We start from the raw sequence: 57,671 nt of genomic DNA, 5'->3' as shown, positions 1-57,671 counted from the left end.
CCGCCCTCCCCCCCGGTGATCGCGCTCATCGGCGTCGGCGGCGCGGGCAAGACCGCCGTCGCCGAGCGCTTCCTCCAGGGGCTCGGCGACGCCGCGCGCCCCGGCGGCGTGCTCGTCTGGAGCTTCTACGACGACCCCAGGACCGAGGCGTTCCTCGAGCAGGCGGCGGCGTACTTCGCGCCGGGCCCCGGCGCCTCCGGCGCGGCCGCGCCGCGGGCCCCGGCGGCGCCCGGCGAGCGGCTCGCGCGCCTCAAGGAAGCGCTGGGGCAAGGCCCGCCGCACCTGCTCGTGCTCGACGGCCTCGAGACCGTGCAGGCCGAGGGGGGCGCCGGTCGCGCGCACGGCGAGCTCCACGACGCGCTCCTCCGCCGGCTGCTCTGCGCGCTCGCCGCGGGGCTCGGCGGCGCGCGCGCGCTCGTCACGTCGCGCTTCGAGCTCGCGGACCTCGCCGCCTGGGCCGACGGCGGGCTCGCGACGATCCGGCCGGAGCCGCTCGGCGAGGGCGACGCCGCCTCGCTCCTGCGCCGCTGGGGCATCCGCGGCGACGGCGAGGCCCTCCGCGCGCTGTTCGAGCAGACCGGCGGCCATGCGCTCTCGGTCGCCGTGGTCGGCTCCTACGTGGGCGCGTTCCTCGGTGGCGACGCGGCCCGGCTCTCCGCGGCGGGCGCGGCGCACCTCGCCGAGGCCGAGCGCGACGACGTCCTCGCCCGCCGCCTGAGCTCGGTGCTGTCGGCCTACGCGCGCGCGCTGCCCCCGGGCGAGCGGGACCTGCTCGCGCGCCTCTCGGTGTTCCCGGGCGGCGCCGGCGAGGCGGCGCTGCTCCAGCTGATCCGGGCCGGCGGCGAGATCGCTGGCGCCATGGCGGGGTGGGGCGCCGCCGAGCTCGCCCGCGGGCTCGCGCGGCTGGAGCGGCTGGGGCTCGTGTTCGCGGCGCGGCAGGGCGAGCTCTGTTACTCCACGCACCCCTTCGTGCGGCAGCACTTCAAGTCGCTGCTCGGCGTGCCGCCGGATCGCATCCACGCCGCCGGGAGCGCCGCGCCGCCGCCGCGCCTCGACGAGGCGCCGCGCCGCGCGCCGCGGGATCGCCGGGCGCTCGACGCGTACGAGGCGATCCTCACCGAGCTGCTCGGCGCCGGGCGCGCGGGCGAGGCCTACGAGATCTACGCGTTCGCCCTCGGCGGCTTCGCGCACCTCGGGCTCCAGCTCGGCGACATGGCCCGCGGCGCCCGCATCCTGCGCGCGTTCGCCGGCGGCGACGACCCCTGCGGCATGCCGGCCTCGCTGCCCGCGCGCGTGCGCGCGTCGCTCGCGTACGACGCGGGCCTGTACGCGGGCGCGCTCGGCGATCTCGCGTTCGCCTGCGCCTGCTACGCGGCGCACAACGAGATCGCCGGCGCGCTCGCCGATCCCGCGCCGCTCGCGACCGGCCTGCGCACGCTGGCGTACACGGAGCGGCTGCGCGGCCGCCTGACCGAGGCGCGCCGCCTGCTCGAGCGCGCGTCGGAGGTCGATCGGCGCGGCGCGACGGGCGGCGTGCGCGCCTCGGACGGCGGCCAGGCCGCGCGCATCGCGGCGCTGCTCGCCGCGGTGCTGCACGACCTCGGCGAGGTCGACGCTGCGGGCGAGCATTTCGCGATGGTGCGGGCGCTGGGCGACGCGCCGGTGGCGCGCCGCGCGCTCTGGGAGGCGGAGCACGACCTCGCGCTCGGGCGCCGGGCCAGGGCGCGCGAGGCCACGGAGCGGAACATCGCCGAGTGCCGGCGGCGGGGCTGGGAGGGCCACGTGGCGCACGGCCACACGCTGCTCGGCCTCGCGCTGCTGGACGGCGGCGGCGGAGACGGCGGTGACGGCGGCGTGGCGCAGGCGGAGGCGCACCTCGTCGAGGCGCGGCGCTGGGCCTCGGCGACGGGCGAGGTGGAGGTCGCGCTGCGGTGCCACGAGCTCGCGGCGCGGCTCGCGCTCGCGGCCGGGCGGCCCGACGAGGGCGCGCGGCAGGCGCTGGAGGGGCTGCACGTGGCGGAGGCGTGCGGGTTCGGCCCGTTCCGCGCGCGGCTCGCCGTGGTCGCCGCGCGGTGCGCGCTGGCCCGCGGCGCCGGGGAGGCGGCGTCCGCGGCGGCGCTCGCCGACGCGGCGGTCGCGTGGGCGGGCGAGGACGCGTGGGCGAGGGCGGACGCGCTGCACTGGGCGGGCGTGGCGCGCGCTGCGGCGGCGGGCGGCGGGGAGCGCGCGCGCGGGCGGGAGCTGCTGGCCGAGGCGGCGGCGCTGCGGGGGCGGCTGCGCCACCCGGAGGCGGGGGCGTCCCGGGCGGCGCTGGCGGAGCTCGGGTGAGGGGAGGGAGCGCGTCGCGTGTCGTGCGAGAGCGCGGCCGCGCGCTGGCGAACGGGCGCGCGGATTGTGCTTTTCCCCGTTTCGTGGTCGGAGGCCAGGGCGCCCGTGTACCATTTCGCGGCCGCCTCGCGGCCGCCGTCAGATGATGTCGACCAGCCTCCACGCAGCTTCCGCGATCGGTTGCGTCGGCTGCACCGGCTGCACTCCCCTTCTTCGCAAGGAGCGTCCATGTCCCCTCGACCTTCCTCCCTTACCGTCTCCTCCGTCATCGCCCTCTCCCTTGCGCTCGGAGCCTCGGGCTCCGCGAGCGCCGAGCCGGTGATCATCACCGGAGATCCGGTCGCCCCACTCCCCGCCGAGAACGGTACCGGCCTGTGCGGCGCGCACAGGATATCGACCGACCCGGAGGGCGACTTCTACGTCTCGCCGGCCACGGCCGAGGGGTTCATCGAGAAGATGACCACGTTCTTCGATCCGGAGCAGCCCGATATCGAGAGCTTCGTGGTGAGCGCACCGCTCGATTTCTCGAACAACTACGCCGCCGGGAACGAGTGGAGCTTCGGCGATTTCGTCAACGCGGTCCCCGAGTGTTCGGAGGGAGGATGCGATTTCGAGTCGAACGAGCCCAACGTGGCGTTCGGCATGCGCCTGCGCGGCTACCTGGCCGTGTCGCCCGAGCACGTCGATCAGCCGGTCCACTTCGGCATCTTCGCCGACGACGCCGTGGCCCTGGTGCTCTACGACGCGGCGCAGGCCGCCTATCCGGTGCTGGCGCAGCCCCTCAAGCTCGGCCTCACCACCTGGCGCATGACGAACACCGTCACGTTCGCCAAGGAGGGCCTGTACCCGATCGAGGTCCTCTACGCCGGCATCGCCGAGCATTCGGCGCTCGAGGTGTCTCTGCTGGTCGGCGAGTTCGAGGATTTTCAGCTCGGCGCCGGGGAGAGTGGCAGCGTGAGCCTCGAGGAGTCCGGCTTCGCCATCGTCGAGCCGGCGTCGCTCTATCAGGCCTTGTCGGGCGGCGACGCGAACCCGGACGAGGCCTCCTGTGCGCAGTGCAGCCGCGAGCTCATCGACCAGGCCGGAAACACCGGCTGCGCGCCGGGCGCCTACTGCAACAGCGCCGCGCTGTGCGCGCCGTGCGCCGTCGACGACTTCTGCGGGGCCACCTGCAGCCCGTGCGGCGGCGAGACGCCGCGTTGCGCCCTGGTGGAGGGGACGCCGGAGTGCGTGGCGTGCGCGAGCGACACGGATTGCGACGACGGCGAGGTCTGCGACCTCGAGGAGCACGCCTGTGTCGCGGACCCGTCCGAGCCGGGCGCGGGCGGCGCGGGCGGGGACGGCGCGGGCGGGGACGGCGCCGGCGCGGCGCCCGGTCCGGGCCCGGCGGACGATGGCGGCGGCTGCGGGGTAGGCGGCGAGCGGCGGCCGGGCGGCGGGCTCGCCTTGGCGCTCGCGGGGCTCGGGCTCGCGCTCGCTCGCGCGCGCGCTCGCCGGACGCGGGCGGCCTCGCGGTAGAGCGCGTCCACGGGGCGCGCCTCGCGTTGAGCTCCGGCGGCGCGGCCTCCTGCGGCGGCGCGGCCTCCTGCGGCGGCGCGGCCTCCTGCGGCGGCGCGGCCTCCTGCGGCGGCGCGGCCTCCTGCGGCGGCGCGGCCTCCTGCGGCGGCGCGGCCTCCTGCGGCGGCGCGGCCTCCTGCGGCGGCGCGGCCTCCTGCGGCGGCGCGGCCTTCTGCGGCGGCGCGGCTTCCTGCGGCGGCGCGGCCTGCTCCGGCGGCGCCGCCTCGCCGCGGCGTCAGGCGGCCGCCGGGCCGCGCCGCGGCAGGCGCTGCAGGATGTCCGTCGTCTCGGCGCTCCGCTTGAGCCCGGCGAGGCGCTGCTCGATGTCGCGCCTCAGCACGGCCGCCAGGACCGGCTCCAGCACCGGCGCGAGGACCCGCGGGCGCGCCGTGAAGTTGTAGCGGAAGGTGACGCGGGTCCGCCGCGGCGACAGCGCCTTGAAGAGCCACGCGCCCGAGAACTGGCGGAAGATCCGCGGCCCCTCGACCATGGTGATGGCCACCTGCTCCGGCGGGTTCAGGGTGATGTAGCGGGCCTCCATCGACAGCCCGTTCTTCGCCCGCACCCACACCCGCACGCCGACGGCGGGCTCGGTCGCGCCGTCGCGGTAGCGCATCTCGCGGAGGAACGGATCCCACTCGAGCCGGAGATCGTAGTCCTGGGACAGCGCGAAGAGCTCGTCGGGAGCGGCGTCGATCTCGGCGGCGCTCTGGATCGTGGGCATGGCGCTCAGGATAGGGCCGCGGGGATCGCGGTGGCGAGGGCGCGCTGCGCGCTCTGGCGGTGCGCGCTCGATGGCGCTGAGTTGTCTGGGCTCCTCCGGGGAGGAGCAGCGCATTCACGCGCTTATCGAGCTGTAATTGGCTGCCGGTGTGGTGCGCGCCGGCTCGTTGACGTCTCGCCTAGACCCGGGTAGTCCGCCGCTCATGGGTCACCGATCGGCGCTCGTGCTCGTTGTCATGGCTGCTGCGGCGTTTGCGCTGGGCGGCTGCAACCGGGGGTATCAGACGGCCGCCGAGCTCGAGTCCGCGGAGCGCGGGCCGACCCACTGCGCCAGCTCCTGTTACTCGCTCGGGATGCGGATGTCCGCCTTCGTGCTCGTGGACCGCGCCGTGGCGGGCTGCGTGTGCGAGCCGGTCCAGGCGCCCGCCGGCCCTTACGCCGCGCCGCCGGCCGCCGTGCCGCCGCCGCCGGCCGCGGCGCCGCCGGCCGCGGCGCCCCCGGCCGCGGTGTCCCCGGCCGTGCCGCCGCCGGCCGCCGCGGCGCCGGCCGCGCAACCCCAGAGCCGCGCGTCGGTCGCGGCGGCGGCGGGCTACGCCGTCATCGAGGCGCATCGGAAGCACGAGGAGGATCAGCAGGCCCTGCGGGCCACGCAGCCGAAGTGAGCTGGCGGGGGGCGGCGCGACCACCTGCCCCTTGAAGGAGGCTCACAGCTCCGTTCTCCGTTGGCTCTTGGAGTAGCCCGCATGGCATCCTCGGCAGGACCATGGACGAGCCGGACGGCAAGAGGCTCTATTCCTACGCCGCCGAGTACCTCGCGCAGGAGCGGGCGAGCCCGACGAAGCATGGGTTCCTGAACGGCGAGATCTTCGCGATGGCCGGCGGGACGCCGGAGCACGCGCGCCTGTGCGCGAGCGTCGGCGCCGAGCTCCGGGCGCACCTCCGCGGGCGGCCCTGCGCGGTCTACTCCTCCGACCTGCGCGTCCGGGTCCAGGCGACCGGGCTCTCCACCTACCCGGACGTCAGCGTCGTTTGCGGCGAACTCGAGCGCGATCCCGAGGACAAGGACGCCGCGCTCGACCCGATCGTCCTGGCCGAGGTCCTCTCCGACAGCTCGGAAGCGTACGACCGGGGGCAAAAGTTCGCGCACTACCGGCGGATCCCCTCGCTCCGGGAGTACGTGCTCGTCTCGCAGCACGAGCCGCGCATCGAGGTGTTCCACCGCAACGAGGATGGCTCGTGGACGATCCGGGAGGCGCGCGCTGGGGAGGGCGCGCACCTCCAGGCGATCGGGCGCACCCTGTCGGTCGACGAGGTGTACCGAGATCCGCTCGCCCAGGCCGCGCCGGAGGCGGAGGGGTGACTCGGTCAGGCGCGATGGACTCGTGAGCGTGAGCGTGCCTCCGCTTTACTGGCGCGCGATCTGCGAGACCTACACGGTCATCCCTTGGCGGTGCACTTCGTGCCAGACGAAGGGGCAATGCGCCTTGAGGTACTTCTCGCTGATGTCCTTCCGTCGATAGTCATCGAAGTATGCCAGTCGCCTCAGCCTGCAGTCGGGGTCGTCGAGGCCGAGGCGGGCGATCGTGGTCTGAGCCTGGTCTTTGACCGGCTGTGGAAGCGTTGGATTCGGCGAGATCGCGCCCGTCAGGAGATTGAGGTGGAACGTCTCCGGCTGGATCTGGAACGGATCGAGAAGGTCATCGAAGATCCCCTTCCTGCCGTTGAGCTTGCTGCACGCGAGCCGGAGGTTGTACCATCGATAAGCGTGCTCAACGGCGCTCGACTTCGCGATGAAGTGGTCCGCGGTTCGCGAGCCAGTGACAGGATCGATGTAGATGGAGACGTAGGCGCAAACGCCGCCGTAGCGCTTGTGCAAATTGTCGAGACATTCACGCCAGAAGGGCCGTAGCTCGATCGGCCTGCCATCCCTCGTCATCGCGGGCCCCTGCAGGGGGTGCCCGTTCTCCCTGAGCCACCGCCGCCCGGGCCGATAGACCTTTTCGTTGAAGCCCTTCGGTGCGCGCCGCTGCTGGACCGGGATCACGAAACCCACCCGCGCTTCTCGGCGATGAACCTCCATCGCACCCAGAACGGGTCGAGCTCCCCGAGCACCTTGCGGAGCTCTTCGTGAATGGCTCGCCCCTCCTTTTTGCTCAACTTTGGCGCTTCCATCGCCTTCGCGGCCTGCTCGATCGCCTTCTCGGCCTCTCTGGACCGAGGCTGCTTCAGCCCGAAGCGCTGCATGAGCCACGTATTGGCATCGCCCAGCCGCTCGAGCGGCTCCTCGACGACGCGCACCACGTTGCCCTTGACGCCGGCCTCCTGCTCGAACTCGAGCAGCGTATCTTGGTCCCTGTCGAAGAGCGTCTCCACCGAGGCGAGCACCAGGGGCGCGTGGGTCGTCACGATGAGCTGAACGTCGGCCTTGATGCCCAGCTCATCGATCACCGAGAGCAGCGCGGGCAGGATGGCCCGCTGCCATCGCGGGTGGAGGTGCGCCTCCACCTCGTCGATGAGCATCGTTACGCGATTGAGCGGCGCCGCGCCGGCGACAGGGGCGGCCTGCTGGATCTCCGAGACGGCCCACACCAGCGCGTAAGCCAGCCCCAGGATGCGCTTGACCGCGGCCGAGGCATGGACGGCGAAGACGTTGGCCTCGTAACCCAGATCGAGCGTGGGGTACGTTCGCGCGTCGCGGAGCGAGAAGCGCTTCGGCAAGCCGAACCTGATGGGGGCCTCCGGTGGTGAGAACTTGTCCAGCACCTGCTGCAGCCGCTCGAACGCGCCTCGTCGCTCCGACCGCCAGCTCACGGCGTCTTCGAGCAGCCCGCGGCACAGGGGCGTGATCTTATCGCGCGCCTGAAGACCATACCAGAGTTCCTGGGGCGAGAAGTGGTAGCCCTTGGCGAGCCCCTGCTCGGTCTTGTCCGCGGGCTTCGCGTTACGGATCGGATCCCATACGGAGAAGCTCCCATCGGCTCTCGCATAGACGGTGAGCCCCGGCGCGAGCGCACGGGTGCCCTTCTTCTTCCACCGCTCCTTCGCCGGATCGTATGAGCCCTGGAGGGTCCTGCCACCGGCCTGGGCCAGGATCGATGCGCTCTGCGCGCCACGACCGTTCCTCGGGCGAGCCGGCGGCCTCGCTTGCTGCTTCGGATCCGTCCACGCGCCGGTGAGGGCCCACCAGAGCACCTCGAGCACGAACGTCTTGCCGAGGCTGTTGTCCCCGATGAGCAGGTTCAAGCGGGGCTTGAGCGGGACGTCGAAGCGCCGCGCGGGCCCGACGCCCGCGGTGATGATCCGGGAGACGAACGCCCTCGGCTGAGCTGCCCCCGCGTCCGGTGGCGTCGGAGGTGTCTCATCCTGTTCAGATTCCGGCTGCTCGCCGTGCTCGATCTGGAACCGCCGCGCTCGCGCGTCGTGCCGATCAGCTTCGCTGTCATAGCGCCTCGCGAGGTTGTCCAGCATGGCGGCTGTCCGCGGATAACTCGCCTCGATTCGCAGTGCCGCCTCGCGGTGTTGTTCGGCGGTGTCTCGCTCCTGAACGCCGCCCTCTCCGAGCGCGCGACCCGTAACGCCGCGCCGATTTCGCTCGGCCGTGCCAAGATGGTCGCCGAGCTCCGGATAAAGGCCAGTCTCGATCAGATTCCTCGCCGCCACGCAGGGCCAGAGGCCGTCGCTGCCTCGAGGTGCGCGCGCCAGCACCTTGGCGACCTCGAACGAGCCGACGGGCCCGCGGCCATCCTCCTGCGTCTTGCGCAGCACCTCCGCGGCCCAGGCTTCCAGCCTGGCATCGCGCTGGGCGTCCGGCAGCCCTTCGCCGGGGTAGCCCTGCCATGCCTCGAGGAGAGTATACGCGGTCTGCGCGATCTGAACTCGCGCCTCGTCCTCCTCGGCTGGCGGCTCTTCGCCCTCACGACGGTAGAGCATGGCAATGAGACCCACGAAAGAATCAGGGCGTTCAGCCAAGCTTAAGGACACGTAGCGCGCTGGCCTCGATCGCTGGGACAGGATCGGAAGATAAAATAGCTCGAGCGGCGCGAGATCGTTGAGTGGATCCTTGCCCTCCGGCGGATCATGATCGATCCTCTCGAAGAGCTGCTCGATGTGATGGGCTATCCGCGGGTTCGATCGCGCGTTCGCCCGAGCTCTGTACTTTTCGAGCACATAGAGGGCCAGCTCGCCCGTGGTGTTGCGCCGGCGTGTCCCGGCGTTCTCGACCGCAGCATCCTCTCTACCAGCGGCGACGAGGTGCTCTACCGCGTACTGGAGGTCTGTCAGCGATAGATCTCCGAAGATGCGTGGTCCCGCTCGCCAGTAGGCTGTGAGGAGCGGCTCGCCTAGCGTCTCTAGCATTTTCCAGAAGCCGCCATAACCAACGCTCCGGCCATCTTCGGCGTAAGCTGCAATGAGGGCGGCGTCTTCTGTCCTGCCGGATTCGACAAGCCGCTTCAAGAAGGTCTCGGTCCACTTCAGGCCACGATCCTTGGCGCGGATCGCACCGTAGCCGGTGACGAGCGGAGCGAGCGCCTCGTCCGCTGTATCTCCCAGCGGAGCGAGCGCATCATCCTCGATATCGCCCAGGAGCCGAGCGTCGATGTCCTTGACAAAGGAGGTCCGGGCGAGCGCGCTGCCCAAGATTTGCGCTCCACCTTCGAAGGTCGCTACCGCTCGCGTGAGTCTTGCCAGAGCCGCCCACCGGTCGCCGCTTTGCTCCCAGAGCTCCGTGATGACCTTGTCACGCTCCGCCCTGATGCGCCGCTCCGACTCGTCCAGGTCCTCCATCATGATCCCAGGCAGGCTCGGAAAAGGGCTGAAGAGCCAGGCGTGGCGGTGCACCAGATCCGGGGGGTCGAACGAATCGTAGAGGTCCTTGAGCCGCCGGTATCGCACGTGCGTGGTGCCTTCGGGCTCGAGATATGCCAATGGTCGTCGTAGCGCATCCCGCAGCCGGCCTTCCGCGTCCGAGATATGCGGCTGCTGCCTTGCGAGCGCGCCGACGACGTGCTCCTCGACGTCCTCCGGTCCGCCGAGGGCGGCTTCGAGAAACCCTACCCAGCGCTGCGGGTCGGTCCCAGCGTCCTCCTCGAGATCCTGAAGCACCGCGCGGATCTGGGCATCCATGTCGGCTCGGTCGATTTCGGCTGGCTCGTCCTTCGGTAACCATTGCTGATGGCACCGCGGCCGAGCGCCCGGATGTAGCAGGGTGCCGGTACGAAGGTTGCGCAGCATCCCCAGGGCCAGCTTGCGGCCGGTCGGGGGGTTCTTCTGTAAGACCTCCCGGACCAGCGCGATCCGCTCCTCGACGGTGGTGCTGGACGCGGGCAGCGCTGCGCGCAGCAGGGTATCGAGGCTCTGCAGCGGGCGATTCGCCAGGCGGCCACCCGGATCCATCGCGTCCAGGCGGCTGATGACCAGGACGACCCGGCGGCGGACCCCCGGCTCGGGGTGCCATCCCAGCATCTCCAGCGCCCACAGCAAGCCGGCGTGCGGCGCCCCGCCGAACAGGCTATTTTCCTCCCGGAGCAGGTGCGCGACGCCCTTCTCCCCCACATCGAGGCTGGCCTCCACGGCGTCGAGGAACCCCTTCGGCGCCGCCTCGGCCAACGTCGGCAGGAGCTTGGAGACCGAAGCCCAGGCGATCCATCCCTTGTCCGCCCGCAAGAGCGCTCGAACGAGGCGTTCGGCCCGGTCGCTCCCCCGGTAGCCAACGCGCTTCTCGGCGAAGAGACGATCCTGCAAGGAGAGCATCAGGACCGATCCGGCCAGCCCGTCGCGCAGGGCATCCGAGTACGGGAGCGCCTTCCCCTTCACCTCCGCCATGAAGCGCTCTTCCTTGGGCAGCTCGTACGCCGGGTCCGGCGCGCCGAGGACGCCCATCACCATCTCGTCGAAGTTGTTCAGATGGCCGTCCGTCAGCCCTCGAGCCAGGAGGTCCCACGCACCGTTGGGCGACGTCCAGCGATACGAACCGCGGGCGATGTGCTCCACGTCGCGCGTCATCACGCCCTGCGCCTGCAGGTCCGTGCAGAGCTGCTCCGCGACCGCCGGGTCTCCGCCGAGACGGCGGAGCACCTCGCGATCCCCTTCCACCGTAGGTACCCAGGCGCCTGCGAGGAGCAGCGCCATGATCTCCGCGCGCGGGCTGGACTTCGCCCAGGAGGGAAGCTCGACGTCGATGTACCCGCAGCGCCGCTGGAGCATCGCCAGATCGCCGCCGGCCTCTCTGACGAGACGCGCCGCGTCCGGTTCGCTCCAGCCCGCCGCGCGGAGCGCGCCGATCAGCGCTGGCCACGGCTGCTCCTCCAGCGTCAGCGTCGAGCCGGGACGCTCGTGCGCGTCAGGGCCTCCTGCGAGAAGGACGCGTACCCTGGCGGCGGCAGCCTCGCCCGGGTCCAGCTTGTCGAAGGCCGGCAAGACGATGAGCGGCTCGGCCGCCTGCACTCGGATCGCCCATCGCCACGCCTCTTCGGTCTCCACCACGAGCGCGCGTGACAGGAGCGCCTCCGCGCCCGGCGCGCGTTCCAGCGTCGCGGCTGTGAAGAGCAGCGCCTCCTCGCGCGTACGGCCGCGGATCAGCAGCGGCCGACCCGCAGGTTCGCTCAGCGCGGCGAGCAGCTGATCGCTCAGCATCAGCCTGCGATCTCCCGCCAGCACCAGCGCGTGGGGGAGGGGAGGGCTCGTGCGCTGTCGCCAGGCTTCCAGGAAAGCTTCCAGGTCCTTGCCCTCGTACGCCGGGAGCCCCTCCCGGCTCGCGAACCAGCGCGCGACGGCGGGAGCCTGCTCGATCCAGGTCGCGAGGTCATCCGCGTCGAGGACGCGGACATCCTTCCAGGTCCCCTCCGCCCGCTTCTCGTTCGCCCAGTCTGCCTTTCCCTTCTTGAAGGTGCGCGCCGTCACGGCGACATACGTCGTGAGCGCGGGCCGCACGCCCTCCGGCGGCTTTCGGGAGCGCTTCTCGTAGTCCTTGTCCAGCTTGGTGCGGACCTTCCCCTCGACCGACAGCTCCCAGACCGAGAGCCCCGCAGGGCAGAACGCCGTGCCCCCGCGGGACATCACGATGCCGTCCCAGCCCTCGTAGCGCGTCCCGCTGTCGGCGCGCATGGCGATCCCGTCGAGGGGGCTCGTCGCGAGCAGCAGCCGGCGCACGAGCCTCGGCAGAACCGCCGGAGCGTCGTAGCGCCCGGCCCACTCCTGGAGCTCCTTGCTGGAGATCTCCCACGGCTTGACCATGCCCAGCGCATACCACGCCGGGAGGCGGGCCACGCTCTCCCGTGACGTCGGCGCCGCGCGGCCTAGAGCGTTCGCTCGGCGTGCTCGGAGCGCCAAGCGCGGCCGCCGCCACCGCTGTCGGCTCGCCCCTCGGGACTGCCCGGGGTTGCCGGCCACCGGCGAGACGCTCCGTGCCCGGGGGCGCCTCGATCCTGATCCTCCGGGCGACACGCTGCAGAGGGGCACCATGGCTTGGCTCTCGCCTCGTGCGGGGCGCCTGCCCGGCGCTCCGTCCGGCCACGTGGGCGATTCTTCTCTCAGCTTCGTGCCGGGTGACACCACGCGTGCCCGATCCTGTGCAGCAGGCCCTGCCAAGTGACACTACGTGTGCCCCGCCGTTCACGGACCGGTCTGCGAAATGACACTACGTGTGTCCCGCCGTTTACAGATCCGCCTGCGAAATGACACTACGTGACCCCATCCACACCCGCCCCAGGCTCCGCGGCCGGCCCACGCGCCTCCCATCGCAGCCCCACCCCCGTCGCGTCGAACTCCTGCGCTCCTCCCAGTCCGAGCACACATCCGGCGCCGCTCTGCCCCCACGGCCCCGCTCGCCCGGATCTACGTTCCCAACATGGCCAAAGCCAAGACCCAACAACCCCACACCGGGAAGTCGCCCACCGCGACTCCCACGGCACACGCAACCTACCACGCCTGCTACCAGCGCTTTGCCCCGCTGGCCGCCGATCTCCCCGAGCGCGACGTCGAGGTCTGTCGCGCGGACGTGCGGATCGCCTTCGCCAACGTGAAGCGCGGCGTCCAGGCCGCCTGCGCCGATCTGGCGCGCATCCGCAGGGCGCTACCCGAGCTGCCGCTCGATGACGTGCTCGCGCTGCCGGACCTCGGCCGGGCCCTGATCTTCGCCGCCACGCGCATCACGGCGAAGCCCGCGAGCTCTCGTGAGATCGACGCCAAGCTGAAGATCGTCATCGAGCTGCGCGAGCCGATGCTCACGCTCGCCGAGACCCTGGCCAAGCGCGGCCTCCTGCCGAAGGACCTGGTGGCCGAGATCCGCGCCGGCAGCGGCAAGTACGACCTGGCCAGCGACGGCATGGCGCTCGCCCACCTGTACGCGGAGCACGCGGGCGCGCTCCGCGGAAAGCACCCCTTCACCCAGGAGGAGCTCGATCAGCTGCGGGAAGCGAGCGAGTGGCTGCTCGACACCCTCACCCCCGAGGGCGCCCGCCGGCCCGCGGCCAAGCAGCGCGGCGAGGCCGAGAAGATGCGCGACCGGCTCTGGACCCTCCTGGTCCGCCGGTACGCGGACGTCCGGAAGATCGCCTATTACTTCCATGGCGACGCGTTCGAGGACGTGACACCGAAGCTCCTGTCCCGCCTGTCGAGCTCCGCCGCCGAGGACGAGAGCGAAGAGGTCGAGGCCGAAGGCGACGGCAGCGAGGACGCCGACGGAGGAGGAGACCGCGGCGGGGCTGTCGAGCAGCCCGCCAGCCCGCCATCGCCGTAAGCCGCGCGCGACCCACCGCGCCGCGCGCCGGCGGCGGCGGACGCACGCGGGCGGTCGCGCGGCGCGAAACACAAACGGGTCCGGAGCGCCCCCCGCAATGAAAGGGGTATGAGCGCACCTCTCTCGCCCCCCGCCGGCACCTCCCGCGATCGCACCTGGAACGCCCTTCATACAGCCGCAGTGGAAACGCTCCGCGGCGTGTTCCGGCTCCTGGGCGTGGCCGAGCCCGACATCGACGACCTCCTCCAGGAGGTCCTCCTCACGGCGTACAAGACCCTGGATCGCTTCGACCCCAGCTGGCAGCCACCCCAGCCCAGCTGGCATCCGCCCCAGACCGAGGTGGGCGTCGCCGGCGATCCCGCGCGCCGGGCAGACCGAGTTCAGCACCGCAGCGCCGAGGCGCGGTGGGTGTTCGGGATCGCCTGGCGGAAGGTCGGTCGCTACCTGGGCCGCGCCCGTCGCCGCCGCGAGCTGGCGCATGGCCTGGTGCCCGCGTGGTGCTCCGAGGCGGTCGATCCCGCGCCGCTCAGCGAGCAGCGCGCCGTGGCGCGAGAGCGGCTGGAGCTCGTGATCGACCTGCTCTGGGCGCTGGCCCCGGAGCGGCGGCTCATCCTGGTCCTGCACGAGGCGTACGAGGTGCCGCTCGCCGAGATCGCGCGCGATCTCGGCATCAACTACAACACCGCCACCAGCCGGCTGCGCCTCGCCCGCGCGGACTACCGCGCTGCCGTCCAGCGGCTGCGCCCGGAGCAGCGAGACGCGCTGCGCGGCTGCTGGCTCGGGTTTCCGCTGGCGTCGGCGTTTCTGGCGCGCGAGCACGCCGGAACGACCGCGCCCGCGCTTCCTGAGGTCGCGCCGCCTGCGCCCGCGCTGCCTGAAGCCGCGCTGCCGCCGCCGGCACCCCCTGCGCTGGCGCCGCCGGCATCCGCGCCAGCGAGGCTCGCGGGCTGGCTCGCCCGGCTGGGCCAGGTGAGATCCGCGCTCCGATGGACCGCGGCGAGCGCTGGATACGCCCTGGCCTTGCTGCTGGCGCTCGCGTCGCCGCGACCGCTCTGGGCTGACCGCTTCGGCGCGCCTCTGGCCGAGCTGCTCCGCGCGCGCAGCGCCCGCGCCGTCGAGATGGCGCCGCGGGAGACGCCGGCGCCGCAGCCCACCGCGCCGGCGCCCGACGTGACGTCCCGGCGCGCCATGGCGCCGCCTCCAGCGCGCGACGTCACGCTGCGTCCAGCGCCGTCGACGAGCGCCCGGGAAGACTCGTTCGTCGAGGAGTACCGGGTGCTCGACGTGGCGCAGGCGATGCTCTCCGCCGGCGACCCCGCCGGGGCGCTCCAGCAGCTCGCCCTGCACGAGCAGCGGTTCCCGAGCGGCCGTCTGAGGTCGGTGCGCGAGCGGTTCCGGGAGCTCGCGCAGGCGCGCCTGGCCGGCTCTGCCGAGGGTGCGGCGAGCGCGGAGCCGTCGCGATGAGCCGGCCCCACGACGGACGGGCGCGGCGTGCGCGGCCGGCGCGCGGCGCCTCGAGGCCTCGACGCCATGTCCGGCGCGCGGCGCTTGCCGGTGCTGCCGCCTTCGGGGCCGCGTACCTGCTCTCCGTCGAGGCAGCTCACGCAGAGCAGGAGCCGCGCCCGATGGCGGCGCGCCTCGAGTACGTGCGCGGTCGGGGCGCAGAACGCTGCCCTGACGCGTCGTTCCTGCGCGCGGAGGTGGCGCGGGTGGTCGGCGCCGATCCGTTCCGGGACGATGCTCCGCTCCTGATCTCGGCCAGGATCGAGCGCCAGGGGGCCGAGCTCGTCGCCTCCCTGGCGCTGCGCGACAGCGAGGAGAAGACCCGGTGGGCCGACGGGTTCAGCACCAGCGGAGCCTGCGAGGTGCTCGTCGCCGGCGTGGGGCTCGCCGTCGCAGCGCAGCTCCTGAGCATGCCGGAGCGAGGGTCGCGTGCGCCTTCGCCGCCTGGAGCTGCGCAGCAGACGCAGGCTCCGCAGGGGGCGGCCGGGTCGATGCCGCCAGCGCAGGCCCCGCACGGGCCGCCGAGGGCCTCACCGCCCCCGCAGACGGCGCGCGCGGCGCCTGCGCCGTCCGGCCGGGCCGCGCCGGCGCTGCCGACCTCCTCGGGGCAGGGGGCGACCGCAGATCCTTCCGAGCCGTTGCGGATCGAGGCGGGGCTCGGGGCGACCGTCGGACTGGGGATCACGCCGGGGGTCGCGGCCGGGACGACCCTGGCCATCGGCGCGCGCTGGTCCGACTGGTCGGTCGCCGTGGAGGGGCGAGGGCTCGTCTCGCTGGCGAAGGAGGTCGAGGGCGTGCCCCTCGCGACAACGGCCTTCACGGCGGCCACCGTCGCCTGCCTTCGCGGTCGCCACCTGTTCGGCTGCGGGCTCGCGACGCTCGGCGCCGTCCGATTCGTCCCGGAAGAGCCATGGGACCTGCATGTGCGCAACAAGGCCCTGTTCGGGATAGGGGCGCGGCTCGGCAGCGCGTGGCGGCTCTCGGACGGGTGGTCCGTGCACGCCCACGCCGAGGCGATCGGGATCGTGGAAGAAGCGCGGCTCAGGCGTCAGGTGGACCATGCCGTGACGCCAGCGCCGCTCTACTGGACGTCTCCGCCGCTCGGCGCCGCTTTCGGGCTGGGTGTCACGGCCAGCTACTGAGCGGACCTGCGAGACGGGACCCAGCGTCGTGAGGATTGGTGAGAAAAATATGTTCGAATTTGTAATGACCCGCTCGCGGGTGACTACGACCGTCACGAGAGATGGTCGTTGTCTGCGTGGAGCGGTATGGGGTACCTTGCCACGTATGCGGATCTACCCGTTGTTGATCGCAGGGTTCCTCGTGTTGCCGGGCTGCGCCGGCGATCCGACCATCTACGGGCCCTGTCAGCCCAGTGAATACGGCTCTCCGGCATGCCCGTACCCCGAGGCGGGCACCGGGGATGCGGGCGACGGCGGGGATGGGGGCGGAGGTGCCGGCGGCGGAGGCGCCGGCGCCGGCGGGACCGGCGGCGGCGAGGAGAGCGCCTGCGCCGGCGACTGCATCCCGCCGGCGCCGCTCGGCTGGTTCGGCCCGGCGCTCCTCTGGTACGGCCCGCCGGACCAGGCGCCCGGCTGCCCCGCCGAGGCGCCGAACGTCGGCTACCAGGGCTTCGCCGACCTTGCGCCGGCCCCGTTCGCCTGCGCGGCCTGCCTCTGCGACCCGCCGGCGTCGGCCTCGTGCGAGCTCCCGCTGGGCTGGTCGGCGCACACGGCCGCGGCGTGTCCCGCCGACGCCGGCAGCGTCGAGACCGCCTTCGCGGCGCCCGACGGCTGGGACGGCGCCTGCACCGCCGCGAACGCGATCCCCGCGGGCCAGGACTGCGGCGGACAGCCGTGCGTGCAGTCGCTCTCGGTCGAAGCTCCGACCGTGCTGGTGACCGCCGCGTGCACGCCGAGGGTGGACGAGCCGCCGCCGCCGGCGCGCGAGGACCCGTGGAAGACCCGGGCGCTCGCCTGCTTGCCCGGCGCCTACACCGAGTGCCCCGGCGACCGGAGCACCTGCATGCCGTCGCCCGGCGAGCCCGGGGTGCCGCCGCCCGGCGGCTTCCTGACGTGCATCTTCCACGAGGGCGACGTGACGTGCGAGAGCCCCTATCTGGACAGGCACGTCTTCTACGGCGGTGCCGAGGACACGCGCGGCTGCTCCGAGTGCGGCTGCGGGGCGCCGGAGGGCGCGTCGTGCACGATCATGGCCTCGGTCTACAGCGACGGCGCGTGCGCGAACCTGCTCGCGTCGAACGTCGTGAGCTCGACGACGCCGTTCTGCGGGGTCACGCCGCCCGGCGTCGCGCTCGGCAGCAAGTCGGCGGAGGTCGTCGCCGTGGATCCCGGCACCTGCGCGCCGAGCGGCGGCGAGCCGACGGGCGAGCTGCTGCCGGCCGAACCGTCGACCTTCTGCTGCCAGGCATAGGCTCGACCCATCGGGTGACTGGACTAGGCTCCGGGCATGCCTCACCCGGATCAGCCCCTCACCAACGACGACGAAGAGGACGAGGATCTGCTCAGCGAAGAGGACGAGGATCTGCTCGACTGGGCGTCTTGGGCCACGCTCTACGCCGTCGGCTACATCCGCATCCTCGCCGACGCGATCGAGCGAGGCGACGCCGATCTCCAGGTGGATCCCGTGGCGTGGGAGAACACCCTGACCGCCGCCGAGGGGGCGATGATGGAGCACATTCGCGGTCGCCTGCACGGGCCGACATCCATCACCGTGGAAGACGTCGAGCGGATGCGGCGACTCCGCGGACTAGGCTCCGCTGCCCTCTCGAGCGGTGAGCGGTCGCCCGAGCTCGGCCCGCTCGCTCTTCAGTGCATGGAGTCTCTGTTCGGACCGGACTGGAAGCGCGCGTCGCGGGAAGCCGCCTCCTACGCGCGCGCTCTCAATCAGGAGTTCCACCCTGGTAGCGGCACTTGACGGGAGCTCCGGCGATGAACACACAAATATCTCCGTTTTTGTAATAGTACCAGCAGCTGCTGGCCAGGCCGAGAGCTCTGCATTGCATCAGTAGTCCGGTTTTGACGTTGGATTTGTACGGGTGTTTTCGTCCGGCCGGGCAAGATATTCCGGCATCGGCGCACTTTGTCATGCACTCGGCGCCGTGCTCACGTCTCTTGCAGCGGATGATCTTGAATGAGCCGATCGCCTCCGGTTCGGTCGTGGGACCATTCTCTGTCTCGTCGTCAAGTGTCAGATTGTCAGCTCCTGGATCGCTGTTTTGTGTGTCGACCCTCATCTCATCGACATTTTCTGATGGGTGCATGACACAAGATGCAACGCATAGAGCGACTCCATGGAGCGAGACGATGACGGCGACCGTCGGGACGATTCGCATGGTACGGGCGACGCAACCGGCGAGCCACCTCGGTCGAGTGTGACGGTGCCATGCGGTGCGCATTCCGGAGCCGTAGGACGAGGAAAATCTGCCGTAGTAGGCATCGTCCGGGTGTTCTGCGCTCTTCGCGAAGCCAGCCTGTCGCCGGGTGCAGTTTCAATGCGGCAACCTCGAACAAGCCCCGGTCACTTGCGACGAACTGCCGGTGGGCGCTGGCCCATGCGGCGCGGCCACGCTGCCGCATGCGCTGCTTGCTGAGCTCGGCATGGCGGCGTCCACCTGGGCGGCGTCGAGCTCGGGATCGCGCCGGCGTCGAAGCTCACAGGGGGCGAGCTCGGCGCGGCCGGCGTCAAGCACGCCTAACGTCCGCTCTCAAGCCAACAAGTCAGCGTGATGGAGTCAGGCGATGCCCTAGAGCGTAGCACTACCGGCGCGTCGAAGCTGGCTGGGTCAGAAAAGTGTGGAATCAGAATTCGCTTGCTTGCGCGCGCGTCGGCGCGTGGCAGCACGCATGCGTGGCGCCGCCCTTGAGAGCACTTCGTTCATCGACGACCAGCGGCGCGGCTGGTTCGTAGCGCGCTCCTGCTCCGCAACGCACCCGAAGTCTCCCGGCGTACCACGGGTCCTCGTCCGGCCGGCTCCCATGGTTGACAGGTGGTCGGATCGGGCTCACACGGGAAGCGGCGGTGGAGTCCGCCAACAACCGCTGGCCCTCGACGTGTTGAGGTCGGCCGATGACTCCTACGGCACAAGGCTGCGCCGTTGGGGGTCCTCCGGCGCCCACAGGGAGAGGTGAATGTTGGTTCGGTTGCTCTTGCTCGGGTTGGGGGGCGCGCTCGGTACGCTCGCCCGCTACGCGGTCGGACTCTGGTGCCAGCGCCGCATGGGCGGCGCGTTCCCGTACGGAACGCTCGCCGTCAACGTCGCCGGTTCGTTCCTGCTCGGCGTCGTCATGCAGCTCAGCGCTGCGACCGACCTCCTCGGCCCCACGGCGCGGCTGACGCTCGGCACGGGGGTCATGGGTGGCTTCACCACGTACTCGACGTTCAACTACGAGACGCTGAAGCTCTTGCAGGACAGGGCTTGGCTCACCGCCGGGATCAACCTGGTCGCGACGGTGGCGGGCTGCCTCGTGGGCGGTCTGGTCGGCATCGCGCTGGCCTCGCACGTGGCTGCCGAACTCGGCCTCGGCACCTCGAAGCGTCTGGTCGGAGGCTGACCCTGAGGGAGATGGAACGATGCGCCTTCCGAACGGTGAACAGGTTCGTGCCCGGATCTTCGTTGGCGAGAGCGACAGGTGGCACCACCAGCCGCTCTACCGCGCGCTCGTCGAGCGGCTCCGTAAAGAGGGGTTTGCCGGCGCGACCGCCTTGCGAGGCATCGAGGGGTTCGGAGCGCGAAGCCTCATCCACACCATCAACATCCTCGACCTGTCCGACGACCTGCCGATCGTGATCGAAGTGGTCGACTCTCAGGAGCACATCGATCGGCTCGTGCCCATCCTCGACGAGATGATGAGCGGCGGGCTCGTCACGCTCGAGAAGGTACAGGTGCTGCGCTACGGCGCGCAGCGACAGACGACGAGCGGCGGCGGGTGACGTCCGGCCGGGCGCGCGCTGGCGGAATGGCTTCCAGTGACAGCGGCTGCTGGCCAGGCCGAGAGATCCGTGGTGCAACACCGACACCCAGCGACGGCTGCCCGCCTGCTCGACCTCGCGCTCGCCCTCCCGCTCGCCGTCGAGGCACGCGGCTTGCGTTTCATGCAGCGCAGGGGGCGCGGCCGGTCTCATGACGGGATCGCTCGACCCTGGAGCAAGGCGATGGACGGCGCGGCCAGGGACATCTTCGTCATCAGCGACCTGCACCTCGGCGACGGCGGCGTGCGCGACAACTTCGACATAGGCAAGAAGACGCCGCAGCTGCGCGCATTTCTCGACCACGTGGGCAGCGAGGGGGGCGAGCTCTTCATCCTCGGCGACCTCTTCGAGCTCTGGCAGATGAACCTCAGCCTGCTGCTCGTGAAGCGGCGCTCGCTCCTCGATCAGCTCGCCACGCTGCGGCTCACCTACGTGCCCGGCAACCACGACATCGATCTCGCGCACTTCATCGACACCGACTTCCTCCATCACCCCTTCTTCGACCACATGCGCGCGCCGTTCGTCCGGGAGCTCGGGGGCAAGCGGTTCAGCTTCTCGCACGGGCACGAGACCGATCCCTTCAACGCCGGCGACGATCCCGGCTTCGGCCGCATGCTCGCCATCTTCGCCGGCGTCTGGGAGGACGAGAACGGCTCTCCTCTCCTCGAGAGCGGCGAGAGCGTGGAGGACGTCCTCGAGCAGTTCGGCGAGTCGATGCTGACGATCTGGCGGCGCGCCCTCTCGACGATGCACCCCCGCGGACCGGAGCGGGACGTGCGACCCACCTCGGCCCTGACGCCGGCGCAGAACCCGGATCGGCTCGGCGAGCACGTGGCCGGGGTCCGCGCGGCGCTCGAGAGGGGCGACCACGACGTGACGGTGCTCGGGCACACCCACAAGGCAGGCCGCATCGGCGGCTGGTACTTCAACAGCGGCTCCTGGACGGGCCCCCACAACCCGTTTCTCCGCATCTCCCCGGACGGTCACGTGCGCTATCTCGAGTGGAAGGACGGCCGCGAGATCGAGCGCGAGATGCCCGTGGTGCGCCCGGAGGCGGGGCCCGGCCGCGCGCCGCCGGCGAAGAAGAACCCGATCGCCGCGGCCCGCGCCGCCGCGCGGACGCTCTTCCCGAAGCCGACCCGGCCGGAGCGCTCCCGGTGGGTCCTCATCGCGCAAGGCGCCCTCGCGCTCGCCGTGGGCGCCGGCGCCCTGACGATCTCCGTCGGTCATGGCTCGTCCGCGGGGTGGCGGCTGCTCGTCTCGGCGTTCGCGGTCTACGCGATCGCCGATGGCGCCCTGTCGCTGCTCGGGGCGTCGCGCGAGCCGCCCGTCCGGCGCCTGCTCTCGCGCGTGCGCGGCGTGGCGAGCGTCCTGCTCGGCCTCCTCGTGCTCCGGCGCGGCTACGTGGTCGAGATCTTCGTGATCCTCGTCGGGATCTGGGCGTTCGTCTCCGGCGCGCTGCGCGTCGCGGCGTCGGTCGTGCTCAAGGGCATGGTGGAGTCGAGGTGGCTCTTGGCCGTGGGCGCCGGCTCGATGCTCGCCAGCCTCGTCCTGCTCTCGCTCCCCGCGTCCGCGGTGCTGCTCAAGTACGCGCTCGCCGGCTATCTCTGCTACTACGGCGCCGGAGAGCTCCTGGCCGGCATCTTCGGACAGCGGCTGCCCAAGGCGGCGCGCCTCCACCCCTCCGCCTGAGGCGGCGCGCGCGTCATGGAAAGGGCAACGGGACAGGAACGCTGAAGCGGTCGAAGGCTCGATGGAACCCCCGAGCCTCATTGTAGGTCGGGCTTGCTGGTCAAGACGGCCTGGTCCTCCTCCCAAGGTCCTTCGAACGCGTCCCAACCCTCCTGCGGTTCCATGCCGAACTCGTCAAGGAACGCGCGCGCTCCCTGCACGATATCAGCCGGAATGTCAACATCGGGCATCCACACGCTGAAAAGATCGCGCAACTTCTGGGCGTGAGCCGTCGTTATCCGCCTGGTGCTGCCGTCGTAGTTTCTCTCCCACTCCGCAGCCACGGGGATGAAAGCGTCCAGGTGCTGCAGGATGTGCTCGCGACTCGGCAAGGCGGCACCCCTCGCCGCAAGCCGCGGCGAGGCGAAGAGAGCCATGATATCCAGCAGGCACATGAAGGACGTCATGAAATCCTTGAATCGTGCCTGTTGCTCGAGCTCCGTGTTGTGAGCGCTCATTTTAGCATCTTCCATTCGCCGTCGATGTAACTGAAGGAAACGGGGACGCCCCGGAGACTGCTGATTAACGAGTGCCAGGCCGGTTCAGTCGATTCAAGGAATGCAACCGCTCCGCGCGATGCCCATCTACGGCAGAGCTCGTTCCGCTGAGCGTGGTCAGAGTCGTCGAAGCAGCAGCGAGGCCGCACCGCGATCGTAGGGCGATTCTATCATGTAAGGCTACCTGGGGACCTGGCCGTCGAGCCCACCACGCAGGCGTTCTCGGTATTCCCTGGACGCATGCGTCGACGACATGCCGTCCGGCGTGGCCGACACGGTGATACCGCGCAACCCGGACGGCCGCCCTGCGATCCTCGCTTCAGACCGCCTGTGCGCCGTGGGACCGGTCTGCCCGGGACTGCGGCCTGCGCGCACAAACACGCCCAGGCCGCGCGGCGTTGATCTACGCTCCCGCCTGCCCCGGCAGCTCGGCGGCCGAGCGTGCAGGAGGCTGTTCCCCATCCTCCAGGCGCGAGCGGCGCCGGCCGCTCCCGCGGCGCGCTCGTTCGCTGGCCACCCGGCCTCGCGCGCGCTTCGCAGGTCGAGGGCGCTTCGGAGCCCCAGCCATGAAGACCGCCCACCCGAACCCCGCCTCCCGCGCCCCGCTCGCCGCGCTCGCCGCGCTCGCCGCCATCGCCGCGGAGGCCGCCTGCGCGCGGCCGCACGCCCCCCCGCCGGTCGAGCCGCCCAAAGCCGCCGAGCCAGCGCCCACCGCCGCCCAGGCCGCGCCCTCGGCGCCGCCCTTCGGCCAGATCCCCCGGCTCGACTTCAACCGCATCGCCGTGGAGCTCGATCTGCCGCTCTTCTGGATCGCGGACCGGAACGGCTCGGGCGCCGTCGAGCCCGACGAGGTCGCCGCCCTCTGGCACCACACGAAGGCGCCCGCCTGGGCCGCCTCCGGGGCGTTCACCCCGGAGTTCACCGCGGCCTACGCCGCCATGCTCAAGATCAAGGCCGAAGGCCACCCGCGCGCCGGCCTCGACGAGGCCGAGCAGCGCCGCCGCGACGCCGTGCTCGCGGAGCTCGCGGCCGGCCGACCGTCGCTCCTCCGGTCCGACTTCCGCGGCGCGTCCGCCGAGGACCGGGCCATCGTCGGCCACCTGCTCAAGGTGGCCGCGCTGATCGACCAGATCCACGCGAAGCAGCTCGGCTCCGCCGGCATGGCCGACGCGATCCCGGCCGACGACCCGGCGAGCCGGGCGCTCTTCTGGCGCAACCAGGGGCCCTGGTGCGAGCAGCCGAAGACCCGCAACGACCCGAACTGCAGCGCGCTGCCCAGCAAGCCGCCCCGCGTGACCGGCGCCTACCCGGCGCGGATCCAGCAGGACAAGAAGTTCTGCGCCGCGCTCGAGGCGCGGCGCGACCAGCAGGCGCTCCTCTCGCCGTTCACCCTGGTCGTCGAGGAGGGCGGCGCCCTCAAGGCCGTGCCGTACAGCGAGGCCTACAAGCCCGAGATGGAGGCGGTGAGCCGGGAGCTCAAGGCCGCGGCCGAGGCGATCCAGAGCCCCACCGAGGCCGCCTTCAAGGCGTACCTGCTCGCGGCGTCGCAGGCGTTCCTCGACAACCGGTGGGAGCTCGCGGACGAGCCGTGGTCGAAGATGAACGCCGAGAGCTCGGCGTGGTACCTGCGCGTGGGGCCGGACGAGACGTACTGGGAGCCGTGCAGCCGCAAGGCGGGTTTCCACGTGAGCTTCGCGCGCATCAACCAGGAGTCGCTCGCCTGGCAGAAGAAGCTCGATCCGGCGAAGGCCGACATGGAGGCGGCCTTCGCGAAGCTCGCGGGCGCGCCGTACAAGGAGCGCAAGGTCGCGTTCCACCTGCCCGACTTCATCGACATCGTGGTGAACGCCGGCGACTCGCGCGCCGCGACCGGCGGGACCGCGGGGCAGAGCCTGCCGAACTGGGGGCGGGTCGCGACCGAGGGCCGCGGCCGCACCGTGGCCATGGTGAACCTCTTCGACGACGACGACAGCCGCGCCGCCCTCCGGGAGGCCGCCGCGTCGCTCCTCTGCAAGACCACGATGGAAAGCGTCTCGCTCGAGCGGCCCGTCGCGACGCTGGGCACGGTGCTGCACGAGGCGGCCCACAACCTGGGGCCGACCCAGAACTACAAGGTGAAGGGCAAGACCGACAACGAGATCTTCGGCGGGCCGCTCGCCACGATGCTCGAGGAGTTCAAGGCCCAGACCGGCGCGCTCTTCTTCACCGGCTGGCTCGCCGAGCGGGGCGTGATCGATCCGGCGCTCGCCCGCATGGCGGAGACGCGGGAGGTGATCTGGGCGCTCGGGCAGGTGGGGCAGGGGATGTACACCGCGGGCGGCGAGCCGCGGCCGTACGGCCAGCTCGCCGCGATCCAGCTCGGCAGCCTGCTCGACGCGGGCGCGCTCGGCTTCTACCGCGGCGAGGTGGCGGCGAACGGCGCGGACAAGGGGTGCTTCTCGATCCAGGCCGACAAGCTGCCCGCCGCGGCGGAGGCGCTCGCGAGGACGGTGCTCGGCATCAAGGCGCGCGGCGACAAGGCCGCCGCGCAGCGCCTCCGCGACGACTACGTCGAGAAGGAAGGGGCGTGGAAGGCGCTCCGCGGGGTGATCGAGGAGCGCATGCAGCGCATGCCGCTCGGCAGCGCCGTGTACGCGATCGAGCTGTAGCGGATCGTCCCCGGGTCCTGCGTGCGCGCAGAGTTGCCGGGCGGAGCGCCAGCGGCGAAGCCCTGTCCTTGACGGTCGAGCGGAAGCCTACGAATACTCGCGTGACGTGAGGAGCCCGTGACGCCCTACTACCGCCGCGACCAGGCCGACGGCATCACGCCGCCGAACCTCGCCGACGAGTCGACCTACGCGGAGCACATCGTCCATACGCGCGGCAAGCGCACGCGGTTCACGTCGCTGAGCCTCGACCCGGCCACCATCGTCGACCTCGGGCCTCAGCTCTGGCGGCTGCTGGAGCCCAAGATCTACGACGACGGGCACGGCGTCGTCTCCCACGACGCCCTGGTCGGCACCCTGCGGGAGGAGCTCAGGTCCGCGCCCGATCCGGCTGCCCGCGAGCTCGCGGCCAGGGCGCTCCCGCGCGCGATCAAGCGCCGGGAGGCGCTCGTCCACTGGAGCTTCGATGTCTCCCGGATCGCCCGCAAAGAGCTCTCGGAGTGGGCGCGGCCTCACGTGCGGCACTACTTTGTGAAGGTATGAGCATCGAGCTGTTCTCGTGCCGCAACTGCATCCACAACCCGGCCCAGGGGCTCACGCTGGGGCCGGGCGCAGGCTTCTGCTTGACGTGGGGCTCGGTCATCGACCGGCCGGAACAGACGACCTGCAAATACCTGCATCGCAAGGATTTGCCGATGTTCCTGGCTCGCCCGGGCGTCCAGGAGCACCAGGACGAGTTTTCTCAGGTGCCGTACATGGCCGACCTCGAGACCCACGAGCCCCTCGTGCCACGCGCCTACGACAGCGACGACGTGCCCGACGCGGAGCGGCTGGACAACGTGACCCGGGCTGTCGCCGCTTACCATGCGCTGGACAGCGCGCCGGACACCACCGCGCAGCGCCGCTCCTTGACGCTCGCCACGTTCGCGGGGGCCGCGGACGGCCGCAGGGCGATGATGTACGCGAGCCTGGTGCGCCGCGTGCTCGCCAGCGGAGCCCCGGCGCGCATGTGGACGCGCCGCGTGCTGGACCTGCTGGACGAGGTCGACACGGACGTCCTGTTTCGCGCCGCCGACCTCCTCGAGGCCGGCGGGGCGGCGGCCGCGAGGTGGGAGGTAGCGCATGCGCGCCTCTCGTGCATCCAGGAGTACGGCTGGCACGTGGCGCGGGAGCAGCTGATGTATCCGATGATGGAGCTCGGCGCCCACGTCGCCGAGGAAGACTGGAACGGATTCCTCCTCGCGCTCGGGCGGCTCAAGGGGGGCTTCCGCGACATCGTCATCGCCCAGGACGTCGAGCAGCGAATCCTGAGAGGCCCCGGCCTGTAGCCCGGTGGCGACGGCCGATAGGAACCCACGGCTCGCCTGGAGAGCCCCATGACCTCGGCGCAACCGCAACCGACGACCCCGCCCTCGGGCAGACCGGCGCGCGCGCGCGGGCGGCGCCGCGCCCTCGGCCTGCTCGCGCTCGTCGGCCTCCCCGCGCTCGGCCTCGGCGAGCTCGCGGCGCACGTCTACGTCAGCCGGCGCGCGCCGGGCTTCGACGACTGGCGCGAGGTGAAGGCGCCCCTCGAGGCGATGAGGCAGCCCGGCGACCTCGTGGTCGTGGCGCCCGCGTGGGCCGATCCGGCGGCGCGCCGCGCGCTCGGCGATGCGCTGATGCCCCTGCGCGACGCCGCGCGGCCCGACGAGAGCCGGTACGCGGCCGCCGTGGAGATCAGCGTCCTCGGGCAGCGCGCCGAGGAGCTCGCGGGCTTCCGCGAGGAGGCGCGGCAGGAGCACGGCGGCTTCGTGCTCCGGCGCCTCGTGAACCCGTCGCCCGCGCGCGTCGTCTACGACTTCGTCGATCACGTCGCGCCCGCGTCGGCGGACGCGCGCGTCACCGATCCGCCGGCCGCGTGCCGCTGGAACCCGCGCGCGCGGATCGCCGCCGGCGGCCTCGGCGGCCACCCGACGTTCCCCGCCGAGCGCTTCGAGTGCCCGGGCGGCCCGTTCTTCAACGTGGGGGTGACGGTGATCGCCGACGAGGAGTTCCGCCCGCGCCGGTGCATCTGGTCGCACCCGCCCAGCGACGGCGAGATCGTCACGCGCTTCCGCGACGTCCCGCTCGGCTCGGTGATCCGGGGGCACGCGGGCATGTACTGGATCATCGAGCGGGAGCGGCGGGGCGCGCCGGTCACCCTGTCCGTGCGCGTGAACGGCGAGACCGTGGGCGAGGCGACGCACCACGACGGCGACGGGTGGGCGGCGTTCGAGTTCCCGCTCGCCGCCCACGCGGGCGCGGCGAAGGCCGAGGTGGAGTTCGCCGTGAGGTCCCCGGATTACACGCACCGCCACTACTGCTTCGAGGCGGACACCCGATGAAGCGAACGGCGCCCCTCGCGCCCGCCGACGGGCTGATCGCGATCGCGCTCGCGGCGGCGTACGTCGCCCTGCTGCTCGCGACCGCGGGCGATCTCGGCTACGCGCGCGACGAGGGGTTCTACTTCTTCGCCGCGAACCGCTACGGCGCGTGGTTCCAGGCGCTCCTCGAGGCGCCGCGCGCCGCGCTCCGCCCGGAGGTCGTCGACGCCGCCTGGTCGGTGAACCACGAGCACCCCGGCCTCATCAAGTCGCTCTTCGCGCTGTCGAACCTGCTCCTGCAGAAGCGGCTCGGGCTCTTCGCCATGGAAGGCACGAGCTACCGCTTCCCGGCGATGGCGCTCGCGGGCGCCGGGGTCGCGCTCGTGTACCTCTGGGGAACGCAGGCGCGCGACCGGCTCGCCGGCGCGTCCGCGGCCGTGCTCTTCGCGATGCTGCCGCGGTACTTCTACCACGCGCACCTCGCGTGCTTCGACGCGCCGATCGTGACCGTATGGGCCGCGTGCGCCTACGCGTACTGGCGCTCGCTGCGGGACGGCGGCGCGCTCTGGCCCGTGCTCACCGGCATCACCTTCGGCCTCGCGCTCGACACGAAGCACAACTCGTGGTTTTTGCCGATCGTCTGCGTCGCGCACGCCGTCGCGCTGGAGCTCCGGGAGCGGATCGTCGCGCGCCCGGAGGCGGCGGGGGCCGCGCCGGAGGACGCCCCCGCGGCCGAGCCGGCGCCGCCGCGAGGATCCCGGCGCTCGGTCGCCGCGCTCGCCGCGATGGCGACGATCGGCCCGCTCGTCTTCTACGTGCTCTGGCCGTGGATCTGGCGCGACACGCTCGCGCGCCTGCGCGAGTACGCGTCGTTCCACCTGAACCACGAGTACTACAACATGGAGTTCCTCGGCCGGAATCACTGGACGCCGCCGATGCCGAGGGCCTACGCGCCCCTGATGACGGCGGCGACGGTGCCCGCCGTGACGCTCTGCCTCTTCGTCGCGGGGCTCTGCGCGGCCGCGCGCGAGCGCCTCGTGTACCCGCTCGCGCGGGCGGCGGCGCGGCTCGCGCCGGAGGGCGGGAGGCTCGCCGCCGCCCGCGCGCTCGCCGCGCGCCTCCGCCCGCCGCCGCCCGACGCCGGCGGCACGGCGCTGCTCTGGTTCCTCGCCATCGCCGCCGTCTACGGCGCATGGCTCTCGCCGAGCACGCCGATCTTCGGCGGCACGAAGCACTGGATGACGGCCTACCCGTTCATCGCCCTGTTCGCCGGCGCCGCGTTCTCCGCCGCGGTGAGGCGCGCGCGCGTCGGCCTCCGCGCGCTGCTCGTCGCCCGGCGCGTCCCCGGCGCGCCGCGCGCGGTCGCCGGCGCCGCCGCGCGCGGGCCGCTGGTCCCGGCGCTGCTCGGGGCGGCGGTGGTCGCGGCGCCCGTCGCCGAGACGCTGCACGCGCACCCGTGGGCGCTCTCGGCCTACACGCCGCTGGTCGGCGGCGCGCCCGGCGCGGCGAGCCTCGGGCTGAACCGCACCTTCTGGGGCTACACCACGGGCGCGGTCGTGGACTACCTCAACGAGCACGTCCCGCCCCGGGGGACGGTGTACATCCACGACACCGCCGGCCAGGCGTGGGACATGCTGCTGCGCGACGGGCGCCTTCGAAAGGACATCCGCGGCGTGGGGGCGGTCGCGGGCGCGGACTTCGCCCTCTACCACCACGAGAAGCACATGCTCGGGCAGGCGTACCAGGCGTGGGTCGCGTTCGGGACCACGAGCCCGGATCACATCGCCGGGCTCGACGGCGTGCCGGTGATCCTGGTCTACCGGAACCGGGCCCGCTGAGGGCGATCAGCGCTTCTTCGCCGCCGCCTTCTTCGCCGGCGCCTTCGCCGCCTTCTTCGCGGGGGCGGGCGAGGCCTTCTTGGCGACAGGGGCCTTCGCCGCCTTCTTGACGGCGGTCGCCGCGGTCTTCCCCGTCGCCGACCGCTCCGCCGAAGCGGGCGCCTTCTTCGTCGCGGCGGCCGCCTTCTTCGCCGGCGCCTTCTTCGCGCCCCGCGCCGCCGCGGCCTTGGGCTTGCTCGCCGGGGGCCGCTCGGACGCCGGTTCGGCCGGCTTGTGGGGCTTCCCGCGCGCGACGAGCTTCTTGGACGGCGCCTCGTCCTCGATCTCCTCGCCCTCGTCCTCGAGGTCCTCGCCCTCGTCGTCGAGCTCCTCGTCGCCGAGGTCCTCGTCGTCGAGATCGTCGTCGTCCCCCTCGTCCTCGAGGTCCTCGTCCTCGTCCTCGAGGTCCTCGTCCTCGAGATCGTCGTCCTCCTCGAGGCCGTCCTCCTCGAGGCCGCCGTCCGCGCGCACCGGCTGCGGCGCAGGCTCGCGGCGCCGCGACGCCGGGGCTTCGCCGCGCTGCGGGGCGGCGGCCGGCTTGCTCGCCGCGCCGGGCGCGCCGAGCGGCTCGCCGAGCAGGGCGGCGATGTCGCGCGTGAGCTCCGTCATGTGGCTGTCGACCTCGAGCGCGTCCTGCTCGGACAGCGGGGTGAGCTTGAGCCGGAGGACACGGTCGCCCGCGAGCTCCCACGACGCGGCGCAGCCGCCCTCGCGCAGCATCCTCGAGGCGACGGCGTCGATCCGCTGGCGCAGGCCGGCGCGCGCGCCAGGGTCGATCTTGCGCTGCAGCTCGAAGCGGCGCTCCAGCATCGGGAGCGTCACCACCTTCGCCTCGACCAGATCGGAGAGCTCGTCGGCCACGGCCTCCTCGATCTCGAGCCGGGCGTCCGGGTCGCTGCTCCCCAGCGAGAACGTCGCCTCGCGGAGCTCGGCATCGTACGACGTCAGCTTGCCGCCGGCGCTCTGGGCCGCGCGCGCCAGCGACTCGCGCAGCACCTCCACCGGCGCGCGCTTGCCGACCGTCGAGGCGACGTACCCGAGCGTGTCCAGCCGCACCTGCACCGGGCCGTCGTCCTCGAGGCCGAGCTCGGGCCGCGGGCCGAGCAGCGCGTCGCGCATCACACGGAAGACGTCGCGCTTGATCACGTTGTCCTCGGTGAAGATGTCCTCGACGTGCTCCGAATCCATGAGCGTGCTCGTCAGGCTCGCGACGAGCTCCTCGACCTGGTCGTCGATCTCGTCGGTGCCGAACGTGGTCGTGACCTCCCCGTCGACGAGGGCCCACGGCTCGAGCCGGGGCGCGATGGCCGCGATGTCCGCGGACATCTTGTCCTCGAGCTCGCGCGCGAGCGCGGTCGCGCCGCCCCTGGCCACGAGGATGTGCCCGTGAGCCTTCAGCGCATCGACGATGCTCGTGGAAAGTCGGCGGGAGAGGTTGCGCTCGTTCACGAGGCGCGCAGCTTACACGGTTTGCGCGGCCAGGCGATACTTCGGCGAGCGCGGATCGGCCGTGCTCAGGGGTCGTTCTCGATCACCTTGATCAGCACGCCGCCGATCCGCGCCGGGATGGCCGCGCGCGCTGCCTCGGCCCCTCCGGACCGGACGCTCACGCGGACGATGAAGCCGACCCCGTCCTCTCGCTCGACCCCGACGCCGACACACCACGGCTCGCCGCCGATCTTGGCCTTGAGCTCGTCCTTGGCCCGTCGGGCCGATCCCACGTCGCTCATCTCGTTCACCTCTCCGTAAGTTGGAGCGCGAGCGCGCCGCTGCATGCACCGGCGCTCACTCGCTGTATCCGACCGCCAACACCTGCCACGTCGCGGGCGCGTCGGCGACATCCACGATGCTCGCCGCGAACTCACCGCTCGCCGACGGGGGGAGATCGCCGCCCGCCACGGGGATCTGACCGACGCTGACGATCTTGCCGTCGGCGCCGTAGAGCGAGACGATCGCGAGCACGGACCGGGCCGCGAAGGCGGACTCGTTCGTGATCCTGCCCGCCACCTGGTACGGGCTCTGCCCGCGCGTCGGCGTGAATTTCGTGTCCGCGATGCTGAGCTTGGCCAGCTTCCCCCGGAGCGTGGCGGGCGCGGGGGTGACCTCGGCCTTGAACGTGGCGAGCCCGGTGGGGCGCTGGGTGGCGAACGCGCACGGGACCTTCTCGCCCGGCGGCAAGAGGCGCACCTGGGTCGCGCAGTCGCCGCTCAGGAGGGCGACGTCGCCGGCGCCGTAGAGCGTGATCTTCGCGCTCGGGGAGCCGATGGGCACCGTGCCGGTGTTGTGGATCTCGCCGACGAAATGCAGGAGCTTCCCGGCGCGCGCTGGGAAGCTGCGGAGATCGCGGATCTCGGCGCGGAGCACGCCTCGCTCCGCGGCCGCGTCGGCGGGGCGATCGGCGACGGGCGCCGTGGGCAGCGGCTCGGGGAGCCCGGCGATCTCGCGGTCGGCGACGCCCGTGGAGAAGTAGATGACCACCGCGCCCGCGAGGATGCAGAGCAGGAAGACGGCCCCGCAGCCGATGCCGAGGATCAGCGCGAGGTTCGACCGCCGCGGCGGAAGCCCGACCGGCGCGCCGCCGAAGCCGCCCGGACCGGGGCCGAACGCGTGCGGAGGACCGTAGCCGCCGGGACGGGGGCCGTAGCCGCCCGGAGGACCGTGGCCGCCGGGAGGACCGTGGCCGCCCGGGGGACCGTGGCCGCCGGGAGGACCGTGGCCGCCGGGCGGGCCGTGGCCGCCGGGAGGACCGTGGCCGCCGGGCGGGCCGTAGCCGCCCGGCGGAGGACCGTAGCCGCCCGGCGGAGGACCGTAGCCGCCCGGCGGAGGGCCGTGGCCGCCCGGAGGGGCTCCACCCGGCGGATAGCCGCCAGGGGGGTGGTTCGCCGCGCCGACCGGTGCGCCCTGCTGGTCCATGCCGCCCGCAGTATGCCGGAAAAGAGGCCCGGCCGATCCAACCCGCGGCGCGCGGATCAGAGGTGCCGGCGCGCGATCTCGGCCCACGTGCCGGTCGGCTCGATCTCCAGGTACCGGCGCCAGCACGGGCGCGCCTTCGTCGGATCGCCGATCTGCTCGTACGCCATCGCGAGGTTGTAATACGCGTCCGCGAAGCGCGGATCGCTCTCGATCGCGCCGCGGAAGTACCGGATCGCCTCGGCCGCGCGGCCGCGCTCCAGCATCACGTAGCCGAGGTTGTACTGCGCCTCGGGCTGCGCCGCGTCGAGCTCGAGCGCCTTCAGGTAGAGCGCCTCGGCCTGCTCCTCGGCGTTGCGCCGGAAGCAGATGTTGCCGAGGTTCGTGTACGCGATCGCCAGCCAGGGGTCGATCTCGAGCGCGCGGCGGTAGAGCGCCTCCGCCTCGTCCATCGTCGCCGGATCCTCGTCGAGCTGGCTGGCCTGCATGTAGAGCTCGTAGGCCGTGCGCGCGCGATCCCTGCCGACCCGCGGGCGGAGCACGCGCACGACGTCGTCGCGCAGCTCCTTCACCTCGAAGTCGAGCACCATCTGCCCGGTGAGCGGCTCGAACGCGCCCGACGCGCTCCGGACCACGACCGCCTTGCCGTCGAAGGCGACGCGGAGCTCGGCGAGCGGGCGCGTCACCTTGGGCAGCGCGGCGCGGATGTTGTCGATCGCCCGCGCGACGTCGCGCAGCCGCACCTTGCGCGCGATGAGATCGCGCGCGGCGCGCAGGGCGATCAGATCCGAGAAGGTGTACGCGCGCCGCCCGCGCCGGCGGCCGCTCGGCGGCGCGATGCCGGCGCGATCGAGCGAGCGCAGCCGCCCGGGCGAGATGCCGAGCAGCCGCGCGACCTCCGTGCCGGTGAACATGTCGGTGACCGGCTCGCGCGCGCCCGGGGCAGGCTGCGGCGCCTCCGGCTCGCCGGTCCGCGGGGCGGGCGGGGGCTCGGATACGCGCCCCCCACCAGGGCCGAACACGACGTGGATCACCTTGTCGGAATCGCCGGAGGCGGAACGGTCCTTCTTGCTCATCGCAGCGTCGCGGGCTCCGCGCCGAGGATCGACAGAAGCAGAGCGCGCCGTGTGGAGCCTACTCCGCCTCGAGCCGGAGCGCTCCCGTTCTTCACGTGGGCACGCGCGTCAAGAGCGCGCGCGGCGGAGGGCGCGAGCGATCGCCGCGGCGCTCGGGGTGCATTTTTGCTTCGATCGACGTTCACGCGCGCGCCGTCCTGCCCGTGGTGACCAGCACGCGCGCCGTGACGTCCACGGTCAGCGCGAACGAGACCGCCGCCGCGCGCGGCGCGAGCCCGCAGCGGATCTCGGCGTGCATCGGCCCGAGCGGGCCGCCCGCCCGCGCGGCCGCCTCGCGCTGCGCGACGCGGAGCGCCCGCAGCCGGAGGTGGGGGTCGAGGGCGAGCGCCCGGTCGAGCGGCGCCGCGAGCGGCGCGTCCGACGGAAGCGCGACGAGCAGGCTGGTCGACCCGTAGTACACGAGCGCGCCCCCCTCGCTGCGCGTACCCCCCTCGCTCACCACGTCGGCGCCGTCGAACAGGGCGTGGAGGCGCCCCGCCGAGCAGGCCACGAGCTCGACGTGACGCCGCTGGAGGAGCGGAGGTCGTTTGACCTTCGCCAGACCGGGACCGGGGAGACGCTCGCTGCGAGACATTCCGATCGCGATCGTGGCATCGCTGGCCGCGACTTCCCAAAAGCGCGCTGAGATCCGCACAAAGTTGCGGAGGCACCCGCTTTCGTGCGGGACGCAGGGGGCCGCGCGTCGGCGACGAACTTGGCCACGCGCGGCGCGCCTTGCCACGATGCGCGCCGCGCCGAGGGGCGCGAAGGAGCGACGAGCGACCATGAGCTACACGGGCAACGAGCGCCGCAGGCACCGCGTCTTCATCACCCGCAACACGGAGTACCACGTCCGCGACGAGGTCTGCGTCGCCGTGCGCGACCGGGCGGCGCGGAAGTTCAGGACGTCGCACCTCGCGCTGCACCTGAAGCTCCAGGGCGCGGTCCGGATCAACCCGAACGGCGTCGTGATCCCGGAGCCGCACAACGCGCGCGTCGGCTCCCCCATCTACTTCACGCAGGTGGACCCCGACGGGCAGGAGCGGCAGGTCGTGACGAGCCGCGTGGAGCGCATCGAGCGGCCCGAGAAGACCACCGTGCTCCAGTACCCGTCGTGACGTCGCGGAGGCCGCGCCGGGCGGCGCGGCTCGGTGGGCGGCGCGGGCGCCGGAGCGCCGCGCCGCCGCGCGGCGCTCAGCCGAGGAGGCAGAAGCCTTCGTAGTCGATGTAGCTGGTGATGGTCGGCGACTCGCCGCACGCCGGGCAGCTCTTGTCGCGGCGCAGCTTGAGCTCGCCGAACTTCATCCGCAGCGAGTCGTAGGTGAGGAGCCGGCCGATGAGCGGCGTCCCCTGGCCGAGGATCAGCTTCACCGCCTCGGTCGCCTGGATCATGCCGATGGTGCCGGGGAGGATCCCGAGCACGCCCGCCTCCTGGCAGCTCGGCGCGAGGTGCGGGGGCGGCGGCTCGGGGTAGAGGCACCGGTAGCAGGGGCCGACGCCGGGCATGAACGTCGTCACCTGGCCCTCGAAGCGGAAGATCGACCCGTGGACGACCGGCTTCTTCTTGAAGACCGAGGCGTCGTTCACGAGGTAGCGGGTCGGGAAGTTGTCGCACCCGTCGACGATGATGTCGAACTGGTCGAAGATGCGGTCGACGTTGGAGCTGTCGACGCGCTCCTGGAACTTCACGACCTTCACGTCGGGGTTCAGGTCGCGGATCGCGGCCTCGGCGCTGTCGACCTTGGGCATGCCCACCCGCGAGGTCGCGTGGAGGATCTGCCGCTGGAGGTTCGAGTTGTCGACGACGTCGGCGTCGACGAGGCCGAGCGTCCCCACGCCGGCGGCGGCCAGGTACAGGGCGGCCGGGCTGCCGAGGCCGCCGGCGCCGAGGAGGAGGACCTTGGCGGCGAGCAGCTTGGCCTGACCCGCCTCGCCGACCTCGGGCAGGAGCAGGTGGCGCGAGTACCGATCCCGCTGCGCCTCGGTGAGGTTGGGCGGCAGCTCGACCGGGTAGCTCAGGTCCTTCCAGCGGACGAAGCCGGGGTTGGCGCTCTCCACGTTGGTGTAGCCGAGCTCCTGGAGCGTCTTCGCGGCGAGCGCCGAGCGCGTGCCGCCGGCGCAATAGGCCACGATGTGCGCCGACTTGTCCGGCAGCTTCTGCTCCACTTGCATCTCCAGGAAGGCGCGCGGGATCGAGATCGCGCCCGGGATGAAGCCGGCGCGGTACTCCTCCTTCTCGCGCACATCCAGGAGCACCATCGGGACCTTGTCGTCGAGGCGGCTCTTGAGCTCGCTCAGCGAGAGCTCGCGGATGGACTTGCGGACGTCGGAGATGAGGTCGCTATAGGTCGTAGGCATCGGGGCTCCTCAGAGATAGGGAGACTTAGGTGCGCGGCGCTACGAGTCAACGACGGACGGACGGAGGCGGGTTTTCTGCTGGCCGAGAGGCACCCTAGCGGCTTCGAGGCAGGAGGTCGGGCCTCGATCGGAGCGACGCGAGCGGCTCCTCCTTCTGCGCGCCCCCTTCGCACTCGATGCGCGCGACGCGGCCCGCGGGCGGGACGTCGACGATCGTCGCCGGCTCGTTCTCCGACTTGCAGAGGGCGAGGACCTTCGTGCCCGGGGCGAGGCGCCCGCTGCGGAGCTGCTTGCGCTGGACCTTGACCTCCACGTCGTCCGCGAGCCGCCGGACGAGGATGTCGGCGCCGTCGACGTCGCTCACCACGCCGAGCTCGAGGGTCGGCTGCTTCTCCCGGAGCGGGCCCCACACGCGCTCGCCCTTCAGCTGATCGTTCGGCGGGAGCCAGTCGGCGGTCGGCTCCCGGGCGAGGCGCGGCAGCGGCGCCCACCCGATCGCGAGCTCGAGCGCGGCCGTGAGCGCGGCCGTGGCGGGCTCGACCGCGGTCACCAGGGCGCGATCCTTGGTCTGGCCGAGGATCCAGACGGGGGTCGAGGGCGGGAGGCTGCGCTTCGGCTCGCCGTCGCTGTCCGAGGCGGGCGCGACCGCGATCGTGCCGTGCGACCAGCGCTTCTCGGGCTTCTTCATCGGCTTCATCCGGACCTGCATCGCCTCGACCCACGCCGCGAGGGCCGAGCGCTTGCGCGCGAGCGCCTCGGGCAGCGCGTTGCTCCCGGGCAGGTCGGCCGTCTCTGGCGCGGGCGCCTCCCAGCGCAGGAGCGCGATGGTCGCGTCGAGCTGCGCCAGCGTGGCGGCCGCGTCCCGCGCGCCGACCGCCTTGCCGGCGAGCTCCGTCAGCCGCGGCGTCGCGGCGCCGCGGGCGCGCGCGAGCACCGTGCGCGCCTGCTCCTCGGAGGCGTCGCCCCGCTTGACGGCGGCGTCGATCCTCTCGACGACGCCCGCCCAGCGGCCGGCCGTGATGTCGGCCTCGAGCTGCCCGTAGAGCGCCTCGGTGATCGTGGCGTCGAGCTCCGCCGCGAGCCGATCCGCGGCCTCGTCGCCCAGGACGGCCCTCGTCGGCGCCGCCGCGATGAACGCGCGTGCCTCCGCGAACTTCCCCGCGGTGGTCGCCGCGTCGATCTTCCCGCTCGCGCACGCCGCGGCCTGCGAGGCCACGAGCCTCCGGGCCTCGTGCGCGAACGCCTCGCTCTTCAGCGCGTCCATCCGAGACGACAGCGTGGCGAAGGCGCCCTCGCAGTCCTGCCGATCGAGCAGCTCGGCGGCCTCGCTGGCCCGGACCTTCGCCTCGCGCCGGTCGAGCTTCTCGCGCAGCTCGCCGATCTGGTAGCGGTGCGAGTCGACGCCGAGGCCGCTCGCCTTGTCGAGCAGGGCGCGGGCGTCCTCGTACCGCTTGTCGGACAGCGCGCGGCTCGCCTCGTCGTAGAGCCGCTGGCTCTCGGCGATGCGCGCCATCTCGGCCGTGACGGCGGGCTGCGGCGCGGGGCGCGGGGCGGCCTCGGCGGCGCAGCCGGACGCGACGGGGAGCGCGGCGAGCAGGAGGACGAGGGGGAGCGAACGGCGGAGCGGCGGCCCGGGGGAGCGCATAGGGACAGGACTGTTCCACTCCGCGCCGAGGATCGTCAATGCCGCCCCTCCGGCGCTGTTCCTTGACCCTCGCAGGCGCTCGCCCTACGTGAACTCCCCGTGAGTGACGACGATACGCGCGGGACGGGCGCTCCCCGGGAGGGCGCCGAGGACAACAGCGGGCGCGTGTTCAGCGCGCCGAAGATCACGATCAACCGCGTCTACACCCGGCAGGGTGACGGCGGGCTGACGCGGCTCGTGGGCGGGCAGCTCGTCCCGAAGGACGACGCGCGGATCGAGACCTACGGCACGGTCGACGAGCTCAACGCGCTGGTCGGGGCGGCGCGGCAGACGCTGATGGAGCTGCTGCCGGGCGCGCCCGCCGCGAGCGTCGTGCGGCTCCACGACCTCGGGCGCGCGCTGCTGCGCGTGCAGCACGAGCTCTTCAACCTCGGCTCGATCCTCGCGACGCTCCCCGAGGACGTGCACCCGAAGCAGCCCCGCGTGACGCAGGCGGAGATCGCGCTCCTCGAGGCCGAGATGGACCGCTGCCAGGCCGATCTGGCGCCGCTGCGCTCGTTCGTCCTCCCGGGCGGCTCGCGGCTCAACACGGACCTCCACCTGGCGCGGACGGTGTGCCGCCGGGCCGAGCGCTGCTGCGTGCGCCTCGGGCAGGCGGGCCAGGCCGATCCGCTGGCGGTCGGCTACCTGAACCGCCTGAGCGACGCGCTCTTCGTCTGGAGCCGCTGGGCGTCCGCGCTCCTCGGCACGCCGGAGATCCTCTGGGAGCCCGACGTCTCGGCGAGCGGCGGCAAGGCGCAGCCCGCCTGATCCGAGCCGCCCCGGTCGGGGAAGGTCCGGAGGACGAGCGCCCACGCGAGCGCGACGTAGGCGTAGCCGAGCAGGGCGTCGATGAGCCAGTGGTGGGCGAGGTAGAGCGCCGCGAACAGCATGAGCGCGGCGTAGGCGAGCTGGAGGGCGAGCGACGGCGCGCTCGCCCGGCGGAAGGTCGCGAGCAGCCCGTAGAGCGGGTACGTGACGTGGAGCGACGGCAGCGCGCCGTAGACGGTCGCGCCGCGGCTGTACAGGTCGCGGAAGTAGGTGAGCCCGAGCATCGCGTCGACGCGCGCGAGCGCGGCGGGGGAGCTGTGAGCGGCCGGATCGATCGCGCACCCGTGGGCCTCGACGTACCAGGGCGGCGCGGCCGGCAGGAGGCGGTACGTGGCGAGGCCGAGGAGGTGCGTGGCGAACGCGAGCCAGGCGAACCTCCGCGCCGCGAGGGCCTCGCTCCGGTAGAGGTGGAGCCAGTGCCCCACCATCACGAGCACGTAGCCGCCGTACGGGAGGGCGCAGAGCAGGTCGAGCGCGGGCCGCTCCAGCCGGGCGAGCAGCTCGCCCGGCGTGAGCCGGCGGCCGCCGATCTCCACGCCGAAGAGCGCGAGCTCGGCCGCGCGCAGCTCGCAGCCGAGGACGTGGTCCGGCGCGGCGAGCCCGCCGTCGAGCTGCTTCATGCCGTCGTACGCGAGGAACAGCAGGAAGAAGGGCAGGGCGTTCAGGAAGAACCGGCGCGAGCGCTCGCCCGCGCAGACGCTCGCCGCGGCGAGGGCGGCCACGGCGAGGTGGTCCCAGCGCGCGGCGCCGCGCGGCGCGAGGAGGGCGACGTAGGCGAGCCACGGCAGCGCCGGCAGCCAGAAGCAGGGGCCCCAGCGGGCACGCGCGCGCCTAAGCATGATCAGAGCGGCGCGCTCGTGGCCTTGCCGTCGCCGAGCAGGCGCCGGCGCTCTCCCTCGGGGCGCGCGGTCGCCCGCGGCCCTGGCGGCGGCGCCGCGTCGGCGGCCGCGAGGGCGGCGCGCGTCCGCTGCACGAGCCGCAGGCCGGCGGCGAGCCCGACGACCGCGACGAGGGCGACGCAGGCGAGCGTGATCGGGAAGGGGAGCGCGCCGGTGAGCGGCGAGGCCGGCACGGCCGGGCCGAAGACGAGCGCGGCGACGAGGTAGGCGAGCCGCTCGTGCCGGCGCATCAACCCGCTCGGCAGCGCGATCCGGTAGACGTCGGCCTTGGCGCGCGCGTAGCTCACGAGCGACGAGGCGACCATGGCGACGAGCGGGATCGCGAGCGCGAGGGCGTGATGGCGGTAGAAGACGGCGAGGCCGATGAGGGGCGCGGCGTCGGACACGCGGTCGAGGCACGAGTCGAGCACGGCGCCGGCGCGCGACGCCTTGCCGCCCTCGCGCGCCACCATGCCGTCGAGCGCGTCGAGGACGGCGCCGGCGATGAGCAGCGCGGCGCCGGCGCGGAAGCGGCCGACCGCGAGCAGCGGCGCGCAGGCGAGCGACAGGGCGAGCGAGAGGTAGGTGAGGGTGTCCGGCGAGACGCGGAGGCGCACGAGCGCGCGCGCGGGGGCGTGGAACGACCAGTAGAAGGCCTCGACGACCGGGCCGGGGAGCAGCGCGCTCCCCGGAGAGGCGCCGAGCCGCGGCATCGCGGGCCGGCCGTGGCGCGCGACGCGCACGGCGTAGGCGCCGAGCACGGCTGTGCAGATTAGGATCGCAAGGGCGCAGGGGAGAACGGCCACCCCGGGGGCGGTTGCAGGGTTCGATCCGGGCCGGCGCGGGCGGCCGTCCTGCGCCGCCGCGGGCGGCCCCGTCGCGCCGCCGCCGGGGGCGGCCGGTATTCGGCGGCGGCGCGGCGGGGCGGCGGCGCGGCGGGAGAGGGCGAGCGGGCGCGGCGCGGCTACTTGCAGCTGGCGCGCGAGAGGCGGATGCCCTGGTCCGGCTCCGCGTAGGCGATGCCGAGCTCCCGGCCGGTCCAGGCCAGCGCCGGGTACCGGGCGGGCGCGTCGCCGCTCGCCTTGAGCTCGGCGCCCGCGGGCGAGAGATCGCGGTTCAGCAGCGCCACGAAGACGGCCGCGGGGCCGTCGCGGAACTGGTAGTACGCGACGGCCAGGTGGTGCCCGGTCCACGCGAGCGCCGGCCAGTTCGCGCTGCCGTCGCCCGGGGAGACGACGGCCTCGCGGGACACCTCGTCCTGCGCGGAGATCCGGATCGCGCGGATCTGTTCGGCGCCGGCGCGGGTGTCCTCCCAGACGACGAAGGCGTCGTCCCCGCCGAGCGCGACGCGCGTCAGCTTCGCGTCGACGCCCGGGTGCGCGATCCGGTCGAGCGGCGCGCTCCCCTGGCGCGGCCGGGCGAAGAAGAGCGTGTCGCCCTGGCTCCAGGCCAGCGCGGTCCGCTCGCCGTCGGTCGCGACCGCGGGGAACGTTGCCTGGTCAAGCGGCGTCGCGCTGCCCAGCGCGCCGCGGTCGAGGGAGCTGATCAGCGAGCAGCCCGCGTCCATCCAGGCGACGACGATCCCGCCCCGGCCCGCGGCGGCGATGGGCCACGACTCGGCCGCGCCGCTCTCGACCAGGTCGAAGGCGGCGCCCTCGGGGACGCCCTCCAGCGTCGCGCGGCGGCCGCGCACGACGCTGCCCGTGCCATCTTGGTCCTGCCAGACGACGAGCAGGCCCTCTCCGTCGCGCGTGACGCTCGGGTGGCTCGAGACGCCGGGGCCCGCCGCGATCGCCTCTTCCCGCAGCTTGTTGCCGTCCGCGTCGATCACCGCGAGGTGGATGTCGCCCTCGTCGGCCTCGCGCTCCTGCCACGCGACGGCGTACCCCGACCCGGTCGCCGCGATCGCGGGCGTGGTCCCGCGGCCGCTGCTCACCTCCAGGCCTCGCGACGTGATCGTGCAGGCCGCGGCGTGGCTCCCGGTCCCCCCGCCGCCCGTCGCTGCGCCGCTGCCCCCCGTGCCTTCGCCGCCCGTGCCTCCGCCGCCTCCCGTGTCGGCTTTGCCGCCTCGTCCGCCGGAGCCGCAGCCCCACGCCGCGGCGATGATCGCCGCGCTGATCGCGCCATGAACCCAGTGCTTCATTGTTCCCCCGTCGTGGTGATGAGAGGCCCTCGGCGCGACGCGCGCCGGGCGGAGGCCGCACCGAAGGCCCCGGCTCGCGGGTCCGCGCGGCGCCTCCCGCCGCCTCGGGGCGGCGGGAGGCGGGTTGCCGTGCGGGACGACCGCTGCTCCTCCGTTCGATGTCCGCGAGGTCGGCCGGTCGCGGCGGAGCCGCGCGTTCGCGCAGATCGCGCCGCGCTCCCGGGCGCGAACCGCCGTTCGCTCCCGCGCGGCGCGGCGCCTGCGCCTCGCGGCCGCCGCGCCGGCCAGGCGCGCGCCGATCGGCGCTGCCCCGGTTGGAACGCGCGCCGCGCGCGCCGATCCGGCCGGCGACGCTACTCGTCGGCCGGCTGCGGTTGCAGCGCCCCGGCGACGGCCGCGAGCACATCCTGCGCGGCCTCGAGCTTGCGTCGCGGCATCGCCTTGAGGGCCTGCCGCACGGCCGCCTCCACCGTCCCGGTGCGGAGGCTGTCGAGCTCGCGCCCGCGCGGGGTGAGGCCGAGGAGCGCGCGGCGGCCGTCCTTCGGGTCGGCCCGGCGCTCGATGATGCCGCGCTCCTGCAGCCGCTTGAGGACGCCCGTGAGGGTGCTCGGGTGCAGCTGCATGATCTCGGCGAGCTGCCCCGCGGAGATCCCGGGGTAGCGCCCGACGATGCGGATGACGAGCCGCTGCGGGCCCGTCACGCCCATCCTCGCCTCCATGCGCTTCGACGTCGACTGCAGGCCGTGATCGACCGCCCACAGGAGCTTCATGAAATCGAGCACCTCGCCGAGCCGAGAGGCCTTCTCTGCAGGGGGAGCGGCGTGGGACGAGCGCATCGCCGACGCTTGCTAGCTCGCCCGGGCGCAGGTTGCTAGCGCCACTGCGGGAAGTCGGGCTGGGAGGCGCGCCGCCGCGGTCTCCGCGCTTTGCCGTAGCGCCGGCGGGCGGTTTCGGAGCAAGATCGGCGTTGATGAGCTGGGCACGGCGAGCCGCTCTGTGGACCGGGCTCGGCGCGCTGATCTGCATGGCGGGCGCGGCCGTCGGCCAGGCGCCCTCGCTGCGCGCGTCCTGTTCGGCGGCGTACCGCGCCTTCCGCGATCCCGGCCTGCTCGATCCCGCGCGCGCGCGGGCGCCGACCGACGTCACGCCGGCGCTCGCGTGCCCTCCGCCGGCGCCGGTCGACGACGCGCCGCCCGCCGTCACGGCGCTCCTCGTGCGCGAGTTCCAGCCCGCGGCGGACGAGGATCTCGAGGACCCCGACGGGGCGACGCTGTCCACGCTGGCGATGCCGGATCTCGACGTCCCGCTCACGCGCCGCACGATGCGGTTCGTCCGCTTCTTCGCCCAGTCGGAGGAGGGGCGCGCCGTGTTCCAGCGCCGCTTCCGGCGCGCCGGCGCCTACCGCGAGATCATCGAGCGCGCGCTCCGCGAGGCGGGCCTCCCGGAGGACCTCCTCTGGGTCGCGGCGGTCGAGAGCGGCTTCGATCCGCGGGCGGTCTCGCCGGCCGGCGCGGCGGGGCTCTGGCAGTTCATGCCGAGGACCGGCGAGGCCTACGGCCTGGAGCAGTCCGAGTGGATCGACGCGCGCATGAGCCTCACGCGCGCCACGGACGCCGCGACCGCGCACCTGCGCGACCTCTACGAGCGCTTCGGCCGCTGGGATCTCGCGCTCGCGGCGTACAACTTCGGCCACGAGGGCGTCCTCCGCGCGCTCGCGAAGGTCGCGGCGGCGCGCGATCCCGAGGCGCGCGGGCCCATCGGGCTCGCCGAGCTCGCGCAGGCCGGCGCCGTCCCCAAGGAGACCGCGGACTACGTGCCACAGATCGTGGCGTTCGCGATCGTCGCGGGGAACCGCGCGCGCTTCGGGCTCGACCTGCCCGACGTCGCGCCGGTCGCCCCGCTCGACCTCGGCGAGGTCGCGGTGCCGCCGGGGACGCGGCTCCGGACCGTCGCGCGCGCCGCGGGCATCTCCACGGCCGCGCTGCGCGAGCACAACCCCGAGCTCCTGCGCGACCGCGTCCCGCCGGGCCGCGCCGACCACCTGATCGCGCTGCCCGCCGACCGCGTCGCGCGCGCGATGGCGCTCTTCCCGGCGTACCTCGACCACGAGGAGCTCGACGAGGACGAGGGCGACGGCCTGGCCGGCGCGCTGCCGCCGCGCGGCGCGGGCGGCGAGCTCGCGCTGGGCGACGGGTCGCTGCCGCCCCGCCCCGTGTCGCTCGGCCGGAACCGGCTCCCGCTCTTCACCCCGCCCGGCCAGGCGCCGGCGCCGATGCCGCTCCTCGCCAACCCGGAGGCGCTGGAGGCCAAGCTCCCGATCGTGATGATCGGCGGCGGCGTCGGCTTCCGCCCCGCGTTCGAGGACGATCCGCTCGGCCTCCGGAGCGGCCGCCTCGCCCCGGCGTCGCCGTTCGACGCCGTCGAGGGCCCGGGCGCGCGGCGCGCCCTCAAGGGCCGAGAGGCGGCGATCGAGAAGCAGATCGGCCTGCTCGCCGGGCTCGGCCTGGAGCAGGTGCAGCGCTTCCGGCTCCCGAACGGCATCGCGGTCGACCTCCGTGAGGACCCCGCGGCGCCGCTCGTCTCGATCAGCGCGTCCGTCGCGGTGCCGGCGCGGTCCGCGGGCGACGCCGCGGCGGCGGGGCCGGCGCTCGCCAGCGAGGCGCGCGTCGCGATCACCGTCCCGCCGCGGGATCTCGAGATCGGCGTCGATCTGGTCGCGGCGCGGCTCCGGATGCTGCTCGACGAGGCGAGCGCGGGGCGCGTGGCCGAGCTCCGGAGGCAGGCCGGCGCGGCCTCGCGGCGCGCGCTCGAGCTGGCGCCGTACGGCCCGTCGTGGCTCGCGCTCGGGGAGGCGCTGTTCCCCGCGGGCCACCCGCTCGAGGGCACGCTGCTCGGGGCGCGCGCCGACGCGGGCGCGGCCAGCGAGCTCCTGCTCACCGAGTCGCTCCGGCGCGAGCGCGCCGCGGCCCAGGCGACGATCGCGCTCTCCGGCGACGTCTCGCGCGCGGCGGTCGAGCGGGCGCTCGCGCGCTCGCTCCAGCGCGTCGTCGCCGAGCCGGAGCGGCCGATCGGGCCGCACCCGCGCGAGGAGCGGATCGTCCTCGAGGACGCGGTGCCGTCGCCGCGGCTGCTCTACGGCTGGATCGCGCCGCAGGAGGGGGGCGCGGACGAGGCGCCGCTCCGCGTGGCGATGGAGATCCTCACCGGCCCGCGCGTCGCGCGGCTCGCGAAGGCGCTCGTGACCGAGGGGCAGCTCGCGTCCGAGGTGACCGGCCGGCTGTCGCTCGGCGCGCAGGCGAGCGTGGCGGCGGTGGAGCTCACGCCCGCCCCGTCGCGCAGCGCCGCCGAGCTGGAGCAGCGCCTCGACGCCGAGCTCGCGGCGCTCGCGACGTCCGGGCCGACCTGGAAGGAGCTCGCCCTCGCCAAGGCGCTGCTCAAGATCGAGCTGGAGAAGGAGCTCGCGCGCCGCGCCGCCGCCGCGCCGCCCCCCGCGTCCCCGCGGCCGATCACGGATCTGCGCCTGCGCGCCGCGCTCGATCCGGGCAGCCTGCCGCGGCTCCTGCGCGCGCTCGAGGAGGTCGAGCCGGCCGATGTGCGCGCCGTGGTCGCGCGGACCTTCGGCCGCGAGCACCGGGTGAGCGTCACGACGTGGCCCCGCGGCGGCCCCGGCGTACGCGGCGCGAGCCCGCTCGCGACGGACGTCCCCGCCTCCGCTGCGCCGCCCGCAACGTCGCCGTGACAGCGGCGATCGCCGCGCGCCGTCACGTTGCTGCGCCGCGTGCTTGACGCGACGCAAGGGGGAACCGCGCGTTCAGCGCCGCAGCAGCATTCTGTCGAGATCTGGTGAGCCAGCTGCCATTGGCAAGATGGACTTATGGACAGGTATGGACATCTGGCATCAATTGGAGATAGCACGGGAGAATGACGACCCCTGTAAAGCCGCTGATGTCCGCCATACCAGCGAGCGATCACGCCACGAATTTCCACGACACCGCCTTCCGGCCTCCTCTCCCCCTGACGGCGGAGTCGCCGTTTCCGTCGACCCGCGTGACGCGGAGCGGCGTGGTGGAGCGCTCGACGCGGATCGCCGCGAGGGTGACGCCCGCCGAGGCGTCCGAGCCGGCCTCGCTGCTCGACAGGGTACAGGCGGTCATCGAGCTCTCGGATCAGCCGGTGCTGCGCAACCTGCTCATCACCCAGTGCTACTACGAGATCTCGGCGGAGCTCGTGAAGCTGCTCGGCGGCGGCAACGCCCACTGGTGCACGTTCGCCACGTGGGCCTCCAAGACTGCAGGGAGGTTCATCCGCAACGAGGAGGTGCCGTCGGTGCTCCGGTGGCTGATCCTCTCGGACGACGAGGAGCGGGAGGCGGTCGTGCCGCGCCTCCTGAGGAGGCGCGGCAAGGGCGAGCCAGAGCGGGCGAGCGCGTGGCGGATCAGCGCCGTCGAGCTGATCGCGCCCTGGTGGGGGCAGGGGTTCGGGCTCATGGAGCTGCCGGAGCGCATCCTGTCCGAGCTCAGCGAGGACATCGCGCTCGGCAACCTCAAGGTGTTCGAGGAGCTCGGGCCGCTCTTCGCCCGCATGATCCAGCTCTACCGGAGCTGCCCGCGGCCGGGGAAGGACGAGCTCGCGGCGCTGGTCGAGGGGCTGCAGTCGGGGCCGTCCACGGACGGAGGGCAGGGGCTGCTCCGCAGCGCCATGGAGCACTACCACGAGGCGATGCTCACGGAGGACAAAGACGAGAAGGCGGAGCGCATCCTCCTCGCCAACGCGCGCGTCGGGCTGCACGAGCAGGTGCGGCTCCAGCCGTACATCGCGCGGGCGCTCAACGCGCCCGTCCGCTGCGTGGTCGACACGGTCGGCCTCCCCGAGGCGCTCCAGTCGATGGTCCTCGACAAGGTCGAGAAGGTGCAGGCGTTCTGGCGCGCGATCGCGACCAAGGAGATGATGACCATGCGCCTGCCGGACGAGCTCCTCGAGCTCGGCCACGATCTCCCCGCGCCGCCCGGCCAGCCGCTGCACTGCGCCGAGCTCGCGACCATCGAGGATCGCGAGCTCTACGAGCTCCTGCTCAAGTACGATGCCCACGACCAGACGACGGCCGGCTGCGGCGCCGAGGACTGGGCGTTGCTGAGCGAGCGCATGAGCTACATCCTCGAGCTGTTCCGCTCGCGGCAGTGCTGCCCCCGGCTCCTCGAGCGGCCCTTCAACGGCGAGCAGCACGCCGAGATCGTCCAGTGGCGGGTGCCGTCGCCGATCCACGGCGATCTCTAGCGCCGCGCGCCGGCGCGCCCCTGCCGGAGCTCCGCCCCTCGCGCCGCGCCGCCCTGCGCGCGCCGCCCCTCACCGCTGTTCCTGCGCGTCCCCCGCGTCGACCCGCGCCCCGCGGCGATCGAAGATCTGCGTCAAGAGGCCGAGCGCGCCCTGCCGCGCGGCGATCTCGCGCCCCTTCCGGAAGGCGGCCTCCGCGCGCGCCCGCGCCTCCGCGGCGGTCGGCGCGCGGCGCGCGAGCGCGATCTCGCCCTCGAGCCGGCAGAGCTCGGCCTCGAAGTAGCGCTCGTCGCTCTTCTCGACGAAGGAGAGCGTGTCGTCGAGCAGGGCGCCGGCCTCGTCGACGTTGCCGGCGCCGAGCTCCGCGTCGATGAGCGCCGCTCGCCAGTAGGTCAGCGACACGCGGCTGCCGACGCCCATCAGCATCGTCAGGCCTCCGCGGATACGCGCGGCGCCCTCGGCGTAGCGCGCCCGCGCGTCCGCGCCGGCCGGCCCCTGCGCCGCGCGCGCCGCCGCCGCCCAGCCGAGATCGATCTGGCTGAGCGCCGCCCAGTGGGGCATGCCCACCTCCTCGGCGAGCTCGCTGAGCACGCGCGCGTGCGCCTCCGCGCCGGCGACGTCGCCGAGCAGGCAGCACAGGACCGCGGCGAAGTGCTCGACGAAGCCCCGGCTCACGGGCTGGTTCAGCTCCTCGCACAGCGCGATCGCCTCGTCGATCGAGGCCTTGCCCCGCTCCGGCTCGCCGAGGTGGAACGCGATCCAGGCGAGGTGCGACAGCGAGAACGCCGCGGCGTCGTGGCCGAAGAGGAAGGCGAGCGGCAGGTGACGCGCGGGATCGTAGATCGACAGCACCTTGTTGAAGTGCTCGCGCGCCTCGCCGAGGCGCCCCCGGAGGAAGCGCGTCGCGCCGAGCGCCTGGTGAGCGCCGAGCGAGATCCCCGGGTCGCCCGTGCTCTCGGCGAGCGCGAGCAGCTGCTCGCCGTGCTGCTCCGCGAGCGCGTAGTCGCCGCGGACGTGGAAGAAGATCCAGAGCCCCCACAGCGCGGGGAAGAGCTGCGGCGAGGAGCCCGCCTCGCGGCAGAGCGCGTGCGCGCGCGCGTACGCCGCCTCGACCTCCGGGGCGGCGTAGCCGCGCGTGATCATCAGCGGGACGCCGAGCGTCGTCTGAAGGGTGATCTCGTCGCGCGCCCGCTCCTTCGTCTCCGGCAGCTGCTTGAGGAGCTCGAGCCCGCGGCGGAGGTGGCTCTTCGCCTCGGCGTGCGCGGACGAGATGAGCGAGGCCTCCCCGGCGCGCTGCCAGGCCGCGACGGCGGGGCCGACCAGCGCGGCCTCGGTGTAGTGGTGCGCGAGCAGCTCGGGCGGCGTCCCCGGGAAGCGCTCGGCCAGCACGGCGGCGATGCGCGCGTGGTACACCTGCCGGGTGCTGCGCAGCAGCGACTGGTAGGCCGCGTCCTGCACCAGCGCGTGCTTGAACGTGTACGTCGCGCGCGGGGGGCGCCCCCGCTGGAAGAGCAGCTCGGCGTCGACGAGCTGCGCGAGCGCCTCGCGCAGCGCCGCGGGGCTCGACGCCATGAGGAGCGGCTCGCCGCCCGCGCCGCCGCCCGCGCAGAGCTCGAGCGCCTCGTAGCCGAACGTGCGGCCGAACACCGCGCCGAGCTGCGCGACCTCCTTCGCCGGGCCGAGGCGGTCGAGGCGCGACATCAGCGAGTGCTGGAGGGTGACCGGGGTCTCGAGCGCGCCCATCCACCCGCTCGCGGCGCTCGGCGAGCCGCCCGGCTCCCCTGCGGCCGCCTTGGCGGCGGCCGACTCGAGGACCATGCGCGTGAGCTCCTCGGCGAACAGCGGGACGCCGTCGCTGCGCTCGGCCAGCGTCCGGATCACCTCGTCGGGCAGCGGGGCCTGGATGGCCGACGCGCCGCTCGTCGCGTACGCGCCGGCCAGCTGCTGGATGAGCGCCCGCATCCGCTCGGCGCTGAGCGGCGCGAGGTGGATCTGGGTGAAGTGCGATCGCAGCGGCCACGGCGGCGTGAACGTGGGGCGCGCGGTCAGGAGCAGCAGCAGCGGCGACGGCCGCCCCTCGTCGATGAGCCGGCCGAGCAGCTCCAGGGTCGACGGATCGGCCCAGTGCAGGTCCTCGGCCGTGAGCACGAGCGGCTGCCGATCGGCGAGCCCGAGGAAGAGCTGGAGGAGCGAGGCGATGGTCTCCTGCCGCTGTCGCTGCGGGGTGAGCGCCGGCGCCGGGTGGCGGCCCTCGGTCGGGATCGACAGCAGCGCGGCGAGCAGCGGCACGGCGAGCGGCCCCGCCTCCGCCTCGGCGAGCAGCTGCTCCAGCCGCTCGAGCCGGTCGCCGCCCTTGTCCGAGGGCGCCCCGCGCTCGCTCGGCGCCGCGGTCGAGCCGCTCAGCGTGCTCGCGCGATCGCGATCGCCCGCGAGCAGCGCGTTGAGCAGCTCGATCACCGGATAGAACGCGCTGTTCTGGAGCTGCGGCGAGCAGCGCGCCTCGAGCCAGAGGTGCGGCGTCCCGGCCAGCCGGTCGCGGAAGGCGCGCACGCTCCGCGACTTGCCGATGCCGGCCTCGCCCGTCAGCAGCACGACCTGCCCGGCGCCGCCCGACGCCCGCGACCACCGGGTCGCGAGCTCGTCGAGCTCGCTGTCCCGCCCGACGAGCGGGGTGAGCCCATGGTGCATCCTCGCGTCGAGCCGGTCCCGCGCGGTCGTGCGCCCCTGCACCGCGAAGATCTCGATCGGCTGGCGCGCGCCCTTCGGGCTGATCTCGCCGAGCGCGTCCATGTAGTAATAGCCCTCGATGAGCTTCTGCGTGGCGCGGCTGACGAGCACCGTCCCCGGCTCGGCGTGGGCCTTCAGCTGCGTCGCGGCGTTCAGGGTCGGACCGGCGAGCGAGGGCACGGCGTCGCTGTCGGCCACGACGACGATCCCGGTGTGCACGCCGACCTGCACCGACAGGGGCACGGACACGATCTCCCGCGCGTTCAGGCGGGACATGTGCTCGACCAGATCGAGCGCCGCCTGCACCGCGCGGAGGGCGTCGTCCTCCTTGGCCACGGGGTGACCGAAGTAGGCGACCGTCTCCTCGCCGGGCGAGCGGAGGAACACCCCCTCCTGCGCCCCGATCACCTGGGCGCACGCGGCCTGGAACATCTGCACGAGCTCGTGGAACGCCTCGCTGTCGACCGTGTCGGCGATGCGCTCGGCGCCGGCGAGCCCGCAGACCAGCACGGTGAGCTGGCGGCGCTCGCCGCGGCCGGTGACGGTCACCGGCCGCGTCCCGGGCGCGGCGCTCGGGGCGGCGCTCGGGAAGGAGGGGAGCTTCGGGGCCAGCGGCGTCTCCGGGCCCTCCGCGGCGCCGAGCTGGATCGACGCGTTGCGGATCGGCCTCGCCGGCGGCTCGGCGGGCGCGAGGCCGCGGCCCGGGATGGCGAGCGTCGGCGCCGCGCCGAGCCGCTCGTCCTGCCGCTGCTGCTCGGGCGATCTGCGCTGCGTGCCCGGCGGCGGCTCGGGCGCGGAGGGCACGAGCTGCGTCTCCTGGTCCGCCGCGGCGTGGTGCACCGCGCGCGTCGCGATGGCCCGCTGCTCCGGCGAGCCGCCGCGCTCGTCGTCGCGGGGCAGCGGCCACGGGATGGCCGACACGTCGCAGTCCTCCAGCAGCTCGTACGCGTCGCGGGCGGACCGGAAGCGGTGCGCCGGCGACTTGGCGGTCGCCTGCGCGAGCAGCGCGCCGAGCGGGTGGCCGCGGAGGGCGCGGGGGATGGGCACCGGCTCGGGGCTCAGCTGGCGAAAGATGACCTCGGCGACCGTCGCCTCGTGCATCACCGGCGCGCCGATCAGGCACTCGAGGAAGGTGAGCCCCCATGCGTAGATGTCCGCCGCTGTGGTCGGGGTCGACTGCACGAGCTGCTCCGGGGCCATGTAGGCCGGGGTCCCGTTGAACTCGCCGGTCGGCGTGAGCGCGCGGTAGTCGGCGGCGCGGGCCTCGCCGATCAGCGCGGCGATGCCGAAGTCGAGCACCTTGACGTGCGTCCGCTTGCCGGAGCCGGTGACCATGATGTTGTGCGGCTTGAGGTCGCGGTGGATGACGCCGCGCTCGTGGGCGAAGCCGATGGCGTCGAGCACCTGGAGCATCAGCCGCTTCGCCTCGTTCGGCTCGATCCCCCGCGTGCGCTGGCAGCGCGCGGTCAGCGTCTCGCCGTCGACGTGCTCCAGGGCCAGGTAGAGCTCGCCTTCGGGCAGGCGCCCGGCGTCGAGGAGGCGGACGATGTTCGGGTGGCTCAGCTGGGCGATGACCTGCATCTCCCGCTCGAAGCGCGCCTCCTGCGAGCCGGACTCGCGCGAGCGCCGCAGCGCCTCGGGGCGCAGCAGCTTGAGGGCCACGCGCTGGGTGGTCACGATCTGGCGCGCCTCGTAAACGACGCTGTGACCACCGCTGCCGAGGTGGCCGAGCACCTGATACCGGCCGTCCACGAGCGCGCCGACCTCGAGCAATCCATCGCGAGCGGACATCTCTTGATCTCTTACAGCCGAACGCCGCCGGAGGGGATCGTGAACGCCGCTGACAGCCCAGGTTGATCGCTCGCGCGGCCCGAGGCCGGCCGCGGCCGCGCGTCGGGGGCCGCGCCCAGGGCTCCGCGGCGCCCATCCCTGCGGTCCCGCGGCGCAGCGCGCTTCGCGGTCCGGCGCTGGGCGTGAGTCAGACAACCGAGATTACTTCGGCGTGAGCGCGTGGTGCGAGAGGACGAGGTCTGATACCCTCGCGCTTGATGGGCAATGCCCCGCATTCTGGCAGCATGCCGCCACCCTCGAGTGGCCGGGGCCAAGGAACGCTCCTCTACGCCGTCGACGACGAGGAGAGCAACCTGGACCTCATGGACCGGGCGCTCCGCTCCGGCTACCAGGTCCGCACCTTCGGCGATCCGCGCCGCGCGCTCGCGGCGGCGGTGAAGGAGCCGCCCTCCGTCGTCGTCGCGGACTACCGGATGCCTCATTTCAGCGGGCTCGCGCTGCTGCGCGAGCTGCGCCGGCAGGGGCTGAGCTACGTCCCGGTGCTCGTCTGCGCGCCGACCGACGTGGAGCAGATCCAGAAGATCTCCCGGGAGAGCGCGAGCTTCCGGATCATCACGAAGCCCTGGATCGCCTCGGATCTGCGCCGTCAGGTCGACCTCGCGGTGAGCCTGCACCAGCTCCAGGCGACGAAGAACCTCCGCTGAGCCGAGCGCGCCCCGTGACCCTCCGGCGCGCGGTGCTGGTCGACATGCCGGGAGCGCCGCCGGCCTCCGCGGCATGTCGGCCGCGGCGCGCGCGCGCCGGGCCATCGCCGTGAGCGCCCGCTCCCTCGACGCGGTCGCGCTCGAGCTGCCGCAGCGCTTCGGCGACCTCCGGGGCTCGCTCGCGGCGATCGATCGTCTCCTCGGCGCGCCCGCGCTCGCCGGGGCCGATCTCGCGCTCTTGCCCGAGCTGATCGTCACGGGCTACGTCTCGCCGCGGGGCGAGAGCGATCTGCGCCGCTTCGCGGAGCCGCTCGACGGCGAGTCCGCGCGGCGGCTCTCCGAGCTCGCGCGCAAGCACGGCATCGCGCTGGCGGGCCCGCTCGTCGAGGAGAGCCGGGGCCGCTTCTACAACGCCCTGCTCGTCTTCGACCGCGACGGGCGGCGCGTCGGCCACTACCGCAAGCGCCACCCCTGGTTCCCGGAGCGCTGGGCAGCGCCTGGCGATCTCGGGACCCCGGTCCTCGATCTGCTCGGCGTGAAGGTGGCGCTCGCGATCTGCTTCGACGTCCACTTCCTCTCCGAGGACGCGGGCGAGGCGCTCGACGCGGCCGATCTGCTACTCTTCCCGACGGCCTGGGTCGATCCGCCCGGGGAGGGCGACGCGCGCGCCGAGCTCCTGCCCGCGCTCGCGCGGCGCCACCGCGTGGCGATCGTCAACGCGAACTGGGGGCCGTCGCGGCCCGCGCTGGACGGCCAGGGCGGCTCGCGCATCCTCGACGCCGACGGGCGAACGGTCGCGGCGGCGCCGCCCGGTCCGGGGCCGAGCGTCGTGCGCGCCGCCTTGCGCCTCGGGCAGGGCCGGCGCGAGCGCTGAGGGGAGCCGAGGGAGCTCGCCCAACGCCGGCGCGCCCGCGGTCGCGCTCAGGCGAACGGGAGCTTGCTCAGGTCGACGTTTCCCCCGCTCAGGATGACGCCGATCCGCGCCCCCTGGACCTTGCGCAGCAGGACGGCGGCCACCGGGACCGCCGAGCTCGGCTCGATGAGGATCTTCATTCGCTCCCAGACGACGCGCATCGCCTTGACGATGTCCTCTTCGCCCACGGTGACGATCTCGACCCCGCGCTCGCGCAGGACCGCGAAGGTGAGCTCGCCGAGCGAGGTGCGGAGGCCGTCCGCGATCGTGGTCGGGTCGTTCGAGGGGAGGATCTTCCCCTCGCGCAGCGAGCGGGCCGCGTCGTCGGCCGCCTGGGGCTCGGCGCCGACCGTGCGCGCGCGCGACAGCGCGCTTGTCGCGACGGCGGTGCCCGAGAGCAGCCCGCCGCCGCCGACGGGCGCGACAACGGCGTCGAGGTCCTCCACCTGGCTCGCGAGCTCCAGCGCGGCCGTGCCCTGGCCGGCGATGACGTGCGCGTCGTTGTACGGGTGGACCAGGATCGCGCCCGTCTCGGACAGCACGCGGGCGAGCGTCTCCTCGCGCGACCGGAGCGTGGGGGCGCAGGTCACGATCCGGGCGCCGTAGCCCTCGACGGCGGCGCGCTTCACGGCGGGCGCGCTCTCGGGCATGACGATGTGCGCAGGGACGCCGCGGATGCGGGCGGCGAGCGCGAGCGCGGCGGCGTGGTTGCCCGAGGAGTGGGTGGCGACGCCGCGGCGCGCGTCCTCGTCCGAGAGGGCCAGGACCGCGTTGCACGCGCCGCGGAACTTGAACGCGCCGACCCGCTGCAGGTTCTCGCACTTGAAGAAGACGCGGGCGCCGGCCATGCCGTCGATCGTCCGGCTGGTCATGACGGGGGTCACGTGGGCGTGCGGCGCGAGGCGCGCGGCGGCGCGGCGGATGTCCTCGATCGTCGGCAAGGGGCTCATGGACCGGCATCGGAGCGCGGCCTGCGCCCGACGTCCACCGCGAGCGCGCCGCGCCGGCGCCCGCGGCGTGGCGTCAGAACAGGTCGGCCGCGACGCCGTCGGCGAAGATCCAGGCGGCCCGCGGGACGCTGAGCCGCCCGCCGTCGACCTTCAGGCGGCCGGCGCGCTCGAGCCGCTCCGCGGCCCGCCGTCGCGCGGGCGTCCACGCCGGCACCCCGAGCGCCGCCGCCGCCGCCTCGAAATCGAGCCCCTCGCGCAGCCGGAGCCCGAGCATGATCCGCTCGAACAGGCGCGTCTCCGGGGCGAGCCGCTCGTCGCTCTCCACCGGGACCGGCCCGCCGTCCTCGGCCATGGTGGCCATGTACCGGTCCGGGCTCACGAGGTTCCGGTAGCGGATCGCGAACGCCTCGCCGCCGTCCACCGCGCTGGCCGATCTCAGGCCCCAGCGCGGATCCGGGCGCGATACGGTGCCGTAGGCGGCGCACCCGAGCCCGACGTAATCGACGCCTTTCCAGTAGCCGAGGTTGTGGCGCGCCTCGTGGCCGGGCTTCGCGTAATTCGAGACCTCGTAGTGGGCGAGCCCCTCGGCCTCGAGCGCCTCGTCGATCGCGAAGAACGTGTCCGCCACCCCGTCGTCTCCGGCGAGCGGCAGGCGCCCGCGCCGCGCCAGCTCTCCGAACGAGGTGCCCGGCTCGACCGTGAGGCTGTACGCCGAGATGTGGGTCACGCCGGTCGAGGCCACGGCGCGCGCCTCGGCGGCGGCGTGCTCCGGGCGCTGCTCCCGCGCTTCCTCGGCCGTCCCCACCGCGACACCGTAGATGAGATCGCCGCTCACGCGCGGCATCCCGGACCGGAGCGCCGCCGCGAGCGCGCCGAGCCCCCCGTCTGGGTCGTGCAGGCGGCCGAGGAACCGGAGCCGCTCCACGTCGAGCCCCTGAACGCCGACGCTCAAACGGTTGACCCCGACCGCTCGGAACGCCCGGGCCCGCTGCTCGTCGAGCGAGGTCGGGTTGCACTCGACGGTCACCTCGAGGTCGGGCGAGAGCCGGCCGGCGGCCGCGGTGATGGCGGACAGCACCCTGCCCATCTCCTCCGGCTCCCACAGGGACGGCGTCCCGCCGCCGAAGAACACGCTCCGGAGCTCGCGCTCGCCCAGCGCATCCGCCCGCCTCCGGAGCTCGGCCAGCACGGCGTCGGCATAGCCGCGGTGGTCGATCGCCTCCCGCGCCTTCGCGAACGAGACGAAGTCGCAGTAGGGACACTTCTTGAGGCACCAGGGGAAGTGGACGTAGGCGGTGATCGGCTCCATGGAATCCATGAACATAGGGCGCAACGGATGCGACGGATGCGACGGAAGCGACGGATGCGACTGGCGCAACGGACGAGACCGACGCGACCCGCTCGGCCGAGACGACCGACGCGACTGGGGCAATCGACCTAGCTGACGTGACCGACGTGACTGACGTAACCGAGGCGACGGACGCGGCTGGGGCGGCCGCTGCGGGAGATGAGAAATGGATCGGCGGCGCGACCCGCGCCGGAGACGCGCATGGTGACACAATTGCGGGGCCTAGATCGCGGTGTTAGCGTGCCAAAGGGAGAGGGCGCATTGCGCCCGCCGAACTCTTCATGCTGACGTTGACGGAGCTTGTCGATCGCGTTCGGACCTACCAGCCGGCTGCAGACGTCGATCTCATCGCCCGGGCTTACGCCTACAGCTCTGACGCCCACAGGGGGCAGACCCGCAAGAGCGGCGACCCGTATTTCTCCCACCCGGCGAGCGTCGCCGCGATCATCACCGAGCTCAAGCTGGACACGGCGAGCGTCTGCGCCGGGCTCCTGCACGACGTCGTCGAGGACACCCTCGCGACGACCACCGACATCGAGAACACCTTCGGCCAGGAGGTGGCGTTCCTCGTCGACGGCGTGACGAAGCTCTCGAAGATCAACTTCGCCTCCAAGGAGGATCGGCAAGCCGAGAACTTCCGCAAGATGCTGGTGGCGATGGCGCGCGACATCCGCGTGCTCCTCGTGAAGCTGTGCGACCGCCTCGACAACATGCGGACGCTCGAGTTCATGAAGCCCGAGGCGCAGGACCGGATCGCCCGGGAGACGATGGAGATCTACGCCCCGCTCGCGAACCGCCTCGGCATCGCGCGCTTCAAGAGCGAGCTCGAGGACCTGTCGTTCAGGTACATCGAGCCGGAGGCGTGGGCGGACCTCTCGCAGAAGGTCAAGACGACCGCGAAGGAGCGCGACAAGTACATCCACGAGGTCTCGAAGGTGCTCGCGGGCAAGCTCGCGGAGCAGGGCTTCGCGGTCGACGTCACCGGCCGCGCGAAGCACCTCTACTCGATCTGGCGCAAGATGCAGGCGCAGCAGTGCGACTTCGACCAGGTCTACGACGTCATCGCGTTCCGCGTGCTCGTCGAGTCGGTCGCCGACTGCTACGCGACGCTCGGCGTCATCCACTCGCAGTGGACCCCGGTCCCCGGCCGCTTCAAGGATTACGTCGCGCTGCCCAAGCCGAACATGTACCAGTCGCTGCACACGACGGTCATCGGGCCCGGGCGCGAGCGGATCGAGATCCAGATCCGCACCCACGAGATGCACCGCGTGGCGGAGCAGGGCATCGCGGCGCACTGGAAATACAAGGAGAACAACTCCGGCGGCATCGACCCGAAGGACGCCGCGCGGTTCGGCTGGCTCCGCCAGCTGATGGAGTTCCAGAAGGAGCTCAAGGACCCGGCCGAGTTCCTGGAGAGCGTCAAGGTCGACCTGTTCCAGGACGAGGTGTACGTCTTCACGCCGAAGGGGGACGTGCGCGTCTTCCCCCGCGGATCGACGCCGATCGACTTCGCCTACGCGATCCACACGAAGGTCGGCGAGCACTGTTCGGGGGCGCGGGTCAACGGCGCCATCGTCCCGCTCCGCTCGAAGCTCCGGAACGGCGACGTCGTCGAGGTGATGACCAACCCGAGCCAGCACCCGTCGAAGGACTGGCTCGACTACGTGTCGACCAGCCGCGCGCGCTCCAAGATCCGCAACTACCTGCGCGCGGAGCAGCGCGAGAAGTCGCTCAAGCTCGGCCGCGAGCTCCTCGAGAAGGAGATGCACCAGCGGAGCATGAGCCTGAGCCGCCTCACCAAGAACGAGGCCGAGCTGCGCAAGGTCATGGACAAGTTCGGCGTCGCCTCGGCCGACGAGCTGTTCATCGCGGTCGGCTACGGCAAGGTGAGCGTCCGCGCGGTGTGCGAGTTCCTCGCGCCCACCCCCAAGGAGAACGACAAGGGCACCCCGACGACGCCGCCCGAGTCGATCAAGGAAGGGCGCATCGAGTCGCTCGTCCGCAAGGTCACGGGGCGCGACAGCCACGGCATCCTCCTGAACGGCATCGACGATGTCCTCGTCCGCTACACGAAGTGCTGCAACCCGCTCCCCGGCGACGAGATCGTCGGGTTCATCACGCGCGGCCGCGGCATCACGGTCCACCGCCGCAACTGCGCCAAGGCGTTCGACACGGATCCCGAGCGCCGCGTGGAGATCTCGTGGGACTCGCGCGCGAAGATCAACCGCCCGGTGCAGATCAAGGTGATGACGGCGAACCGGCCGGGCATCCTCGCGACGGTCGGCCACACGTTCCACGAGCAGGGCATCAACATCAGCGAGGCGACGTGCCGGGCGGGCGACGACGGCCGGGCGATGAACACGTTCACCTTCCTCTGCTCCGATCTCGCGCAGCTGAAGAGCGTCATCCGGCGCCTGCAGCGGATCCCCGGCGTGATGGCGGTCGAGCGGACCTGAGCCGGCGCGTCAGCGGCCTGAGCCGGCGCGTCAGCGGCCGCGGCGAGCGCGCGCCCCGCCGCTCGCCCTGGGCGGACCACCTGCGGCGCCCGGGCCGGCGTCCGGGAGCGCGCGGGTGAGGGGGCGGCCGAGGTCGCCGCCCGGCTCGTGCCGCGCCGCGATCTCCTGCACCTTGCGCACGAGCCGGGTCACGTCGTGGTGGCGCACCGGCGATCCGGCGGCGGCGCGATCGCAGAAGAACGTGCGGCACCCGAGCGGCCTCGCGGCGTAGATCGCGCAGCGACCGGCGTCGGTGAGCAGCGGGCACCGCCGCTCCGCCGCCTGCGGCAGCGCGCGCCGCCGGCCCGGCTCGCCGGCGGACGCCGTCGGCTCGGGCGCCAGAGCCCCGCCTGCTCGCACGATGCCCTGGAGCGCCCGGGGGCCGCCCAGGGCCGCGATCGCGCGCCGGACGGCGGCGAGCTCGATCGACGTCACGTACGGCTCGCGGCCCGTGATGCCGAACCGGCAGCACTCGGTCGAGGCCTGGCAGGTCCAGCCATGGAAGACCTCCTCCGCCTCGCGGTACACGGCCGAGAGCTCGGCGAGCAGATCGGCTTCACGGGCGTGCGGCTCAGGGGTCGCGGTGCGGCGCATTCGTCAGGGCGAGCTCTCGTGCGTCCG

42 protein-coding genes, 1 pseudogene and 1 riboswitch (1 of these 44 running past the window's edge) are annotated in these 57,671 nt (G+C 73.2%); of the genes and pseudogenes, 24 read left to right on the top strand and 19 right to left on the bottom strand.

Going from position 1 to position 57,671, the window contains the following annotated elements:
• Nucleotides 1–2,328, top strand: partial view of a helix-turn-helix domain-containing protein gene (locus WMF20_RS22485; protein ID WP_437616670.1) — the 3' portion only. Its footprint begins 576 nt before the window's first position; 2,328 of the gene's 2,904 nt are visible here — the last part of the coding sequence; its start codon lies beyond the left edge, outside the window; its stop codon occupies nucleotides 2,326–2,328.
• 228 nt (nucleotides 2,329–2,556) lie between these two features.
• Nucleotides 2,557–3,846, top strand: coding sequence for an outer membrane exchange protein TraA family protein (gene traA / locus WMF20_RS22480; RefSeq protein WP_437616668.1), 1,290 nt, complete (start codon nucleotides 2,557–2,559; stop codon nucleotides 3,844–3,846).
• A 274-nt stretch (nucleotides 3,847–4,120) separates the two neighbouring features.
• On the opposite strand, the gene WMF20_RS22475 is transcribed toward traA, so the two are convergent.
• On the bottom strand, nucleotides 4,121–4,609 hold the full coding sequence (locus WMF20_RS22475; protein WP_437616666.1) for a type II toxin-antitoxin system RatA family toxin: 489 nt from the start codon (nucleotides 4,607–4,609) through the stop codon (nucleotides 4,121–4,123).
• A gap of 202 nt (nucleotides 4,610–4,811) precedes the next feature.
• On the opposite strand from WMF20_RS22475, the gene WMF20_RS22470 reads away from it, so the two are divergent.
• Together WMF20_RS22470 and WMF20_RS22465 are read left to right on the top strand one after the other, a co-directional pair.
• A complete protein-coding gene (locus tag WMF20_RS22470; protein ID WP_437616664.1) occupies nucleotides 4,812–5,270 on the top strand; it encodes a hypothetical protein in 459 nt (152 codons plus the stop codon).
• A gap of 101 nt (nucleotides 5,271–5,371) precedes the next feature.
• Nucleotides 5,372–5,968 (top strand): Uma2 family endonuclease, encoded by a 597-nt coding sequence (locus tag WMF20_RS22465; protein ID WP_437616662.1) that lies wholly within the window; start codon nucleotides 5,372–5,374, stop codon nucleotides 5,966–5,968.
• A gap of 69 nt (nucleotides 5,969–6,037) precedes the next feature.
• Here WMF20_RS22465 and WMF20_RS22460 read toward each other — a convergent pair whose 3' ends face one another.
• Together WMF20_RS22460 and WMF20_RS22455 are read right to left on the bottom strand one after the other, a co-directional pair.
• Nucleotides 6,038–6,661, bottom strand: a complete 624-nt coding sequence (locus WMF20_RS22460) for a hypothetical protein (RefSeq protein WP_437616660.1) — start codon at nucleotides 6,659–6,661, stop codon at nucleotides 6,038–6,040.
• Nucleotides 6,649–11,841, bottom strand: a complete 5,193-nt coding sequence (locus WMF20_RS22455) for an AAA family ATPase (protein ID WP_437616658.1) — start codon at nucleotides 11,839–11,841, stop codon at nucleotides 6,649–6,651. Before WMF20_RS22455 ends, WMF20_RS22460 begins: the two co-directional genes overlap by 13 nt.
• A 613-nt stretch (nucleotides 11,842–12,454) precedes the next feature.
• Here WMF20_RS22455 and WMF20_RS22450 point away from each other — a divergent pair.
• From WMF20_RS22450 to WMF20_RS22415, 8 genes are all read left to right on the top strand, one after another.
• Nucleotides 12,455–13,345: a hypothetical protein gene (locus tag WMF20_RS22450; RefSeq protein WP_437616656.1), complete on the top strand. Its 891-nt coding sequence runs from the start codon at nucleotides 12,455–12,457 to the stop codon at nucleotides 13,343–13,345.
• A gap of 108 nt (nucleotides 13,346–13,453) precedes the next feature.
• On the top strand, nucleotides 13,454–14,809 hold the full coding sequence (locus WMF20_RS22445; RefSeq protein WP_437616654.1) for an RNA polymerase sigma factor: 1,356 nt from the start codon (nucleotides 13,454–13,456) through the stop codon (nucleotides 14,807–14,809).
• A 161-nt stretch (nucleotides 14,810–14,970) separates the two neighbouring features.
• Nucleotides 14,971–15,990: a hypothetical protein gene (locus tag WMF20_RS22440; protein WP_437616652.1), complete on the top strand. Its 1,020-nt coding sequence runs from the start codon at nucleotides 14,971–14,973 to the stop codon at nucleotides 15,988–15,990.
• A gap of 160 nt (nucleotides 15,991–16,150) precedes the next feature.
• Complete coding sequence (locus WMF20_RS22435) at nucleotides 16,151–17,281, top strand: hypothetical protein (protein ID WP_437616650.1); 1,131 nt, start codon at nucleotides 16,151–16,153, stop codon at nucleotides 17,279–17,281.
• 36 nt (nucleotides 17,282–17,317) lie between these two features.
• Nucleotides 17,318–17,785: a hypothetical protein gene (locus WMF20_RS22430; RefSeq protein ID WP_437616648.1), complete on the top strand. Its 468-nt coding sequence runs from the start codon at nucleotides 17,318–17,320 to the stop codon at nucleotides 17,783–17,785.
• 1,091 nt (nucleotides 17,786–18,876) lie between these two features.
• A riboswitch (Fluoride riboswitch) is annotated at nucleotides 18,877–18,954 on the top strand.
• Nucleotides 18,955–19,002: 48 nt separating this feature from the next.
• Entirely contained in the window at nucleotides 19,003–19,422 is a 420-nt protein-coding gene (gene crcB, locus WMF20_RS22425; RefSeq protein WP_408022436.1) for a fluoride efflux transporter CrcB, read from the top strand.
• Nucleotides 19,423–19,441: 19 nt separating this feature from the next.
• The gene (locus WMF20_RS22420) at nucleotides 19,442–19,801 is read left to right on the top strand and encodes a DUF190 domain-containing protein (protein ID WP_437616646.1); all 360 of its coding nucleotides are present in this window, start codon (nucleotides 19,442–19,444) and stop codon (nucleotides 19,799–19,801) included.
• Between the two features lie 72 nt (nucleotides 19,802–19,873).
• Complete coding sequence (locus WMF20_RS22415) at nucleotides 19,874–21,532, top strand: DUF308 domain-containing protein (protein WP_437616644.1); 1,659 nt, start codon at nucleotides 19,874–19,876, stop codon at nucleotides 21,530–21,532.
• 77 nt (nucleotides 21,533–21,609) lie between these two features.
• Here the strand turns inward: WMF20_RS22415 and WMF20_RS22410 are convergent, their stop codons facing one another.
• Nucleotides 21,610–22,029, bottom strand: coding sequence for a hypothetical protein (locus WMF20_RS22410; protein WP_437616642.1), 420 nt, complete (start codon nucleotides 22,027–22,029; stop codon nucleotides 21,610–21,612).
• A gap of 605 nt (nucleotides 22,030–22,634) precedes the next feature.
• Between WMF20_RS22410 and WMF20_RS22405 the strand changes: the two genes are divergently transcribed.
• The 5 genes from WMF20_RS22405 (at nucleotide 22,635) to WMF20_RS22385 (ending at nucleotide 28,893) form a co-directional block, all read left to right on the top strand.
• On the top strand, nucleotides 22,635–24,716 hold the full coding sequence (locus tag WMF20_RS22405; protein ID WP_437616640.1) for a hypothetical protein: 2,082 nt from the start codon (nucleotides 22,635–22,637) through the stop codon (nucleotides 24,714–24,716).
• Between the two features lie 117 nt (nucleotides 24,717–24,833).
• The gene (locus WMF20_RS22400) at nucleotides 24,834–25,256 is read left to right on the top strand and encodes a hypothetical protein (protein ID WP_437616638.1); all 423 of its coding nucleotides are present in this window, start codon (nucleotides 24,834–24,836) and stop codon (nucleotides 25,254–25,256) included.
• Entirely contained in the window at nucleotides 25,253–26,041 is a 789-nt protein-coding gene (locus WMF20_RS22395) for a hypothetical protein (RefSeq protein ID WP_437616636.1), read from the top strand. The genes WMF20_RS22400 and WMF20_RS22395 overlap by 4 nt, the downstream gene beginning before the upstream one ends.
• Nucleotides 26,042–26,089: 48 nt before the next feature.
• Nucleotides 26,090–27,076 (top strand): hypothetical protein, encoded by a 987-nt coding sequence (locus tag WMF20_RS22390; RefSeq protein ID WP_437616634.1) that lies wholly within the window; start codon nucleotides 26,090–26,092, stop codon nucleotides 27,074–27,076.
• Nucleotides 27,073–28,893 carry an ArnT family glycosyltransferase gene (locus tag WMF20_RS22385; RefSeq protein ID WP_437616632.1) on the top strand — a complete coding sequence of 607 codons (1,821 nt, stop codon included), beginning with the start codon at nucleotides 27,073–27,075 and terminating at the stop codon, nucleotides 28,891–28,893. Before WMF20_RS22390 ends, WMF20_RS22385 begins: the two co-directional genes overlap by 4 nt.
• Before the next feature lie 6 nt (nucleotides 28,894–28,899).
• On the opposite strand, the gene WMF20_RS22380 is transcribed toward WMF20_RS22385, so the two are convergent.
• From WMF20_RS22380 to WMF20_RS22360, 5 genes are all read right to left on the bottom strand, one after another.
• Nucleotides 28,900–30,381: a hypothetical protein gene (locus WMF20_RS22380; protein ID WP_437616630.1), complete on the bottom strand. Its 1,482-nt coding sequence runs from the start codon at nucleotides 30,379–30,381 to the stop codon at nucleotides 28,900–28,902.
• Nucleotides 30,382–30,446: 65 nt separating this feature from the next.
• Entirely contained in the window at nucleotides 30,447–30,662 is a 216-nt protein-coding gene (locus tag WMF20_RS22375) for a hypothetical protein (protein ID WP_129576264.1), read from the bottom strand.
• Nucleotides 30,663–30,717: 55 nt separating this feature from the next.
• Nucleotides 30,718–31,845, bottom strand: coding sequence for a hypothetical protein (locus WMF20_RS22370; RefSeq protein ID WP_437616628.1), 1,128 nt, complete (start codon nucleotides 31,843–31,845; stop codon nucleotides 30,718–30,720).
• A gap of 56 nt (nucleotides 31,846–31,901) precedes the next feature.
• A complete protein-coding gene (locus tag WMF20_RS22365) occupies nucleotides 31,902–32,918 on the bottom strand; it encodes a tetratricopeptide repeat protein (RefSeq protein ID WP_129576263.1) in 1,017 nt (338 codons plus the stop codon).
• 181 nt (nucleotides 32,919–33,099) lie between these two features.
• The gene (locus WMF20_RS22360; RefSeq protein WP_437616626.1) at nucleotides 33,100–33,552 is read right to left on the bottom strand and encodes a hypothetical protein; all 453 of its coding nucleotides are present in this window, start codon (nucleotides 33,550–33,552) and stop codon (nucleotides 33,100–33,102) included.
• A gap of 190 nt (nucleotides 33,553–33,742) precedes the next feature.
• Between WMF20_RS22360 and WMF20_RS22355 the strand changes: the two genes are divergently transcribed.
• A complete protein-coding gene (locus WMF20_RS22355; RefSeq protein WP_237245557.1) occupies nucleotides 33,743–34,075 on the top strand; it encodes a hypothetical protein in 333 nt (110 codons plus the stop codon).
• Nucleotides 34,076–34,151: 76 nt separating this feature from the next.
• On the opposite strand, the gene moeB is transcribed toward WMF20_RS22355, so the two are convergent.
• Both moeB and WMF20_RS22345 read right to left on the bottom strand, forming a co-directional pair.
• A complete protein-coding gene (moeB, locus tag WMF20_RS22350; protein ID WP_437616623.1) occupies nucleotides 34,152–35,315 on the bottom strand; it encodes a molybdopterin-synthase adenylyltransferase MoeB in 1,164 nt (387 codons plus the stop codon).
• 94 nt (nucleotides 35,316–35,409) lie between these two features.
• Entirely contained in the window at nucleotides 35,410–36,960 is a 1,551-nt protein-coding gene (locus tag WMF20_RS22345) for a hypothetical protein (protein ID WP_437616621.1), read from the bottom strand.
• A gap of 99 nt (nucleotides 36,961–37,059) precedes the next feature.
• On the opposite strand from WMF20_RS22345, the gene WMF20_RS22340 reads away from it, so the two are divergent.
• Entirely contained in the window at nucleotides 37,060–37,770 is a 711-nt protein-coding gene (locus WMF20_RS22340) for a cob(I)yrinic acid a,c-diamide adenosyltransferase (protein ID WP_437616619.1), read from the top strand.
• A gap of 47 nt (nucleotides 37,771–37,817) precedes the next feature.
• On the opposite strand, the pseudogene WMF20_RS22335 reads toward WMF20_RS22340, so the two are convergent.
• The 4 genes and pseudogenes from WMF20_RS22335 to WMF20_RS22320 all read right to left on the bottom strand — a co-directional run.
• A pseudogene (locus WMF20_RS22335) lies at nucleotides 37,818–38,450 on the bottom strand (phosphatase PAP2 family protein); the annotation flags it as partial.
• 221 nt (nucleotides 38,451–38,671) lie between these two features.
• Nucleotides 38,672–39,469 carry a CDP-alcohol phosphatidyltransferase family protein gene (locus WMF20_RS22330; RefSeq protein WP_437616617.1) on the bottom strand — a complete coding sequence of 266 codons (798 nt, stop codon included), beginning with the start codon at nucleotides 39,467–39,469 and terminating at the stop codon, nucleotides 38,672–38,674.
• A 203-nt stretch (nucleotides 39,470–39,672) separates the two neighbouring features.
• On the bottom strand, nucleotides 39,673–40,851 hold the full coding sequence (locus WMF20_RS22325; RefSeq protein ID WP_437616615.1) for a hypothetical protein: 1,179 nt from the start codon (nucleotides 40,849–40,851) through the stop codon (nucleotides 39,673–39,675).
• Nucleotides 40,852–41,204: 353 nt separating this feature from the next.
• A complete protein-coding gene (locus WMF20_RS22320; RefSeq protein ID WP_437616611.1) occupies nucleotides 41,205–41,687 on the bottom strand; it encodes a MarR family winged helix-turn-helix transcriptional regulator in 483 nt (160 codons plus the stop codon).
• Between the two features lie 134 nt (nucleotides 41,688–41,821).
• Between WMF20_RS22320 and WMF20_RS22315 the strand changes: the two genes are divergently transcribed.
• Nucleotides 41,822–44,590: a transglycosylase SLT domain-containing protein gene (locus WMF20_RS22315; RefSeq protein ID WP_437616609.1), complete on the top strand. Its 2,769-nt coding sequence runs from the start codon at nucleotides 41,822–41,824 to the stop codon at nucleotides 44,588–44,590.
• Nucleotides 44,591–44,772: 182 nt separating this feature from the next.
• Nucleotides 44,773–46,125, top strand: coding sequence for a hypothetical protein (locus WMF20_RS22310; protein ID WP_437616607.1), 1,353 nt, complete (start codon nucleotides 44,773–44,775; stop codon nucleotides 46,123–46,125).
• Between the two features lie 69 nt (nucleotides 46,126–46,194).
• On the opposite strand, the gene WMF20_RS22305 is transcribed toward WMF20_RS22310, so the two are convergent.
• The gene (locus tag WMF20_RS22305) at nucleotides 46,195–50,640 is read right to left on the bottom strand and encodes a protein kinase domain-containing protein (protein ID WP_437616605.1); all 4,446 of its coding nucleotides are present in this window, start codon (nucleotides 50,638–50,640) and stop codon (nucleotides 46,195–46,197) included.
• Nucleotides 50,641–50,924: 284 nt separating this feature from the next.
• Between WMF20_RS22305 and WMF20_RS22300 the strand changes: the two genes are divergently transcribed.
• Nucleotides 50,925–51,344 carry a response regulator gene (locus WMF20_RS22300; RefSeq protein WP_237245555.1) on the top strand — a complete coding sequence of 140 codons (420 nt, stop codon included), beginning with the start codon at nucleotides 50,925–50,927 and terminating at the stop codon, nucleotides 51,342–51,344.
• A 109-nt stretch (nucleotides 51,345–51,453) separates the two neighbouring features.
• Nucleotides 51,454–52,218 (top strand): carbon-nitrogen hydrolase family protein, encoded by a 765-nt coding sequence (locus WMF20_RS22295; protein ID WP_437616602.1) that lies wholly within the window; start codon nucleotides 51,454–51,456, stop codon nucleotides 52,216–52,218.
• A gap of 47 nt (nucleotides 52,219–52,265) precedes the next feature.
• Here the strand turns inward: WMF20_RS22295 and WMF20_RS22290 are convergent, their stop codons facing one another.
• Entirely contained in the window at nucleotides 52,266–53,207 is a 942-nt protein-coding gene (locus tag WMF20_RS22290) for a pyridoxal-phosphate dependent enzyme (RefSeq protein WP_437616600.1), read from the bottom strand.
• 73 nt (nucleotides 53,208–53,280) lie between these two features.
• Nucleotides 53,281–54,516, bottom strand: a complete 1,236-nt coding sequence (gene hemW, locus WMF20_RS22285; RefSeq protein WP_437616598.1) for a radical SAM family heme chaperone HemW — start codon at nucleotides 54,514–54,516, stop codon at nucleotides 53,281–53,283.
• Between the two features lie 320 nt (nucleotides 54,517–54,836).
• Between hemW and WMF20_RS22280 the strand changes: the two genes are divergently transcribed.
• On the top strand, nucleotides 54,837–57,011 hold the full coding sequence (locus WMF20_RS22280) for a RelA/SpoT family protein (protein WP_129576249.1): 2,175 nt from the start codon (nucleotides 54,837–54,839) through the stop codon (nucleotides 57,009–57,011).
• Nucleotides 57,012–57,041: 30 nt separating this feature from the next.
• Here WMF20_RS22280 and WMF20_RS22275 read toward each other — a convergent pair whose 3' ends face one another.
• Nucleotides 57,042–57,644: a YkgJ family cysteine cluster protein gene (locus WMF20_RS22275; protein WP_437616596.1), complete on the bottom strand. Its 603-nt coding sequence runs from the start codon at nucleotides 57,642–57,644 to the stop codon at nucleotides 57,042–57,044.
• Between the last annotated feature and the right edge of the window lie 27 nt (nucleotides 57,645–57,671).

Source organism: Sorangium sp. So ce834, from assembly GCF_051521425.1.
In the GTDB taxonomy this organism is placed as follows: domain Bacteria; phylum Myxococcota_A; class Polyangia; order Polyangiales; family Polyangiaceae; genus Sorangium; species Sorangium cellulosum_D.
This window is presented reverse-complemented; position numbering and strand designations above follow the sequence as displayed.

Excerpts from the sequence above, each read along its gene's own strand:
- traA (WP_437616668.1), top strand. The coding sequence starts at position 2,557 with ATGTCCCCTCGACCTTCCTCCCTTACCGTCTCCTCCGTCATCGCCCTC.
- WMF20_RS22475 (WP_437616666.1), bottom strand. The coding sequence starts at position 4,609 with ATGCCCACGATCCAGAGCGCCGCCGAGATCGACGCCGCTCCCGACGAG.
- WMF20_RS22470 (WP_437616664.1), top strand. The coding sequence starts at position 4,812 with ATGGGTCACCGATCGGCGCTCGTGCTCGTTGTCATGGCTGCTGCGGCG.
- WMF20_RS22465 (WP_437616662.1), top strand. The coding sequence starts at position 5,372 with ATGGACGAGCCGGACGGCAAGAGGCTCTATTCCTACGCCGCCGAGTAC.
- WMF20_RS22455 (WP_437616658.1), bottom strand. The coding sequence starts at position 11,841 with ATGGTCAAGCCGTGGGAGATCTCCAGCAAGGAGCTCCAGGAGTGGGCC.
- WMF20_RS22450 (WP_437616656.1), top strand. The coding sequence starts at position 12,455 with ATGGCCAAAGCCAAGACCCAACAACCCCACACCGGGAAGTCGCCCACC.
- WMF20_RS22445 (WP_437616654.1), top strand. The coding sequence starts at position 13,454 with ATGAGCGCACCTCTCTCGCCCCCCGCCGGCACCTCCCGCGATCGCACC.
- WMF20_RS22440 (WP_437616652.1), top strand. The coding sequence starts at position 14,971 with ATGGCGGCGCGCCTCGAGTACGTGCGCGGTCGGGGCGCAGAACGCTGC.
- WMF20_RS22430 (WP_437616648.1), top strand. The coding sequence starts at position 17,318 with ATGCCTCACCCGGATCAGCCCCTCACCAACGACGACGAAGAGGACGAG.
- WMF20_RS22420 (WP_437616646.1), top strand. The coding sequence starts at position 19,442 with ATGCGCCTTCCGAACGGTGAACAGGTTCGTGCCCGGATCTTCGTTGGC.
- WMF20_RS22410 (WP_437616642.1), bottom strand. The coding sequence starts at position 22,029 with ATGAGCGCTCACAACACGGAGCTCGAGCAACAGGCACGATTCAAGGAT.
- WMF20_RS22405 (WP_437616640.1), top strand. The coding sequence starts at position 22,635 with ATGAAGACCGCCCACCCGAACCCCGCCTCCCGCGCCCCGCTCGCCGCG.
- WMF20_RS22395 (WP_437616636.1), top strand. The coding sequence starts at position 25,253 with ATGAGCATCGAGCTGTTCTCGTGCCGCAACTGCATCCACAACCCGGCC.
- WMF20_RS22390 (WP_437616634.1), top strand. The coding sequence starts at position 26,090 with ATGACCTCGGCGCAACCGCAACCGACGACCCCGCCCTCGGGCAGACCG.
- WMF20_RS22385 (WP_437616632.1), top strand. The coding sequence starts at position 27,073 with ATGAAGCGAACGGCGCCCCTCGCGCCCGCCGACGGGCTGATCGCGATC.
- WMF20_RS22375 (WP_129576264.1), bottom strand. The coding sequence starts at position 30,662 with ATGAGCGACGTGGGATCGGCCCGACGGGCCAAGGACGAGCTCAAGGCC.
- WMF20_RS22370 (WP_437616628.1), bottom strand. The coding sequence starts at position 31,845 with ATGGACCAGCAGGGCGCACCGGTCGGCGCGGCGAACCACCCCCCTGGC.
- WMF20_RS22365 (WP_129576263.1), bottom strand. The coding sequence starts at position 32,918 with ATGAGCAAGAAGGACCGTTCCGCCTCCGGCGATTCCGACAAGGTGATC.
- WMF20_RS22360 (WP_437616626.1), bottom strand. The coding sequence starts at position 33,552 with ATGTCTCGCAGCGAGCGTCTCCCCGGTCCCGGTCTGGCGAAGGTCAAA.
- WMF20_RS22355 (WP_237245557.1), top strand. The coding sequence starts at position 33,743 with ATGAGCTACACGGGCAACGAGCGCCGCAGGCACCGCGTCTTCATCACC.
- moeB (WP_437616623.1), bottom strand. The coding sequence starts at position 35,315 with ATGCCTACGACCTATAGCGACCTCATCTCCGACGTCCGCAAGTCCATC.
- WMF20_RS22345 (WP_437616621.1), bottom strand. The coding sequence starts at position 36,960 with ATGCGCTCCCCCGGGCCGCCGCTCCGCCGTTCGCTCCCCCTCGTCCTC.
- WMF20_RS22325 (WP_437616615.1), bottom strand. The coding sequence starts at position 40,851 with ATGAAGCACTGGGTTCATGGCGCGATCAGCGCGGCGATCATCGCCGCG.
- WMF20_RS22320 (WP_437616611.1), bottom strand. The coding sequence starts at position 41,687 with ATGCGCTCGTCCCACGCCGCTCCCCCTGCAGAGAAGGCCTCTCGGCTC.
- WMF20_RS22315 (WP_437616609.1), top strand. The coding sequence starts at position 41,822 with ATGAGCTGGGCACGGCGAGCCGCTCTGTGGACCGGGCTCGGCGCGCTG.
- WMF20_RS22310 (WP_437616607.1), top strand. The coding sequence starts at position 44,773 with ATGACGACCCCTGTAAAGCCGCTGATGTCCGCCATACCAGCGAGCGAT.
- WMF20_RS22305 (WP_437616605.1), bottom strand. The coding sequence starts at position 50,640 with ATGTCCGCTCGCGATGGATTGCTCGAGGTCGGCGCGCTCGTGGACGGC.
- WMF20_RS22300 (WP_237245555.1), top strand. The coding sequence starts at position 50,925 with ATGCCGCCACCCTCGAGTGGCCGGGGCCAAGGAACGCTCCTCTACGCC.
- WMF20_RS22290 (WP_437616600.1), bottom strand. The coding sequence starts at position 53,207 with ATGAGCCCCTTGCCGACGATCGAGGACATCCGCCGCGCCGCCGCGCGC.
- hemW (WP_437616598.1), bottom strand. The coding sequence starts at position 54,516 with ATGGAGCCGATCACCGCCTACGTCCACTTCCCCTGGTGCCTCAAGAAG.
- WMF20_RS22280 (WP_129576249.1), top strand. The coding sequence starts at position 54,837 with ATGCTGACGTTGACGGAGCTTGTCGATCGCGTTCGGACCTACCAGCCG.
- WMF20_RS22275 (WP_437616596.1), bottom strand. The coding sequence starts at position 57,644 with ATGCGCCGCACCGCGACCCCTGAGCCGCACGCCCGTGAAGCCGATCTG.